The following is a 57,671-nucleotide window of genomic DNA, read 5'->3' on the forward strand; positions in this document are numbered from 1 at the left end:
GAAAGAACGAAGCAAAGCGCTTACAAGGAAGAGGTTCCTTCGGGGTTCGCGTTCCAGGCATCTTAAATGACTGCCCACGCTAGCTTGACACTGACTTGCTCGCTTCCAGTGTAGACAAAATACGAAACCAAAGTATAAACGCAAGCGCCGACGCGATCACTCCCGCAAAAACAATATAAATGACAGGCATGATCCCCCAGCGGCTTTCGCCATGCTCAAAGCACAAGGAATACAGGTAAAGCCCGACGGCCCCCACAGCCATCTGCCATGTCGTAAACTGCATATTATCGCAATGAACCAGCTTCCGCTTCATAATGACCGTGGATACCGCCCATGCCATCCCCGACGACAAGGCCAGAAGAAAAGCGCCAAATCCCCCTCCCCAATGCACATCGAGGGCCAAAAACAATCCGGCTATGCCCAGGAGCACTCCCGCCATTTTGGAGAGGGTCAACCGTTCTCCCGGGATCCAAAAATGAGCCATCACCGTTAGCCAAAGCGGCATGCTGTACGTCAGAACGGAGGTTAATCCCGCGCTCATCTCATTCAAAGAAAGTTGTATCGCTATATTGAAGTAAGTCGTATGGAGGAGACCGCAAGCGATAATCCATTTCCAATCCTTTTTATCCGGCAGCGGAACCCTTTTATAAACATAAAAGGCCAGGAGCACTGCCGCGCCCAGCCCAAACCTGTAGCCTGCAAACAACACCGGGGGAAAAACCGAATTCGCCTGCTTCATAATAACCCAGTTAAATCCCCATATTAAACATAAGATGACAATCGTAAAATTCATTCCGGCACCTCTTGATGTAAACAGATATCCAGTTCAAATCGCCTTTTTATCCACCGCACCGGAAGATTTCATAACGGCGAACTTCCGGTGGTGCAGGCCATAATAAATGGCCCCCGTACAAGCAACGATAAGGCCTGCGATGAAATACATCGTATGATAGCTTGTACTGGCTGCTATGATGCCCAGCAGATAAGCGCCCAGGCCGTAACCGGTATCAAAAAGCACAAAGTAGGTCCCCGTGGCCACGCCTCGCCGATGGTCCGGCGATGATTGAACCGCTATGGTTTGGAAGCTCGGGATAAGCGCGCCGAATCCGAGCCCGATGATGCCGCCTGTAACCAAAAACACAAACGGTGTTTGAGCCAGGCTTAACCCGATCATGCCTAGCGTAAACAGCAGTAACCCCGGGTAAACCAGCACGTGCGCGCCTAATCGATCGAATATTTTTCCTGTAAACGGACGGGATAAAACAATTATCGCAGCAAAAATGATAAAGAAATAGCTTGCCAAAGGCCCCATTCCCAGATCCTTGGCATAAACGGAGATAAAAGTGGTAATCGCTCCGTAGGAAAAAGCTAACGTACTTCCGGCCAAAGAAATGGGCAGCGCCCTCGGTTCGAACCATTTCCTCCAGCCTGTGGCTCGCTCTGCCGTCTTCCGCCCCTCCTGTTCCGGGACCCGGACAACGAACCCGAAGATACACGACAATAAGGCGAGAATGACACAAAAAACAAATAAAATAAACGCATTGTAGCGCTCTATAATCGTTAGCCCCAGGAAGGGCCCGATGACCATCGCCAGGCTCATAAACAAGCTAAAATAGCCGATCCCCTCCCCTTTACGGCGGTCGGGAACCAATCCAACGGCAATCGCCCCCGTCGCCGTCGCAGCGATTCCGAATCCAATGCCGTGTATAAACCGCAAGGCAAGCAGCGCATAGTAATTATCGATGATCGTATATACAGCCGTACAACCCATAAAAAGCAGAAGCGACAGCATGACGATTTTGCGCTTATTCAACTCGTCGGTCCATTTGCCCGCCAAAGGCCGGAAAATCACCGCCGCAATGACAAAAACCGTCATCACAAGCCCGATTTGCTCCTGTCCTCCCTTTAATGAATCCGTGACAAAGATCGGAAGCGTAACCGCCAAAATGTAAAAAGTCATAAATAAAAAAAAGCTGCTGAGGCATACAGCAACAAAATCACGATTCCATAAGTCTCTTTCCCTGTTCAAAGCGTTTCCTCCAACTCGTTAATGGTTCTGTTCGCATTCTTGGTAATTTGGATCAACGCCGCCCTAAGCCGTTCAACATCTTCCTCCGACAGTCCGTCCAGAACGGAGCTGACTACCCGACTTTCAATAGGCAGCAGCACTTGATTTAACGATCTCCCCTTGTCTGTAATGAACGTTAAAAAGGATCTCCGGTCGACGGCGTTTGGCCTTCTTTCGACGAGGCCCTTGCGCTCCAGCTGGTCCAGTATTCGCGTGATGTTGGTCTGGTCCTTTTCCGCTCTATGGGCCAAGTCCTTTTGAGTGATTCCATCCCGCTCCGACAACCGGTTTAATACCGTCCACTGCTCCGTGGTGATGTCGTACGGCTGATAATGAAGCGAAAGCAGCTGACTTAATCTGCGGCCGGCATGATTGATGATAAAGCCTAACGAATGATCAATATTATTCAAGGACAGACCCCCATTTATTTGCTATAGCAATTATAGTTCCGACATGTAATTCTGTCAATGACACCTGTGCACAACTGAACCCCGCCTCCTTTTATGAACATTGACATATCGAGAACTCGCGATATAATAGGTGTCATGAACCCAATAATAGTGTTTAAAGCTTTATCGAACGAAACGCGCCTGCAAATACTCCATTGGCTAAAGGAACCGGAGAAGCACTTTCCCTCGCAAGAAGGCGGTGATAGTAAAAAAATCGGGGTTTGTGTCGGTCATATTCAAGAAAAGGCCGGATTATCGCAATCGACGGTTTCCCAATATCTGCTGATGCTTCAGAGAGCCGGTCTGTTGGAAGCGACACGTCACGGCCAATGGACATATTACAGAAGAAACGAACGGGCTTTTCAAGCGTTGGCCGGTTATATTCAGGAACAATTATAGATAAAATACCTATTATACATGGCTGGGTTTCTTACAGAAATTCTCCATGTATATATTCGGTTTCCATATCTAAAAATATAAATATATGAATAACTATCTATTGATGTGAGGAAATATACTGTAAGAATTTACTATACACCTGGAATTCATCGTTACCATGCTACATTTCCGGACGGAAGGGGAACCCGCCATGGTTAAAGGCAGTTCTACAGCTAAACAAATTCATGAAATTCCTGTTTCCATTTTGGATCTTGCCCCTATCGTCGTTGGCGGCACAGCGGCAGAATCCTTTAAAAATACACTCGACCTTGCGCGTCATGCCGAAAAGTGGGGTTACCACCGGTACTGGCTTGCGGAACATCACAACATGACAGGGATCGCCAGCTCGGCTACATCGGTCGTTATCGGGCATGTAGCTGCAGGTACGGAGAAAATCCGCGTGGGCTCCGGAGGAATCATGCTGTCTAATCACGCCCCGTTAGTCATCGCCGAACAGTTCGGGACGCTGGAATCCTTATACCCGGGACGCATTGATCTTGGATTGGGGAGAGCCCCTGGTTCAGATCAGCTTGCAGCGCGTGCACTGCGGCGGGGACTGGGAAGCGACGGTCACGATTTTCCCGAGCAGCTGAGCGAGCTTCGCAGTTACCTGAACCCCTCGCTGGGCAATCGCCCGATGGGTGTGCGAGCCGTTCCCGGCGAAGGACTGAATATCCCGATCTGGCTGCTCGGCTCCAGCGGTTTCAGCGCACAGTTAGCTGGACAGCTTGGTCTGCCTTTCGCCTTTGCCAGCCATTTTGCGCCGGATTACATCCTGCAGGCCCTGGAGCTCTACCGTAGCCATTTCCGTCCTTCGGAAGCGTTGGAAGAGCCTTACGCCATGATCGGCGTTAACGTCTTCGCCGCTGATTCGGTGGAAGAGGCCCAGAGACTGGCGACCTCCCAGCAGCAGCAATTTCTCAATCTCATCCGCGGCCGCCCGGGCCAATTAAATCCGCCGGTGGAAAGCATGGAGCCGTTGTGGACCGCTCAAGAAAAAGCGATCGTTCAAAGTCAGCTGAGCTATACCGTTGCCGGGAATAAAGATACGGTTCGGGAGCAGTTGAACCGTTATCTTAAACTCACACAGGCCGATGAATTGATTGTGACGGGCCAGATTTATGATCACCAGGCCCGTTTGCGGTCCTATGAAATCCTCGCCGAGGTCATGAACGGAAACTAACTAAACACATCATGGCTGTAAATATGGGACGTCAACCAAAAAGAGAGGCAGCGCCGAGCTCCTCTCTTTTTGGTATGGAAATTATTCCTTTGTCTGAAGTTCAACTGCTCCAAGCGCCCCAGCAGGAACGTCTCCGTCCCTTTCATCCGATTCAACATAATGCTTCAAGGCCATGAGTTTATTTTCCCAGAACCGTTCATAGTAAGCCAGCCAACGCTTCAACTCGAGCAGGGGATCCGGATCAAGCCGGTATCGGGTCTCCCGTCCGACCTTCCTCTCTTTGACGAGTCCCGCATCGGCCAGAACGCGCAGATGCTTGGACACCGCCGTCCGGCTCATCGGAAAGTATCCGCTGATGACTGTCACAGGCATCTCCCGATCGACAAGCAGTTGGAGCAGCTTACGCCGGGTCGGATCGGCGATCGCCTGAAAAACGTCATGCTTCGGTGCCGGTGCCGTCATCTTAACCCTCGACGTACTGGCTAAGCTTTTGAAGAAGGCCGATCCAGCCATGACCCATCCGTTCGCGAACCATCGCATGAGCTTGTCCGAATTCGGTAACCTTGTCCGCATCCCAGCCGGAATGAATCAGTGTAACTTCGGTTTGACCGTCTTTTTCGATTAATTCGAACGTAAGAAGCCAATCTTTGCCCCATTCAAAAGACAGACGGTGAGGCGGATCGATTTCGGTCACTTTACAAGGGGATTTTCCGAACGGCCCCGCTTCCAAATGAAACTCATGTCCGACTACAGGTTGAAAATCATTAGGCATAAACCAGGCAGCAAGGCCCTCCGATGTGGCGACGGCATCCCACACTTTTTGAATCGGAGCATTCAACAGCTGCGTCTGCCGGATGTCCGGCAGTGTATTCGGGCTTTTATTTTCCATCATCTTACCTCCAGGATCGATCGCCGATTTTCCATTCGGCCGTTTTATAAAGAATACGAAACCTTTCGGTTTCATATGTTATATTTTATTACACATTTGGCTTCGCGGCAATGCTTAGGTATTTGTCACATCCTTGCCCCCGTCGCCATATTATTTTGTATATTGGATTTTCACCCAAACATAAGGATATGGAGGGATATACTTGAGCAATCTTATAGTAATGGGAATTGATCATGGAAACGGATATTTTAAGGGATACAGCAAGGATGTGACCGGGCTGGTTCTTCCGAGCGGCTTTCTGACGAAAGAGAGCGTGAGAAGAGAGGATTCCACAGGCGTAGGCGATATCCAATATAACGAGTTTGAGTCAAGCTTGTATGAAGGTGAACAATATATGTGGGGGCAGGAGGTGAACGCAACCAAAGGTAAATTCCTGTCCACCTATACCAGCGAAGACCGGTATGCCCAAAAATATTACAAGTTGCTGAGTCAATTCGGCTTAGCCAGCTTGATCAATGAAGAAGGGTCATTCGACGTCTTTCTGGTTACCGGATGTCCTTCAAGAGAAAAAGGCACGAAGCGGGAACAGGAGCTTGCCCGTGTATTCAAGGGCAAACACAATATCCTGATGAACGGCCAACAGAAGATCATTCATGTGAAGGAATGCAAGATTCTGCCTCAGCCGCTTGGAAGTATACTGGACTTATACATTGACGAAGAAGGACTGATTGACAGAAAAGAAATCGCAACCTCTTATATCGGCATTGTAGACATCGGTTCCGGTACGACGGATATAGACGGAATCGATTCCTTAAGGGCGATCCCCGAAGACCGGCATACCATCCCCGTAGGCGTTCATGAAATTTATCAACGTCTCGCCGATTACATCAATGCCCAAAGCCCTGATGCCTTCGCCACGCCAAAAAGTGTTGAGATGCAGTTCGACCGCTCCATCTACCAGGCTTCCAAACGCCTGACGATTCCTATTCAGGACATGAAAGAAAAAATTGTCCGTGAAACCGCTGAATACATCATCAATGAGCTTCAAATCCGTTGGAGAAACCGAAGCAAATTTGACATGGTGATTTTAACAGGCGGTGGTGTAAAGGTACTGCATCCTTGGTTTAAAGATTTTATTAAAGACATCACCGTGATTGAGGATTATCAATTATCCAATGCCCGGGGGTTCTGGAAATTCGGATTATTGCTTTCCAAAACTAATGAAGACGCGGTGGAAAGCCAGAATCGGCAGGCCGTCCTAATCAGGAGCTGATCAACGTGGCCAAGGCTGGATCTATTGTTTTTCATTTGAATTCCAGTGACCTTGAAAGCAAGGGCAAAGCTGATCGTTTAATGACCTTTTATAGACAACTGCTGAAAAACCGTCGTCTGACGCGATTTTGCAAAGAGGCTTTTATTGAAAAGGCCGAGCGCCAATTGAACGGGCTGGAGGAGCAATATACCTTGCTCAATTACTATATCAAGTCAAAAGGGATAGACTACATCCTGGATGCGGTGCAGGAAAAGGAAAAACGGCCATCGCCTGCTGCGGATGAGACGGAGATGAATAAAGCCGTCAATCACATCATTCAAGCTGTCCTAAAGGGGATTCAAACCGAGCTGCGCCGCCCAGCGCCTCCTATACCCGTAAATGCCCAAAACCCGGACCCCCTCTCTAAACCCAAGCCCGATTTGTTCAAGTTAAAGGCTTTACTGTAAAATAAAAAACTTGCCGCTGCCGACAGTACGATTCTGGTTACTGTTTGCCAGCGGCAAGTTTTATTTTCAGTGTTGAAACCTTGTAGGAGTTGGGCTACAATGAGTGTACTAAAATGCAACACATCGATCCGGAGGTCCTCCTATGAACAAAATCTTAGTAATAGCACCTTATCAAGGATTAAAGGAATTGTTTCTGGAAGTCAATGAGGACCTGCATAAAAATATTCACGTTGAAATGGGCGATTTATACAAAGGCCTGGCCATCGCCAAGGAGTACGAGAATAAGGGATTTGACGTGATTATCAGCAGAGGGGCTACAGCCCTGCTGCTCCAGGAGCATTGTCAGCTTCCCGTAGTAGATGTGAAAATTTCAGGCTATGATATTTTGCGGACGCTCACGCTGATCAAGGGGTATCCCGAAAAAATCGGGGTCATGAGCTATCACAATACGATTCAAGGTGCGGACGAGGTTGGAAAGCTGCTCGAAATGGATCTTACTTTCTTTCCGATCAGTACGGAAACGGAAATTGAAGACCAGATCCGATCGGCCATAGAGCAAAACATCCAAGTCATTATAGGGGACCAGATATCTACTTATACCGCATCCCAATTCGGTCTGAAGGCCATCTTGATCACCTCCGGAAGAGAATCGGTGGAAGAGGCGCTCAAAGAAGCGGAGAAGGTCGCTTACTATACGGCCAAAGAGAGGACTCTCCGCCAATTATACGAATCGATTATACGGGACTATCCTGACGGAATTCTGGTGACGGATAAACAAGGCAAGGTTCAGGTGCTGAACGATAAAGCGGAAAAGCTGCTTGATCTTACGAAAGAGCAAGCGACGGCACAAAAGCTGAAGTCGATTCATCCTTCACTAGGCGCCCCCTGTGATGCGACAAACGGACCCGGTACCAAGGAAATTATCGAAGTGAACGGGGAAACCGTCATTTTGAACAAAGGGCCTTTAGCCGTTCAGGGGAACCCGCCAAGCGAGCTGACGATTCTGCAGACGGTAAGCGATATCCAGGAAACGGAGAGCCTGGTTCGTCAAAAGCAATCGCTCAAAAGCTCGCGGGCTACCAAGCATTTCAATCACCTCGTTGCCAGTTCCCCGGCTATGAAAGAGGTGATCCGCACGGCCAAGCGATTTTGCAAATCAGACACACCTCTTTTGATTTACGGTGAACCGGGAACAGGCAAGCACAGTCTGGCTCAAGCAATTCATAATGAAAGCGGTCGCAAAAACCAGCCGTTTTTATTTATCAATTGCGAAGCCTTCAATGAAAAAAACATGGAGCTTGAACTCCTGGGCGATCACGAAGAGCAGACGCCGGGGATTTTTGAGCTTGCGCATGGCGGAACGGTATTTATGGATGCCATCGGAAAATTATCGCTCCCACTGCAGGCCAAGCTGATTAACGTTTTGCTGGAAAAGAAGGTGGCCCGTCAAAACGGCGGCAAAACGATCCCTATTGATGTCCGTATCATTGCCGCCCACTCCGAGTCCCTGCATGAGCTGGTGGAAGTACGCCGTTTCCGTGAGGATTTATACCATCTTTTGAATGGAGGAACGATTGTTATCCCTCCTTTAAGGGAACGGAGAGAAGATATCCGGGAATTGGTGCGCTGGTTTATCGTATCGGCCAATCCGAAATTCGGAAAACAAATTGTAGGCTGCCGGGAAGAGGTTTTGGACAGATTAACCCATGCTTCATGGCCGGGCAACGTGTTGGAATTAAAGCATATGGTGGAAAGAATGTGTGTATTTACATCCGGCCCTTTCATCGAACTGAAAGAAGTGCTGCCTTTTTTAGAGGAAATGGATATGAACGCAAACCACCATCCACATGTTCAAGGGATTGATATTGCGGGCAAAACATTAGATCAATTGGAGAAGGAAATCATTTCCAGGGTTCTGAAGGAGGAGGATTATAATCAAACGGCGGTAGCCAAACGGCTCGGTATTAATCGTTCGACATTGTGGCGTAAAATCAAGGAAATTGAAAAAGCCGATGGATAAGGGACAAGCATTGATAGCATAATAAGCAAAGTTTTACCATGTCACTTGAAACCGTCAGGTGAAATATCACCTTAAACGGAAGGGTGACTTTTTTATTTTTGGATCATGTTGCTTTATTGCACAAATGGGTAATGAATCCTGTATTTGGTTTAATAACGGCTGGATGGATTCAAATAATATTGGATAATAATTCCTTGAAATTGTTTTATTTTGAAAAAATAATAATGCAAAATATAAAATCGTTTTATTTTACATCACTTTTTTTGAAATTTAGGTATTGTAATATTCAACAATTTCGTGTATTTTATTATTGAAAACGATTTCTTCATAACATTGTATCAGGGGGTATATCATGAAAAAACTAATATCTGTTTTGACACTTGCTTCTGTCCTCACCTTAACGGCATGCGGCGGAGGCGGACAATCGCAAGGCTCCACAGAAGGAGGAGCGAAAAAGGTTTCTCTGAAAATCGGACATACGCTGGCGGATACGTCCCATTATCAAAAAGGGATGGAAAAGTTTAAAGAGCTGGTTGAGCAAAAATCCAACGGCGAGCTTACGCTTCAGATCTTCCCTAACGGATCGCTTGGCGGCGAGCGCGATATGATTGAAGGCTTGAATGTGGGCAGCCTCGATATGGTATTGACTTCGACGGCTCCGATGAACGGTTTCGTTCCGGAAATTAGCGTTGTAGATTTGCCGTTCTTGTTCCGCGACGCCGATCATGCACATAAAGTGTTCGACGGGGAAATTGGACAAGATCTGCGTAAGAAAGTGGAAGAGAAACTGCCGAGCGTAACGACACTGGCCTGGTGGGAAAACGGATTCCGTAATGTAACAAATAAAAACGCTGCCATTAACAAGCCTGAAGATCTGAAAGGCATCAAAATCCGGATCCAGGAAAATCCGATCCACAGCGATACCTTTAAGGCCTTTGGCGCCCAACCGACTCCAATGTCCTTTACCGAGCTGTTTACCGCGCTTCAGCAAGGTGTCATCGATGCGCAGGAAAATCCGGTACCGGTTATTTACACCTCCCGTTTCAATGAAGTTCAAAAGCACCTGACCATGACGCGCCATTTCTACTCTCCGTCGCTTTTGATGGTTTCCAAAAACACATTTAACAGCCTGACTCCAGAGCAGCAGAAAGCGCTTAGCGAAGCCGCTGTGGAAGCAGGAAACTACGAGCGTCAAGTAGTACAAGACATGGAGAAGCAATACCTCACAGAGTTGGCTCAAAAAGGTATGACGATTAACGAAAAGCCGGACATTCAGCCTTTTGTAGATGCCGTGAAGCCGGTATATGACAAGTATCAGCCGCAGTTCGGTGATTTAATCAAAAAAATTCAGGATGTAAAATAAGCTATCAAGAGAGCCACCGCGGCGGATGAGATTCTCATCCGCCATTCACCATCCCACAGATAAGGACAGGATGTGAACGTATGACTACGATCATTAAATATATAGACGGATTGAATAAGCTGTTGCGCTACCTGTGCGCGCTGCTGTTGGCCGTGATGTCGGTTGCTGTCGTATTCCAGGTCGTCATTCGCTTTGCAGGTAAATATATTGATGTTGAAATGCCCGACTGGTCGGAGGAGCTGGCGCGTTACTGCATGATCTGGCTTGTGTTTTTGGGTACGGCCTTGGCGGTTCGTTACAGCGCATTAATCGGCGTGGAGGCCATTGTTGAACGCTTGAATCCGACCTTGAAGCGGATTGTCCGCGTTCTGGTTACAGTGATTACCATGATTTTCTTTTTTATTCTCGTCTATTACGGATTCGAGATGCTGGGTCATGTTTCGGCGCAAGAATCCCCAAGCCTGCGTATCCCGATGTCGATTCCTTATGCGGCACTTCCCGTTAGCGGTATATTCATGCTCTTAAACGCAATCGCTGTATTGTTGGAAACCATTGTGGGAAAAGACGGACAACAAAAAGAAGTATTTTCGGGGAGTGAATAACGTATGGCGCTGACTATGCTTGTTTCTTTATTGATTTTACTGCTGCTCAGCGTGCCTGTAGCACTGTCATTAGGACTTGCTTCTACGATCGCTGTTCTTAGCGACGGCAACATGCCTTTGCTTGTTCTGGTTCAGCGGATGTTTGCGGCATTGGACGTTTTTCCGCTAATGGCTATCCCTTTCTTTATTTTAGCCGGCTCTCTTATGGAAACCGGCGGAATCTCACGTCGATTGGTCAACCTGGCTAACTCCCTCGTTGGGGGCATGACGGGCGGTCTGGCGGTTGTAACCGTCGTAACGGCCATGTTCTTCTCCGCCATTTCCGGTTCCAGTGCGGCTACGACTGCAGCCATCGGGTCGATTCTGATTCCGGCCATGGTGCAGCGCGGCTATGATATCCGGTTTGCTTCCGCTACTCAAGCGGTATCCGGTGAATTAGGGGTTATCGTTCCTCCTTCTATTCCAATGATTCTGTTTGGTATTTCCGCAGGTGTATCCATTGGCGATTTGTTCTTGGCCGGTTTTATACCCGGGATTATGATTTCGTTCTCCCTGATCCTCACCTGCTGGTTTATTGCCAAGCGTAAAGGCTATAAAGGAAAATCGGGAATCACTATGGCGATGAAAGTCCAAGCCTTCAAAGAAGCTTTGCTCGCACTTCTTATGCCTGTCATCATTCTCGGGGGAATTTACGGCGGATTGTTTACACCGACGGAAGCGTCCGTTGTCGCCGTTGCCTATGCGTTTATCGTAGGAGTATTTATTTATAAGGAAGTTAAATGGAAGGATCTTGTGAATATCTTCGCCAAGTCGTCCATTACGACTGCGATCATCATGGTCATCATTGCCAATGCCGGTATGTTCGGATGGATCTTGACCCGTGAACAAATTCCACAGCAAATTGGAGAGTTCTTCACTTCCATCTCCAGCAGCCCGATCGTTTTCTTGTTCTTGATCAACTTATTGCTCTGGTTTGTGGGTATGTTCTTTGAAACTTCCGCAGCGATCATTATTCTGGCTCCGCTGTTAACGCCTGTAGCGGTTGCGCTCGGCATCGATCCTGTTCACTTCGGTATGATCATGATCGTCAACCTGGCTATGGGTATGGTTACACCACCTGTCGGCGTGAATCTGTTTGTCGCTTGTCAAATTGCAGGTATACGATTGGAACAAATTATGAGACCGTTGGTTCCTTTCTTGTTCGTGCTTGTCGTGGATATATTAATCATTACTTATGTTCCAAAAATTTCACTACTCTTGCCTCAACTATTTAAATAAGCGCAAAGTCTGGTTATTTTGGGTAGAGAGATAGAATACACTATTCGGATTAGAAAGGTGCTGTCTAAACCATGCTGTTTCCAAAATGGGTGAAGATTAAGCAGCGATTTACCGGACCTGTTGTAACCGACATTGATGCGACCATCGCGCAGGAATTCGCAAAGGTCGGCCTGGCTGAAAAAATCAAGCCGGACCAACGCATTGCGATTACCGTGGGAAGTCGGGGAATTGCCAATATCTCGACCATCGTGAAAGCGGCGGTTCAAGAGCTGAAGAAGATCGGTGCAATCCCCTTCATTATTCCAACGATGGGAAGTCACGGCGGCGCAACAGCGGAAGGCCAAGTCGAAGTGCTGGAGAGCTTAGGAGTCACCGAGGACTTCTGCGGCGCGCCTATTCTGTCTTCCATGGAAGTGGTCCAGGTAGGTGAAACTCCCCAAGGGATGCCGGTCTATGTAGATAAATATGCTGTAGAAGCTGACGGCGTCCTGCTCATGGGAAGAATCAAGGTGCATACCGATTTCAAATCACCGATCGGCATTGAGAGCGGTCTGATGAAAATGGCTGCGATCGGTATGGGCAAGCACAAGCAAGCGCTGCTGATTCACAGCTATGGCGTGCATGGCATTCGCGACATCATGCCAGAAGTCGCCAAGGTGATGCTCCAAAAAGTGAATATTGTGTGTGGCGTGGGCATTGTAGAAAATGCCTTTGAACAAACCGCTATCATTGAAGCGATCCCGACGCCGCTTATCCCGCAGCGTGAATCAGAGCTGCTTCGGCAATCCGCCGCTTTAATGCCTAAGCTTCCTGTTGAGGATATCGATGTTCTTATTGTTGATGAAATTGGAAAAAACTACAGCGGAACCGGAATGGATACGAACATTATCGGACGTATCCGGATTTTGGGCGTTCCTGAGCCCAGCAGTCCGCGTATCAAATATATTATCGCGAGCGATGTCAGCGAGGAGTCGCATGGCAATGCGCTGGGCATCGGGCTTGCGGATGTAACGACCAAACGATTGTTTGATCAAATTGATTTTCAAAAGATGAACGAGAATGTCATCACCAGCACATTTTTGACCCGGGCGGCCGTGCCGATTGTGCTCGACAACGACCGTGAGGCATTGAAGACTGCACTCCGCTCCAATTGGGGCGTAGAACCGGAGCGGGCCAGAATTGTCCGCATTCCAAATACGCTTCATTTGGAATATCTATACGTTTCGGAACCGCTTTTGCCGGAAATTCTCAATCAGCCTCACATTGAGGTGCTCGGGGAACCGGAAGAGATGAGCTTCGATTCGACAGGTTATTTTCCAAAAACAGATTTTACTCATGCCTGAGGAGGAGAGAGAACATGGAAACTTACGGTCATTACATTAACGGAACATGGATCCATGATGAGAACAACTTTACGGTTTACGACAAGTACACGGGAGAAGCGATAGCCACCGTAGGGAATGCATCGAAAGAAACCGTAAATAAAGCTGTTGAATCTGCACTCGAAACGTTCCGTTCCCGTAAACTGAGCCCTACCCAACGTTACGATATCTTGATGAAAGCCGCCGGCATCATTCAAGACCGCAAGGAAGAATTGGCGCTTGTGATGGTGCGCGAGGTAGGAAAAGTGCTGAAAGACGCGCTTGCCGAAATCGACAGAGGCACCCAAACGCTCATCGCATCGGCGGAAGAAGCCAAGCGCATTGCCGGTACAGGCATTCCTTTGGGACAGCCCGGCAATGACCAAAAAATGGCTTTCAGCATTCGGGTTCCGGTAGGCGTGGTCTGTGCGATTACTCCTTTTAATTTTCCGTTCAATTTAACTGTCCATAAAGTAGGGCCGGCCATTGCAGCCGGAAATACCATTGTATTAAAGCCGGCGGAGATGACGCCCATCATCGCTTGCAAATTGGCTGAAATTTTGACGGAAGCCGGACTTCCCGCAGGTTTCTTAAATGTGGTCAACGGCCTAGGCTCGGAAATGGGCCAATATTTGTTGGAAGATGAGCGCATCGCAATGTACACCTTTACGGGCAGCCCGGGTGTCGGACGTCATATCAAGAGCGCGACAGGCATCCGCAAAGTGACGTTAGAGCTTGGCAACAACTCTCCCAACATCGTGCATCGGGACGCCCCTGATCTGCAAAGAGCGGCGGAGCTCTGCGTCACACGCGGCTATTCCAATGCCGGTCAGGCATGTATTTCGGTTCAGCGCGTCTATGTTCACCAAGACGTATTTAACGAGTTTGTAGACAAAGCCATCCAAGTTGCCCAAAAGCTGAAGGTCGGCGATCCGAAAGACCCTTCAACCGATATCGGCCCGATGATTGCCGAGAGAGAAGCGATTCGTGCTGAATCCTGGATTAAAGAAGCGGTGGCGCAAGGCGCCAAGATCGCTTTCGGAGGCACACGGGAGGGAGCTGTTTTACAGCCTACCATCTTAACGAACACCACCCCTGACATGAAAGTGATGTGCCAAGAGGTATTCGCGCCTGTCATCAGTATTGTGCCTTACGAGGACATTGACGATGCATTCCGTCAGGTCAATGATTCCCGCTTCGGACTTCAGGCCGGGTTCTTCACCAATGATCTTCAATTGGCCATGCGTGCCGCTCATGAACTGGAGTTCGGCGGCGTAATCATCAATGACGTTTCCACTTATCGTGCGGATGTTATGCCTTATGGCGGTGTCAAGGACAGCGGAACCGGAAAAGAAGGCCCTCATCATGCGGTTCAAGAAATGACGGATGAGAAGATTGTCGTTATTCATATGCAATAAGCAGCCGGAATGATTATTATATCTTAATAGATAATGGGGTATGAACATGAGAAACGTCTGGGAGTATTTCTCAACGGGACAAATCGTATTTGGTAATGGTGCCATCCGTGAATTGGACAGAGTGTTGAAGCGTCTTAAAGCAAACCGCGTTCTGCTGGTTACCGACCCGGGAATCAAGCAAGCGGGCATTGCCGATAAAGTCATTTCTATTTTGCAAGACGCCGGTTATACGATCGTCGTGTATGACAAAGCTGTACCGGAACCTCCGGTAAGCTCGGTATTAGAGTGTTTCGCATTCGCCAAGGATCAATTGAATCCCGATGCCGTTATCGCTCTTGGCGGAGGCAGCAGCATTGATCTGGCGAAAGTGGTGGCCTTATTGATGGCTCACGGCGGACATCCGCTGGATTACGTTGGAGAGAATCTGGTTCCGGGGCCGATTGCTCCTTTAGTTGCCATACCAACGACAGCAGGAACGGGCTCCGAAGTCACATCCGTTGCGGTACTTACCGATACGGACAACAATCTTAAGGTAGGCGTTTCCGACAATTACCTTCGCCCGGCTGTCGCCTTGCTAGATCCCGAATTAACGCTTGGGCTTCCCCCATACGTAACGGCGTGTGCCGGAATCGATGCCTTATCGCATGCCATTGAGGCTTATACAGCCAAAAACCATAAGTATATTCAATCGGAAGGCAGCATCTTGTTCCAAGGCTCCATTCCGATCAGTGATGTGCTGGCCATGGAAGCCATTCGCCTCATTGCCGGCAATTTAACCGTCGCCGTACAGCAGGGCAGCAACGTAGAAGCCAGATCGAATATGCTTCTTGGCAGCCTGCTCGCAGGCTTGGCTTTCTCGAATGCCGGGACAGCTGCAGCCCATGCGCTGGCTTATCCGATCGGCGGTCTGGTCAAATCGCCTCACGGCGAAGTGACGGGGCTCCTTCTGCCATATGTCATGGATTTCAACGGCGATGTTGAACCTGAAAAAATGGCCAATATCGCAAGAGCGTTTCATGTGAATGTGGACGGATTAACGGACCGGGAGATCGCGGAAAAAGCATCCTCTGCGGTATTGGACACCTTGCGCGCAATCGGTCTGCCTACAAAGCTGTCCCAGATCGGTATCCGCGAGGAAGACATTCCGCATATTGCTCAAACCGCTTTAACCATCGCGCGTCTTGTCCGAAACAATCCAAGGGTTCCTACACAAAAAGGATTTGAGGAGCTTCTTCGCAAAGCTTTATAATTAAGCCTGGAATGAAAATAGGCTTTACTTAAATGATTGGGGAACAGTATACCTGTTCCCCTTTTCTTGTTCATATATAGTTATTTTAAGGAAATCAGCCCTACCGAATACAGGAAAATGAGCACAATCAGGATCGGAGACACTACACGCAGCAAGAACATCCATAGCTTATACCAGATGCCCGACAGTCCCGCTTCCTCACCTGCACGTTTCCATGCATACCCGGTAAACAATGTAATGATAAGACCGCCCAGCGGCATTAATATATATGAGGTAGTAAAATCGACCAAATTGAAAATCGTTTTGCCTCCAATTTGGAATGGGGCGAGGATTCCCGCAACGGAAAGGGTTGACGGAATACCCACTAAAAAACAGATGATTGATGTATACACCGAAGCTTTTTTACGGCTCAGCTGCCATTTGCGCATAACGTATGCTACGGGCACTTCTAATATAGAGACCGCAGAGGTTAGTGCAGCAATAGCCAGCAGCAGGAAAAATAAGCCCCCAAAGAAAAATCCAAACGGCATTTGCGAAAAAGCCACAGGCAGTGCCATAAAGACCAATCCTACACCTTCGCCGGGCTTAAGCCCATAGGAGAAAACGGTAGGAAAAATAACCAGGCCAGCAATCAACGCGTAAAACAAATCGCCAAATCCAACAGCTAGCGTAGCGGCACCCAGGGATTGCTCTTTCTTGACATAAGACCCGTAAGTGAGCATACAGCCGAATCCGAGTGATAAGGAGAAGAATGCATGCCCCAGTGCCACTAGCGCCGATTCCGCATTAAGTTTTGTAAAATCGGGCTTTAAGAAAAAGCTTACCCCCTCTTCTGCCCCCGGAAGCGTAAGGGATCGAACCATAAGAATAAGCAAAATCAGCAAAAAGCCTGGAATCAAAATCTTATTAAACTTTTCAATTCCACCGGAAATGCCTTTGGCTATAATCCACCCCGTGAGCAGCATAACTACGGCTTGCCAAAACAACGGCATATATCCGCCGGCAAAGGATTCGAATTTCTCTTTATAGTCGACGCCCGATTGAAACAGCAAGCCCGTGAACGATTCTACTGTATAATGCAATGTCCATCCGACTACAACGGCATAATAAGACATGACCAGAAAAGCCGTTATGACAGGGAACAGTCCGAGGATGCCCCAATATTTTTTGCCTGACAGGTTAAACAAGGAAGTGGATGCATTGCCCCTTCCTCCGCGGCCGATCGTCAACTCTGCAAGCAAAATCGGCAGTCCTGCTACAATGAGACAAATGATAAACAATAGGAAAAATGCGGCTCCACCGTATTGTCCTGTAATATAGGGAAACTTCCACATATTCCCCAAACCTACCGAGCTTCCGATTGCCGCCAAAATAAACCCGGTGGAAGTAAACCGTTCGCTTAGCCCTGCCTTAGGAGAAGACTGGGATGCTGGTATCTTTCTCATGATAGTTCTCCTGTTCTCTAGATGTTTACTAAAATACTAAATTAGCATAAAACGAATTCTCATTTCTGTCTACTAGAGAATAATAATTAACAATAATTGACATCACGAGTGCTCATAGAATTCAATAAAAAATGAAAAAAAGTTGATCTAAATTAAACGGATGTGGAAACCTTTCCCCATAGTTACGGACTCAAATAGATGAAAATAACTTCAAGGGGGTGAAAACCTGGATGGAAGAAGACGTAAGGAAAGCTCAGCAAGGTGATCGAGATGCTTTTACGAGATTGATAAAAAATATGGAGGGAAATCTGTATCGCATAGCATCGTCGATATTGAAATCTGATCAGGAAAAATTAGACGCAGCGCAGGAGGCGATCATCAAAGCGTATGTTTCGCTTCCAACATTGAACCATCCTCGCTTCTTTAAAACATGGATGATTCGCATCCTTATTCGGGAATGTATGCGCATCGCCCGATCACGTAAAAAAGTAATCCCCATAGGGGAAATAGTCGAACCTGCAGCCGATCAACGTTTCGAAAACCGTATTGAACTGCAGGAAGCAATCAACAGCTTGGAAGAAGATCATCGGACTGTCATCCTCTTACACTATATGGAAGATTTATCGATTAAGGATATCGCCGAGATTTTGGAACAGAGGGAGGGAACAATAAAATCCAGGCTTAATCGCGCACGAAAAAGATTATCCCAATTCATGAGCGATCACTACAACGAAAGAGGTTTTGTGAATGAACGAATATAATATCGATCAAGCGTTGAGACATATGAGGCAAAAAAGGAAAAACTCCGTCCCCGAGTTTTTCAGTAATGGTATAGAAGAAGTATTAACACGCTTGCCTGAACAAATGAATGAAGCGAAAACAGAGACGAAGAAGAGATTAAAGTGGGGCTGGGTACAAACCACGGCGGCAGCCTCCATTGTTTTCTCCTGCATCATTTATTCCGGATTTGCTTCGCCCGCAATGGCTTCGATCCTAATGAAAATACCAGGTTTACATTTTATATACTCCGCGACCTATGAAGATGTTTCAAAACAGCCTGAAGACCCACATTTGCTTCGAGGTTCGCAGTTTCATTTTGGCAATCATGGTCCGTTTGACGTTATAGATAAAATGGGCCCAAATATCAAGCAATTTACTGCTTACTCCGAAATGGAGCAATATATTGGGATGGAAATACCACGGATTCCTGATCAAGAGGGGAGCATCCGGGTTACAGATTATAATGGAATAGGCTATGAAATCCATGCCTTTAACAGATCGGGGATGCTTTTAGACGTCGTTCCTAATGCGGTTAACCTTCCACAGTTTGAAGGAAGTAGTGTAAATCCTGTTATCAAATCAACGACGGATTTAAACGGACTGGAAGCGGATGTTCTTTCTTATCAATTCAGTACAAAGAATCCGGATGATCGCACCAGCTATATAACTTGGCAGCGAAATGGGTTTACACTTATTTTAGCCGGAACCCAACCCATAAACCAATTGATCGAGGTTGCGCAAAACATAGACAAACAAGCAATGTGGATGAAAGCGGACAAAAAGTAAATTTTATTCAAAAACAAAAACTTATATGCAGTACTGTCAATACTTTTGTCAAGAATAATTGTCAGTCATGTTATTGCGACATATATCTTTACTTTCCACTGCTACTTCAATCTCTGCTTTACCATAGATATGTCTAACATGAAACAGGAGCCCCAAAAATGGGCTCCTTGATCATTCTAACACGCAGCATATTAATATTATTAATTCCAGAATATTTGTCACTGTCATAGGATAATCGTCCCAATCACACTCTGCTAAGATGAAGTTGAGGTGATAACTTAATGGATTTCAAGCAAACGGTAGGTGAACAAATTCGTAGGGTACGTAAACTCAGAGGAATGACGCGAGAACAGTTGGCTGAACAATCAGGCCTTATCTTCAGCTATATAAATGACGTGGAAAGAGGCATTCGTAATATATCTCTGGAATTCCGAGTGAGGCTGGGAATGGAAAAGCGGGCAATGGAAGGCAAGTTCAATGGAGGAAGAGTGCTGGGGTACGACAACATGGATAAGGAACTAGTCACAATGAAAATGAGGCCGTCATTGTTCGCAGGCACCAAGAAGAGTCGGGCGGCAGATCACCAAGATTAATCTTCTTTTTCGACTTTACTATCGATGCATTACACAAGGACTCCGCAACACTGCTTAGCCGTCTAGCGGTCGCCCAACAATTAGATTGTATTGCCCCTCTGGAATCCTTCGTATTGGACAGCCTGAATCAAACAATACTGACAGCCTCAGGGACTTGATGAACTCCCTTAATATTTTACCCTTAGCGATGATACGGTTCACCTTACACGCTATAACGGCTAAATCTTCACAGTTTTGCGATCTAAAACAATAAAACCCCCAGACCATTTAATATGGAACTGGGGGTCGCTTTTAAAATATTCAGTACTCCCGAATATTATTATTTTAATTTTATCAAGTAATCTTGATTGACAGCAACTTTGGCGTTCACACGCTGCAATGAGATCGTATAGCTGTCCAGCATAGGTGCGGGGATATAAAGGTCAAGGTATGGCAAACCTATATCGCTGCTTTCAGCCCTCTCCCATCCTTCTATCTTGAACTCCTCACGCAAGGCATCCAGGTTTCTACCAATTTCCTTATTTTTTGCCATTTCGGCGTAATAATCCGGAATATAGAACCTTACGCCATCTAAAATCTTTTGATCAGGGTATTCCTTTTTAATTTTTAGATGGATGTATCCGTTTTTGAACTCCGCTCCCTCAATAACGATAAGTCTTTTTTTAAATTGCACGGTTTTGGGAAAAGTATCATTCTTTGAGAGTTCGAAGGTGCCGCTCGGATCTTTTTCGGTTACCGAAACCGTACCGATATGCAATTGCAATGCCGCCGTATCTTTTTCGAAAAATATTGACGACGAAAACGGCAACTGTTGTTTGCCATCCTCCAGCATCAGGGCGGGACCGGACGGATCGTACTTATATACATTTCCCTTCTCATCTTTCAGATACGGAGCCATCCCCTCTTCTCTCGGGAAATCCAAAGTCAAGCCATTTTTATCGTAAAGAATCGCATTCATCGTTGTCGGTTTAATGGTCAACTTTTCCAAAATGAGTTCCTTCAGATCGGGGTCGAAGACCGCATTTGGAAGCGATTGGTTGGGTTCGTACACTTTATTATGAAGCAGTTTATTTTGATCGACTGGAACAGCAATCATTCCCATTTGCTCGATATCCGCACGTTTAATCTCTCGGTTTAAAATAAGCTTCCTCACTTCAAATTGAAGCTCTTTTTCCTTTGCCAGAAACTCTCGCGCCGCATTTTCCGGTAGCTGAAATTTATAAGAAACTTGAAGGACCGGTCCTTTGCTTTCATCCGTTGTTTCGGCAATCGTGGTGCCCGTAGTTGAACCACCACCTCGTAAATTGATCGGAGCGACTTCAATATGAACGTTGCTTCTGCCATCCCTTACGTCATATTCGTTTGTGTGAATGAATGCCTTAAACAATAGTTCCTCGTCGGTTAAATAGATATCACTTATCGTTACGGTGGTCCCGCCAAATTGCGCGGTTTTCGCCTCAATAGGCGTGTACCCGTTTTCAATAGCTACTTGAACTCCATCTTGACCTCTTAAGTGATTGAGCCAATCAACAGCAATATCAAATCCGGGGACTTCTTTCATATAAGCGGCAAATGCGGGGGACATGGATACACCCACAGAAAATGTACCGGTTAAGATGGCAATAGCCGCCGCAGACTTCGACAAAATCGAAAAAAGATTGAGCTTGTGCCGCCCGTTGGGTCTACTTTTGATCACAGAAGTTTCCCGCTCCCTCTCATAAATATCGGGGACTTCTTTTGCGAAACGATATAGGGAATCCGGAACGGCAACTTTGGATAAGGACTGTTGCAACTCTGATTTGAACTGCAATTCATTTTTCATAGTTGAGCCACCTTTGTATTTAAGTCCGGAAACGATACTAATTTGCTAAGTCGGTTTCTCGCACGATGAAGCCGGGTTTTGACAGTTCCCTCATTAACATGCAACACATTCGCAATCTCATCGATTTTCATTTCTTGAAAATAATAAAGGACAATGACCGTTCGCTGCTGTATATCCAAGGACATGACCGCTTCCAAAATCTCACTTGATTGCTCTTTTCGAAGTATTTTTTCTACAGGTGATGAGGAAGTGTCGTTTACGATAACCGATTCAATATCCAAACCATCAAATCGGTTTTCCTTTCTTACAAGATCCAATGCCCTGTTTGCTATAACGCGGCTGAACCAGCCATTAAAATGTCGGATTTCCTTGCCTGCCTTGATCGATTGGTACGCTTCGATCATCGCATTTTGTACGGCTTCCTCCGCCAAATGCGGTGAGCGCAAAATGGCCAAAGCGGTATGATAAGCTTTTGGAATTAATGGTTCCACCAGTTTAGCGAAAGCTTCCTTTTTACCGCTTCGAATTTCTTCAAGTAATCGATGTTCACTTTGGGATTCCATAAAGTACCGCCTTTCATTTCTGTTCAACTATTATATAGGCGTCTATAATCGGTTTTTGGTTCTTCATTTTGGTGCTTTTCAAAAATATTTTTTATATAATGCCATAACGCTTCTGCAGTCATATAGGGCTCACCTGCGTTGATTCTTCGTACGAACCGACTGTCGGGCACGTTCATACCTTCCTCAATTGTAAAAAACAACTCGATTCCCACCCTTCCTCCCTCCTCTACGACTGCCGTATTATAAGCACCGAATGGAAAAGCCAAAAGCTTCGGCTGAAAACCCAGTTCTTGCTGCAGCCTTTTTTCCATGAACTTCATATCTGTGGATATCCTATTACGATACTCACTTTCATCCTCTTGTCTCTTTTTCTGCTCCAAATATAACTGAGAGGTTAGAGCCGGTCCAACTTGACCCTGAAGGTCGGTCTGAACATAACGGTGCAGATTATAAGTGTGGCTGTAAATTCCCATGCCTTTCTCTTTGAGTTCACGCATTTGATCCCAAGTTAAGTGGGGCTCCGCATCCGGATTGAACAAATCCGATGAAACGCCTACCACAAAATTGCTTGCAGTAACGCCAAACTCCTGCAAAATGGGAAAGGCTACGTTGTAAAATGATTCATACCCGTCATCAAAGGTGAGCACAACCGCGTTGGCCGGCACTGGCTTTCCGTCTAGCATGAATCGGACAAACGCATCCATTGTAATGATCCGGAATCCTTTCTCTTTCAACATACGCAAGTGCTCTCTAAATTGGTCGATGGTCACGGTAGAATGATTCTGCTTTCCGGGTTCAAAACTTTCCACGACATCATGGTACAACAACACGATGGCTTTATCACGGTAATAGACAGAATGGATGGATTCTTGAACTACCCCAGCCACCGTTTGAGCCAAGAGAAAAAGCCCCAATAAGGCGAAAACGAACCTGTTCACCGATTCTCCCTCTTTTTGTTTGATACGCGCGTTCATTCTATAGGCGTATCACAAAACAAAAAGGTTACAGGAGACCTACGGATACGATAAAGGCATTTTTTTAAAACGGCGAAGGGACTTATGCTTTCTACAAGCAAAGTCTCCCCTCCAGGTACAATTTTGTCTTCGTTTGGTCATCCCACTCCGGTCAATATCCTACTGCGTATATAGTGGTGTAAATAGTGAAAGCGATTGTTGTACGCGACGCTAGAGATGGTGATGTTTCATAAGGGAACCGCCTACTTCGCTTAGGCCCTACGCCACCCCTCCGAACATCCGAATCATCACGCGGCGGAATTGTTGATTTGCCACGCCAAGGTTCGTCATCTGGAATCCCTGTTCGTGTTATTTAAAAGGCCCGTATTAGCCTCTAAACAAGCTAATCGGGCCTCATCTATCTCATATGCCACCTTACCCGCTCCAGCCTCTTTCCGCGCCTCTACGCTCTTCCATACGAAAAATTTAGCCGTCATTTATGGTACGGTTCTTTCCGCATCACTTTAAAAGCCCTGTAAATCTGCTCCACCAGCACAAGACGCATCAGCTGGTGGGGCAGCGTCATGCGCCCGAACGAAAGCTTCAGGTCGGCTCGGGCAAGCACATCGGGAGCGAGGCCAAGCGAACCGCCGATCACGAAAGCGACGCTGCTGCGCCCGTATGTAGCCAGGTCCTGCACGTGCCGCGCGAACTCCTCGCTCGAAAGCAGACGGCCCTCGATAGCGAGCGCCACAACATAGGCGTCGCTCCGCAGCTGCGCAAGGATCCGCTCGCCTTCACGCTGTTTGACCTGCGCCTCCTCTGCGGCGCTCATGGACTCCGGCGCCTTCTCGTCGGGCACCTCGACGATCTGCAGCTTGGCATAGGGGCCAAGCCGCTTTACATACTCCGCTATCCCCTGCTTCAGGTACGATTCCTTGAGCTTGCCCACCGCAATCATTTGAATGTTCAACTCCAATCCATCCTCCTCACGATCCAACAAAACAAAAAAAGAAGACCGCTTAACCTAAGCGAACCTTCCGACATCTCCGGCATAAGCCTCTTTTCATCTATACCACCAAAAACCGCCCCGGCGCGGAACAGCGCTCGCAATGCGCCGGGGGTGTCCAGTCCGTAAAATGGACTTCCTCCAAATCGACAATATCCGGCGCGTCCTCGAATTCATCAACGAACATATCGATCGCCAGCTCCAAATGATCTTTACAAACCACGTACATCGTCAAACCCCTTTTTCTTTTGCCCACAAACCCGAACAGCCGTGAATGCTTCAGACAATTGATCATCTTATGTTTTTCTAGTTTACCTCAATGTATACCGGTCTAACAAGCGGATAACTCTGCTCATGGCTTACCGATTCTGCAGCTCCTCCAGCTTCAGCTTCAAGGTGTTCTTCTTGGCTCCGCGGTAAAAGGTAACATCGAGCTTATCACCCACCTGCTTATAACCGTATATGTATTTGCGCAGAGCCAATGTTCCGTCCACCGGCTTACCGTCAAGCTCTACGATCACGTCTCCGCTTTTGAGTCCCGCAACCTTGGCCGGTCCAGTGACCTCCAGTACGATGACGCCGCGCTTGACATCCGATGGAATCTTCAAGTCCTCGGTCCCGGCGAACAAATGGAGATCCTGGGTGACGACCCCCATATAAGGGCGTTTAATCTTTTGATCTGTAATCAGCGCCTGAATCACTGTCTTCGCCTGATTAATCGGGATTGCGAACCCGAGACCCTCTACGCCCATATCGGCAACCTTCAGCGTATTAATGCCAACGACCTTGCCGGACAGATTGACCAGCGCGCCGCCGCTGTTGCCTTGATTGATCGCCGCGTCGGTCTGGATGACCTCCATCTCCCAATCGAACTCGCCTTCACGGCCAAGAGCTACCGGGATCGTCCGCTTCGGCCAGCTGATAATGCCCTTCGTAACGGTTGGAGCATAGCCAAGACCTAGCGGATTGCCTACCGCGATGGCGGTCTCCCCTGCCCGCAGCGCGTCGGAATCGCCAAACTCCGCCACCTGCTTAATCCCGCTCCCATCGATCTCCAGTACCGCCAAGTCCGTGATCTGATCGCTGCCGACCAAGACTGCCTCCCTTTTCTCACCGGTAATGGTCACGACATCCAGTTTCGTAAAGCCGTCAACCACATGGTTGTTTGTTACGATGCGTACTTTATCCCCAGCCCGTTCGAACATCACGCCGGAGCCGAGCCCCATGGAACTCCCCCGCTCCTTCTCCCCTTCCCGGCGGGTACCCAGGATGCTCACTACGGTAGGAGATACTCTCTCCGCGGCGCTTACAACCGTATCGCTGATTTCCCGGTCATTCTCTTCTCCGACTGCGACATTCCCCGGGACGGGAGCAAAGGCAGCCAACGCTTGCGGCTGCACCGGATCGTCCGACGAGCCGCCGCCGAAAAGCACAAACAGCACGGCCGTAACTGCCGCTCCGACGATAGCCGGGAGCAGCCAGCCAAGCCACCCTTTGGGCAGACGGCCCGCGGAATAACGCAAGGATTCCTTGTATGACACCTTAGTTGAATAGAAATCGTCGTCAAATAAACTCACCGCAGCCGCCCCCTCAATTCCCATACATAGATGTGATGCAGCGAATCCCAGACCTTTTCAGCCATCATCCCAGCCGCATCTTTTGCTTCAACTATTGTACCTTAAAATCTCGAATTCTGAGAATCTAAAAAAATAGGAATGTTTTCCTTCACACTGGACTAGAATAAGAACATGAGTCTTTCATCCCCGAAAATAAGAGAGGTTAAGCCCTATGACCAGCAGCCGTATGTATTCCCATCTCGAAGAAATCGCATGGATCGGTCAATTAGCCGACCTGAAGGAAGAACATTACCGCAACTCCCTTCTGCTCAGCGCCGTCATTGAACTGCTCATGGAGAAAGGGATACTCTCTGCGAAGGAGATTTCCGCCAAAGCACAGGCTTTGGAAATTCAAGATGCCGCAGCGATCCGCCAGATCCAATGTTTTGAAGGATGAAGAGGGTTACTCCTCGCTGAGCCGGTCCCAGGCCGTGGGACGGTCGTGATATGTATCCATCAGCTTAGCCCGGTGATCATCCGGCTCCAGACGCTCTTCTACCATATTATTCACGGTCAGCCTGGCCAAATCCATCATATTGTGGTCCCGGCTCAGATGAGCAAGGTATACCCGCTTCGTCTTCGCCGTCACCACATCCACCAGTCCGCTGCCTGCCGCTTCATTGGATAAATGCCCTACATCGCTTAGAATACGACGTTTAATGTTCCAGGGATAACGGCCCATTCGCAGCATCTCGATATCGTGATTCGCTTCCAGGATCAGCACATCGCTATCTTCAATCTTCCCTTTCACCTTTGAACTCATATAGCCGAGGTCGGTTGCCAGACTTAACTTTTCTTCCCCATGATAAAAGCAGTAGCCCACAGGCTCTGCGGCATCGTGCGAAATGGCGTAAGACTCAATCTGCAGAGAGCCGAATTCGCGAATTTCTCCTGTCTGCATAACGCATTTGTTCGCTTCGGCAATCTCGCCGATCTGTTTGTCGAGCGCTTCCCACGTTTTCTCGTTGGCATAAATCGGCAAATCATACTTGCGCGCGATCGCCCCGAGCCCCTTAATATGATCTGCGTGCTCGTGCGTCACCAGAATGGCATCCAGCTCCTGCGGCGACATTCCCCGCTCCTGCATAAGCTGCTCCACCTTCTTTGCACTTAGCCCCGCATCGATCAACACCTTGCCTTCGTCGGCAGCCACCACCATGGCGTTCCCCGTAGAACCGCTGCCCAGCATACAAAAACGCATTCCCATCCCCATAACTCCCAATCGCTTACTTATTGTTTTGCTGCGGTTCTTCCACCGCACCGTTAAATGCATGAACAAAATAAACATCCCCGTTGGCGAGCGATACCCGCCAGGACGGCACCATATACATCGTTTGCGAATTGTAAACCTGTCCGTGATACCCCAGCCTCACGCCGGTAATGACAGAACCCGACGGCAAATAATTCTCTATCATGCTGCGAAGTGCAATATAGGGTGAAATGACCTTTTGTTCCTTCTGGTCATTTTCGGACTGCACCTCCACATAGCCCTGCCGATAGGCAGTCACCTGCCCGTTTTCCTCGATCAGCTCCAGCTGCACCTCGAACATCGGAAGTGAACGGTACATCTGATGGAACACATAGGTTCCCCCAAGGCTTGTCATTGGATCGAACTGGTACTCTCCGGCATGCGCAATCCCGGTCCGGCCGAGCACATCCTTGAAGGACCCCTTGTTGATCAGAGGGTCGAATTTGAAGTGCGTTTTAAGCGGAATCGGCTCCTCCGGCGTCAGGTTCTCGTCGAATTTGACCACAATTTCCTTTAGCCTCGGCAGTTCTTTCGGGATGTCCGCGGGCACTTGAATATTTTTGCTTTTCACCAGCCGCTGAAGCTCCTCCGCCGTCGCGCTCTGGTTCGCCTCCAGTTCAAGAATGTCGGCACGGCTGGACCAGAGCTGGATGCCTAACACTATATTGAGCAGAAGAAAGGACATAATCAATATCGTTTTGGCCCGGCTCCAATCCATCCGTTGTTCCCCCTATTCTAGAAACTCATACGTCCCATCGCGAAGCTCGACCGCCCATGCAGGCACCAGCTCCATCGTTTGCTCCCTTATAACGGGCCGGTAACCGGGAAATACCGAGTACACCTGCTTTGTACCGGTAAACTGCGCAAGCTTTTGCTCAAGGGGTTCACCGCCGGCAAGCTGAACTTCTTTGCGGATAACCTCCTTCGTATCGGGGGTTATGATCGAACGTTCATAGCTCGCGACAATCCCTTTTTGCAGCGATATTTTCATAAACCCCATATTTTCGTTGCCCGTATTTATGATCGGGTACGATCCATAATATTGGCGAAAAACAAAGGCCTGATGGTTTGAAAGCATCCGCTGAGGCACCTTTTGCACCGCATACGTTCCGTTCCATCCTCCATGCTGGTTAATAAACTGCACCGCCGAAAGCAGATTATCGAGAATATTCAATTTGCTGTCCGCCGGCGCCACAGGATCGGAATAGGTCATCCAGTGCTGTTCATTTTTGAGCTGCAGTCCTCTCTTGCCATCGGTGTGGATCTCCGATCCGTCCCGCTCCGTCAAATTCCGTGTTACGCTCGGATCAACGAAAAAGGTTCGCTTCAGCTGATCTGCTGTGAATTGCGTAAAACCCATTTGATACCCTGTCATCGGCAGCGGCTTTGTCGGTAAATAAAAATCGCCAGCGGCTGCCTTGCGATACGGAATGAAATCAGGGTCGACGGTGACAAAACGCTCGATATCCTTCACCGTAAAATCCGCCCTCGTGACCTCGTACAAGGTGTTCGGCGTATCGGTAAAAAGAATGGTACGAACCTCGTTGGCGTCCTTGGCAAAAATCCATATCCGCGTAATCAGGTCACTCTCATTAATCAAGTCCCCTTTAAGCTGCATCACCCGTTGAAGCACATTCATAGGCAGCCCGTCACGGAAGCGGATTTCCACTCCCTGCTGCTTGCTGCCCACTTCCTCCAAATCCAAGCCTAATTGCAGCGCATTCGTCTTACGGAAATCCTCCATAAAACGCTGCTTTACATTCTCCCATACATCGTTATACTGCTGCGTATTGGGATAGAGCACCGTATGCTGCCCATTGCCCAGGTGCAGCACCAATTGATCCGAAAACAGCATCTCCTCGATCGAGGCCTGCGTTCCCAGCATGTCGGTCTTCACGTATTCATCCGGAGGCATCAGCGGATCAAACTTCGGATAACTGTAAGCAAGGAAGTAGCTTTGCACCAGACTTGCCAGAACCAATAGGGTCAGTACCGCCGTCTTCAACTGCTCTATCATCCGGTCGCCTCCTCCTGTTGATACGGAAGTGTGAACGTAATCCGCGTCCCCTGGCCGAGTTCAGAGTCCAAATGAATCGTTCCGCCGTGGGCTTTCACTATTTCTCGGGCAATCGACAAGCCGAGACCCGTCCCCCCCATACTGCGCGATCGTGCCTTATCTACCCGGTAAAACCGCTCAAAAATCCGGCTCAAATCTTTCCGGGGGATCCCGATGCCGTTATCCTGTATAGAGATTTCCAGCACCGACTGTACCGGTCTTGTAGCTTGAATCCGGATATGCCCGCCGTCCGGTGTATATTTAATCGCATTCGACACGAGGTTATCCAGCACCTGGTCTATACGGTCCCGATCGAGCATAATCTCACCCACACCCTGCTCCACTTCCAAATCAACAGAAATCGACCGCTGCTCCAGCTGAAAAGAAAACCGATCCGTCATTTCCTCCAGCATCTCAGCCACATCCGTCGTTTCCTTACTGATGATCGCCTGTTTCGAATCGAGCCGGGACAGCTGCAGCAGGTCTGTTACGAGCCGAATCATCCGCTCGGTCTCATTACGCGCCACGCCTACGAATTTGGCCGCCAGCTGCGGCTCCTCGATGGCGCCGTCCTCCAAGGCCTCCAGATAGCTTTTGATCGTCGTCAGCGGCGTTCTTAGCTCATGAGACACATTGGCCACAAACTCCCTGCGCGACTGCTCCAGCTTCTCCTGTTCGGTGACATCCTGCAGGACGGCTATCGTTCCGGCCGCGCCTTTTCCTTTACTGTAAATGGTGGTGAACGTCACGCGCACAAACACCGGCTCTTCCTCCGGTTCGTGAACCAATTGCAGCATCATCAACCGGTTTCCGTTTTCTTCCTTCATCTGGGCCGTCTCCGGGGTTAGATTCAGCAGCTCTCCCAAATGCATCCCCAACGTCGTATCCTCGTTCACCTTCAATATTTGTTTGGCCCTGCGGTTGATCACAATCACGCGCCCATGGTCATCGGTTGCAATCAGTCCATCATTCATATTGGACAAAATCGAGGCCAGCTTCTCTTTTTCCTCTTCGTTCAGCAGCAAGGCCTCCCGAAGCCGTTTCACCATAATATTAAACGTCGTTCCGAGCTGGCCGATCTCGTCTTGACCCATGACCCGAATCTGCTCGTCAAAGTCAAACCGGCCTTCCGCCACCGCCGTAGCCTGTCTCGTAATCGCCTTAATCGGATTGGTAATCGTCGCCGACAGGATGACTCCAAGCAGCGCCGTCAGCGCAAGCGCGATGAGCGTACCCGATATGAAGAAACGGTTGATCCGGTTCATCGTATCGTATACCTCTTCCATCGAAGCAATGATATACACCGCTCCGAGCACCCTTACCCCCGAGCCGATCGGTTTGGCGATGACCACCTTGCGGACCCCGTCAAAATCCGTAAACATGCGCTGGTTGTCCTTAATGCCCTGCAGCGCCCGGGTGACCTCGGTTTGCGTATTTTTATTGCCTATCACCGATTGATTGCTGGCTAACGAGGTAGTAAGGACTACACCGCCCGCATCAATCACCTGGATTTCCGCATTGCTGATCACAAACAACCGGTTGACGAACTCGTTTAAATCCGCGTACGACCTCTTCAAGGCTTCCGTGTTTTTGTTATCTTGGCTTTCGCTCAAATACGTCTCCGCATATTGCGCAAGCAGCTGCGCCTGCTTATTGCGGTTATCCATAAATTCGTTTTTGAGCGAGCTTTCCAGCGTACGGATAAAATACACGCCGATGAGCTGCATTGCGATCAAAATCAGCAAAACGTAAATAATAATCAGCTTGGCTTGAATCGATTGAAAAAAGCGGATGCGATTTTTCTGCATCAGGACCGCCCCCGCCTAGTAGCTGCCGGCGATTGTTTTCGGATTGCGCATCATGTAGCCAAGCCCCCGCCGGGTGATAATATATTCCGGACGGCTCGGATCGTCCTCCAGCTTCTCTCTGAGCCGGCGGATCGTCACGTCAACCGTACGTACATCCCCGAAATACTCAAAGCCCCACACGGCCTGCAGCAGGTGCTCGCGCGTCATGACCTTGCCGCTGTTCTTGGCCATGTACTGCACAAGTTCGAACTCCCGATGAGTAAGATCGAGCGGTACACCGTCCTTATAAACGACATACATGTCGGTATCGATGAACAAGCTGAGGATTCGGAAGCCCTGCCGTGGTTGCTCTTCCTCCGGAGACTGGGACACAGGTACGGACGATACCTTGGTCTGTCTGCGCAGGTGTGCTTTCACCCGGGCAAGCAGCTCGCGCGTTCCAAAAGGCTTGGTCACATAATCGTCTGCGCCAAGCTCAAGACCCAACACCTTATCAATCTCATTGTCCTTGGCTGTCAGCATGATGATCGGGGTATTCAGCTTCGCCCGTACCTCCCGGCACACATCCATACCGTCCTTCACCGGCAGCATCAAATCCAGCAGGATCAAATCCGGTTCTTCGGTGTAAGCCAGATCCACCGCCGTTCCGCCGTCGTAAGCGCAGATGACCTCATGGCCCTCTTTTTCCAAATTAAACTTCAGTATATCCGCAATCGGTTGTTCGTCGTCTACAACGAGTATTTTCGCCATTCGTTCCTTCACCGCCTGTCAAAGACTAACAGCTGTTCATGGAAGCTATTCTACTATTTTACCACAACTTGAAGCAAAAAGAGACATGGCGCGCAAGGCCTGCCGCCCTGCTTTCTCCATGTCCCTTGATCTATGTGCCGCTTGCATCCTTAGCGGTTTAAATATTTAAGCGGATTTTGCGGCGATTGATTGAGCAGAATTTCAAAATGCAGATGCACCCCTGTAGAGTCCCCGGTACTGCCCATCGTTCCAATCTTTTCGCCTTTCTCCACAATTTTGCCGCTGCTTGTCTCAATCTTGCTTAGATGCGCATACACCGTACGATACCCGTTCATATGATTAATGATGATCATATTGCCGTAACCGTCTTTCACACCTGCAAACTCAACCTTGCCGTTATCGGAGGCGAGAATACTGCGGTTGCCCGTCAGGTCAATCCCCTTATGAAAAGCGCCCCAGCGTTTCCCGAACGTACTGGTAATCGTAGCCGAAACGACCGGCCACGCAAACTTGCCCGTGCCTTCCCCTAATACAACCTTGGTGCCTCTTTTCACGACGGCCTTCACCGGCTGCTGGACGATTTCCTCGCTTAATACGCTTTCTTCTTCCATCAGTCCGTTGACCTTCGTCAGTTGAAGGGTCACTTTCTTCATGCCGTTCTTTCCTTCCGAAAGCACCTTCGTCTCTCCGAGCCGCATGCTGTCGTCCTGCTTGTATTCCGTCTCGTGTTGAATCTCCTGATTTTCCACAACCTTCTCTACTGTCCGCACGGACAGAGTCGGGTTCATCACGGTAAGATCCAGCTGCTCTCCGACTTTGATCATATCATTATAAATCCAGGGGTTGTTCTGGTATATCACTTGCTTTGGAATATTCAGCTTCTTGGCGATACACGATACGCAGTCGCCGTCTACAACCGTATATTTTGTAGGCCGCGCGTTGCCCGTCGCCAGCTTATTCAGAAGCTCGTCCGGCTTCATGAGCTGGTCAGGCTTAATTTCCAATTGTTTCATCTCTACATCCTGAACGAAATCCGCTTTCTGCAATTCCGTTGTTACCGGAGCGTCGCCGGCAGATGAGGCGGACAATATGCCGACCTTCCCCGGTTCTTTTTTCTGCTGCAGAGAGGCAATGACATTAGCTTTTAGCTGCTCCAGCACTTGCTTGGCCGTCGCTTCGTCTTTTACAATACCTACGGGCTTGCCGTCCACCAACAATTGAACGCCTACAGGATAAGCCGAAAAATAACGTTCCAATTGCTTAAGAACAGCTTCATCCTCTGCCGGTGTTCCAAAAACCCTCTCGGGAGTAAATTCGAGTCTGGGTTCCTTTACGACCATCTGGATGTCCGCATCGCTCTTGGTCAGCTGCTCCCGCTTCTTCTGCTTGAATTGTTCGACCTTCGCCGGATCGGATATGGTTCCGATCGAGTCCCCATTCGCATACACATGATAATAATCCTTCATATTCGCCTGCACGTATTGGTTTCCGCTCCAGATGACGGCAGCGATTAAACTTAATACGGCTGCGGACTTAATAACCAATCTTTTATGTTTAATAATACGGTTTTTTAATGGGATAGGAGTGGTTGTTCCTTGTTCCTTTGTCACCGGTTCGACCCTTAAGCTCTCAGCCAAGCCCTCGGATCCATTCTCAGCCTTCTGGCGTTGAAGCTTTTTTACCAGACCCTTGAATTGATCCATCATCTTGAAAACTGTCATCTTCTTCTCCTTTTAAGCTGTTTTTTGCCGCATTGGATAGGCATCCGTGCTACATAACACGGAACTACTGCTTTCTTGAGACCCTAGCACATAAAAACACCTAAAATCAGGGACAACAACCAAAGTGCCCAAACTCCTTTATAAATTTACCATACCCCGTCTATTTATTTCAACCAAACCCCATGTGATCCCTTATTTTCAGAAAAATTCTGACAGGAGTGTGAAGTAAAACAATGGAAAATATCATTGCGGCTTTCCGCAATCCACACGATATGGAAAAAGCCGCAGAGGCACTTTTAAAGCAAGGCGTCATTAATCTCAAGCTCGAACCGGGTGCTTTACACCCGAAAGGCGAGCAGCCTGATATCACTCTCCTTGGGAGAATCGGTACGTCGATCTCTGAAACCGCAGCCAAGCTGCAGGTTATCGTGGAATCGTCACGGAGGCGGCAAGCTGAGGATACCATCCGCAAATATGGCGGCGTATGCTGGTTCTAACGAAGACGAAAAAACTGACCTTCAACGATCATGAGGTCAGTCTTTTGCCATGCCCTATTTTCAGATGCCGCATCAGAAGCCCAAAAACCGGGGTCAGGGCGCTCCAATTAAAGATTGCAGCTGTTGATACTCCTCCGGCTTTAAATGCCTCTGAAGCAGCTCCTCCAGTTCCTTCAGCTCTGCCGCGGTGATTCCGTCTTCCAGAATAACGGAAATCCTCTGCATCTCCTCTTGCGGTACCCGGGGGACCAGCAGAGAAAAAATTTTCGCTTTGTTTGCTTCGGACAATTGATCCTTCTTCTTGGCAAACTCTTCACTTGAGACAACAATTCTTCTTTCCTCTTCCGGCAGCTCCGTCTGACCGGATTGACGGCTCCATACAGCTACCGCGTCCTCCGGAACCGGATAAGGGTCAGCCGTGTCTTTGCTTGCCTTGCCATCATGGTCTGCCCCTCCGCTTTTTTCCGACCCGGTTTCGGAAGAAGTCGAGCCTGGATCGGCAGAAACGGCCAGATCCCTGGGCTGCTGCGGGGTAGCCGCCTCGTTCGTCCCGAACCCCAACTGCGCGGTAAAACGGTTCACAAACCGGTTCCACTCGATCTTTTGATTTCCCGGACGTTGAATCTGATATTGGTCCAACAATACATCCACATAGGCATTCACGGCGAGAAAGGTCACCACCACGCAGCATAAAGAAGTGACCGCTGCGCTGACTCCTAGCTTCAGCAACCAGCTCATCCATTTCATTACTCTTCCCATCTCCCATCAGCCTGTTGATCATAGTTCCAGTATTGACCTTTTTCTGGGAAATCAATCGGGCTGTCCGCACATATGCAAAAAAACCCCGCTCTCCGTCATCAGGAGAACAGGGCCATGTTTTTTATAAGATCGGATTCCAATTAGAAAATGGGCTTCACCAGGTTGGTTTGCTCCCGATTGCGTCCAACGGAGAAAATCGCAATGGGGATGCCGGTCAGCTCAGACACCCGCTCGACATACCGTCTTGCGTTCTCCGGCAAATCCTCGAGCTTGCGGACATCAGACAGATCCTCGTTCCAGCCCGGGAGTTCCTCATACACGGCTTCGCATTCAGCCAACACCTTCAGACTGGCCGGATAATGCTCGATGATTTCACCGCGGTATCTGTAAGCCGTGCAAATCTTCACCTTGTCCAGACCGGACAGCACATCGAGCGAATTTAAGGATAAGCCCGTAATTCCGCTCACCCGGCGGGCATGACGAACAACGACGCTATCGAACCAACCGACGCGGCGCGGTCTTCCGGTAACCGTACCATATTCATTGCCGCGTTCGCGAATCCAATCACCGGTTGCATTTATCTGTTCGGTCGGGAAAGGACCGTCTCCAACGCGTGTAGTGTAAGATTTGGCTACGCCGATAATGTGCTGAATTTTGGACGGACCCACTCCGGATCCGATGCAGACGCCGCCCGCAGAAGGATTCGAAGAGGTGACATATGGATATGTTCCTTGGTCGATATCCAGCATGACACCCTGCGCGCCTTCGAAAAGCACCTTTTTGCCTTCGTCGATCAGATCGTTCAGAACTACCGACGTATCGGTAACATAAGGACGGATTTTCTCCGCATAACCGAGATATTCCTGAATGATCGAATCGGCATCAAGACCTTTAGATCCGTACACCTGTTCGATCAATTCGTTTTTCTCCTTCACCATTTGGCGGACCTTCCGGGTAAACTCCTCCGCATCCATCAAATCGGCAATGCGGATCCCGTTGCGTGCTGCTTTATCCATGTAACAAGGGCCGATCCCCTTACGTGTCGTCCCGATTTTGTTCTCGCCTTTGCGTTCTTCCTCTAAACCGTCTAACAAAAGGTGGTAAGGCATAATCAAATGGGCACGATCGCTGATGCGCAGATTGTCCGTCGTAAAGCCGTTATCATGAATATATTGAATTTCCTCGAGCAGCGCGCCTGGATTGATAACCATACCGTTGCCGATGACACATATTTTATCTGCATAAAAAATGCCCGATGGAATCATCGTAAGCTTATACTTTTTATCATTAATAAGAATCGTATGTCCCGCGTTATTGCCCCCCTGATAACGGGCGACAACCTCGGCAGACTCTGCAAGAAAGTCGGTAATCTTCCCTTTCCCTTCGTCTCCCCATTGGGTTCCGACAACTACTACCGTTGACATATTCACTTACCCCCGTGAGGTGGAAACCACCTGTTATTTGCCCTAAAGGCACAATACACCATTGATTAGTTTAGCAGTACCGCTCTGCAAAGTCAACAAAAACGAACAATGAACATAGTCTGTTGCCCATTGTTCGGAATTTATTCATATGTAGCAGGTCTACAGCGGCATTCCAATCGGGATGCCTATCTGTAGACCGCATATTCTTTTCCTTTTCTTTAAAACAAAAAATGTTCCCTGTGCAACAAGCCAGGCCGGCGCAAATCTTACCGGGCCATCGCCGGCTCCTGATGGGTTCGATCAAGATTTACGAATTTATTGTAATTTTTCAGAAAGGCAAGCTCCACCGTCCCGACCGGTCCGTTACGCTGCTTTGCAATAATAATCTCAATAATATTTTTCTTCTCCGACTCTTTATCGTAGTAGTCGTCACGGTACAGGAATGCCACAATATCGGCGTCCTGCTCGATCGATCCCGATTCCCGGAGGTCCGACATCATCGGCCGCTTATCCTGCCGCTGCTCCACCCCCCGGCTCAACTGCGAAAGCGCGATGACCGGAACGTCCAGTTCACGCGCAATCTGCTTCAGCGTACGGGAAATTTCCGAGACCTCCTGCTGGCGGTTATCGCCTTTGCCGCGCCCGTGAATGAGCTGGAGATAGTCGATCAAGATCATGCCAAGACCCTTCTCCTTTTTCAGGCGGCGGCACTTTGCCCGAATATCGGCTACGGTAACGGACGGGGAGTCGTCAATATAGATGTTGGCCTCCGACAGCGATCCGATGGCCATTGTCAGCTTCTCCCAATCGTCCGGCTCCAGGAAACCCGTCCGCATTCGTCCGGCATCCACATTCGCCTCCGCACAAATCATCCGCTGCACGAGCTGAGCCGCGCCCATCTCCAAACTAAAAATGGCGACCGTCTCTTTTTCCCGCACCCCGACATTCTGCGCTATATTCAAAGCAAACGCCGTCTTTCCTACGGAAGGACGGGCCGCAACGATAATCAGGTCTGACCGTTGAAAACCTGAGGTCATCTTGTCCAAGTCGGTAAATCCGGAGCGGATCCCGGTTGTCCCCCCCTTTTGATTGAAGAGGAACTCTACCTTGTCGAAGACCTCCATCAGCACATCCTTGATCGCAATGAAGCCGGAGCCGGAGCGGGCCTGTGAAATCTCCATGATGCGCTGCTCCGCATCGCTGAGCAGCGTCCCCACTTCGTCTTCCCCGGAGTACCCGTTCGTAACAATCTGCGTAGCCGCCCGGATTAAACGACGCAGCATCGACTTTTCTTCTACAATCTGCGCATAATAATCGACGTTGGCTGCCGTAGGCACCGCATTGGCGAGCTCCGACAGATAGCTGATGCCGCCGACCTCCTCCAGCTGCTTCTTATCCTGCAGCCGGGCGGTCAGCGTAATCAGATCGACAGGCTCATTGGCCTCGGCAATCTCGATCATGGCCTCATAAATCCGCTGGTGTGCCCCGCGGTAGAAATCGTCGCTTGTCACCCGCTCCATCGCCGTAACCAGCGCGTCTCCATCAAGCAAAATAGCGCCGAGCACCGCCTGCTCGGCTTCTATATTTTGTGGAGGGATACGATCCATAAATAAACTCTCGTTCACCTGATCTCCTCCTGATATTCAAGCTTCTCATCATGGATAACAAGGGAAATAACGGACATTCACGTCCGTTATCCATTCCTTTGCCGAATCAGGCTTTTTTCCTATTCTTCCACTACGTGCACTTTCAGCTTCGCGCTTACTTCCGGATGCAGCTTAACGACAACCTCTGTCACGCCCAGCGTGCGGATCGGTTCGTCCATAACGATCTTCCGCTTATCCAGCTTGATCCCTTGCTTGTCCAGCGCTTCGGCCACCTGCTTATTCGAAACGGCGCCGAACAACCGGCCGTCCGCACCGGATTTTGCCTTCAACTGCACCGTCAGCTCTTCCAATTTCCGGGCCAGCTCCTGCGCATCAGCCTTCTCCTGCGCTTTCCTGCGTTCCTCGGCTTTCTTCTGCTGCTCCAGCACCTTCATGGATCCCTCGGTAGCCGGAGCGGCCAGGTTTTGTTTAAACAAGAAATTATTGGCATAGCCCTCGGAAACCTCTTTAACTTCCCCTTTTTTTCCTTGGCCCTTCACATCTTTCAACAATATGACTTTCATTCAAACAGCCCCTCCTCTGCGTGTATCTCGCTTAACACTTGCTTGAGCCGCTGTGTGGCTTCCGCCACTGTGCCTTCAATCTGGGTTGCCGCATTCGTCAAATGACCGCCGCCGCCCATCCGTTCCATAACCAACTGGACGTTCATCTGTCCGAGCGACCTTGCGCTGATCCCGATCAGACCGTCCGGGCGTTCGCTGATCACAAACGAGGCCATAATACCCGTCATAGTTAACAATGTATCAGCAACTTGGGCGATGAGCAACTGTGAATATTTACGTCCCGGCTCATTCACCGCAAGCGCAATATGGTCGAAGATGACGACCGCGTTCTTGATGACCTCGGCTTTCTGAATGAAGTATTCCAAATCTTCCTTCAACAGCTGCTGTATCAACAAGGAATCGGCCCCGTTGCGCCGTAAGAAGGACGCCGCCTCGAACGTCCGTGCCCCCGTGCGGAGACTGAAGCTTTTCGTATCGACGACAATCCCGGCGAGCAGCGCCGTCGCATCAAGTATGCCCATGGTAAGCCGCTCATGAAAATATTGGAGCAGCTCTGTCACCAGTTCGCATGTGGAAGACGCATAGGGCTCCATATAAACCAGTGTAGCGTCTTGAATAAAATCCTCGCTCCTGCGGTGATGGTCTACGACTACCTTCCGCTGCGTCATCTGCAGCAGCCGCGGCTCCGGCGTCATCACCGCCCGGTGCGTATCTACAACAACGGCCAAAGACCGTGAGTTCGTAATCTGCAGCGCCTGCTCAGGAGTAATAAACCAGCGGTTCAGCGTCTCATCCTCGTAGATCATCTCCATCAGCTTCTGGATCGAAGGATTCACTCCCTCCAGCACAATGTAGCCTTCTTTATTGCTGACATGCGCCATCTTCAACACGCCGATGGCCGCCCCAATCGCGTCCATATCCGGGTATTTGTGTCCCATGATGATGACCTTGTCGCAATCCTTGATCAAATCCCGAAGCGCATGGGAAATTACCCGAGCCCTGACACGTGTCCGCTTTTCGAGCGCATTGGAGCGTCCTCCGTAGAACGACAACCGCTCGCCTACCTTCACAGCCGCCTGGTCGCCGCCCCGACCGAGAGCCATATCCAAGCTTGTTTGGGCCCAATGCCCAAGCTCGGTTATGGACGAAGTGCCGGAAGCGATGCCGATGCTTAACGTCAGCGGCAGCTTATGCTCGATCGTGATATCCCGAACGTCGTCCAGAATCTCGAACCGGGATTGCTCCAGCGCCTTCAACCCTTTTTGATCCATCAGGACTAAATACCGGTCTGACGCAGTACGGCGGAGATAAACGTTATGTTTTTGCGCCCATTCCGTAATTTCACCGGTCACTTTAGCCATCATGATGCTGCGTGTCTGGTCGTCAAGACCCTGCGTCGCTTCATCCAGGTTATCCAGCATCACGATGCCAAGAGCCAGCTTTTCCTCGTCATAGCGGAGCTGAAGCGATTTGAGCTGTGTAATATCGGTCAAATAGAGCAGCCGTTCTTCCGGATTGATCTGCACTTCGTAGATGTTATTGTTCATGGCCATTTCGAGTTTTAATTCTTTTTCCTTGCGATTCTTAAGTGCCGGAAACAGCTCAAGCAAGGATTTCCCGATCAGTGAATCTTCACCCAGCATGTGAGCCACGAAAGGATTGTGCCACTCAATGATTTTTTCCTCATTATAAAGCACAATGCCAAACGGCAGCCCATGGATAACCTCGCTTCCTGCCCGCTTGACCCGATGCGATAACGTGGCCACATAGCGGTTTAAGTCCTTACGGAACGCTTGCTCCGCCTTCAGTGTGTAATACCCGAGAACGCAGCACAAAATCAAGGCTATGAGAGCAATGACCCATTGGTATATAAAAAGAATTAAGGTCAACGCGGCCAGCAAGGCAAAAATCCATACGATATGCATCCCATGCCATCGCTTCAACAGGAACTTCGGCATTTCATTCGCTCCTAATCCCTATAAAGTCACTTACGAGTCATAATACGATCACGGATCGGAAACGCCACATCGAATACTCCAAGCAAACTGAACAAAAAAGATACCGGCGGAAAAAGCAGCAGCAGCAGAATTCCAACAATCGGTAAGGTCTTGTTCCAATGCATCACATGCGCTACATAGAACAAGAAGGATATCGCCTGAATGGAAAACAGGAACGTCAGCAGCGGAAGTAGGTTCAAGAGCACGGTGTAAGACATCGATTTCGTATCGCTTACGAACATTTCCATGATCAGCGCGATCAAATAAAACCAGACAAACGATTTTGGAAGCATCCAATCCTTGATCGGCTTAAAGGCAGGAATGGATTCTCCCGAGCGTACAAGCACCCTGCGGGCCAGAGCATGGGACACCACCACGTAAAAAAGCGAAAACCCGATCATGTACAGCGGCAGCATCAGCACCATCATATGGATCAGCGTATCCGGATCGACTCCCATCATATTCTGCAGTTCCACAGGAAGCGTCTTCACACTATCCATCATAAACTGCTTTAGTTTGCCGACCGGATTGAGACCAAACAGTTGTGTCACAACAAGGGTAAGCAGCAGCTGCGCAAGGAGCGTCACCGTACCTGCCGTAAGGACGGTTCGTGCCGGGGCGCTTTTTTTATACAAGTTGCCCATCTGGATGACCGGGGGCAGAAAGAAAAGCGATATCGACACAAGCAGTGCTCCAAGAGAACCGGCCAAAAGCAGCGATGTAATTAAATATACAACTGCCAAGCAGATGGTGTAATGCGCCAAGAACTGCTTATTACCTAACTTCACATACATGACCAGCACAGGCACCATCAATAGTGCAGCCGTAATCAAACTTAACGGAGGTAAAAAAATCGTTAAGAGCAAAAAAATATAAGCGAATCCCCATCCGAACATTCGCTTTTTCTGTGGTTCTTCCAAGCCTTTCACCTCTTACGCAAATGTTCTTCCAAAGCGGAAATGTCTCCGTACCATTCTTCCAATTGATGACCTTCCTCACGGTGCTTCTTCATTTTGTCCAGAATAACCTCATCCAAATTGCGTAGAGAGATGCCAAGTCGGCGGCCGAGAATATAACAATAGGCAATGAGACTGGCCAGACCGTCAACGATTCTGTGATGACTGCCTTCCCATATGCCTTTAAGCAGGTGTGCCATTTGATCCACAAGCTCAGTTTTCAGCCATTCGATAATTTTGGCCCGTTTGGCCAAATCAACGTCTCTATCGATATTAGACAAGCTGATTCTCTCCTTACCATGAAGCTTTAGTTAATTATACCACACTTTTAGACCCGTTGTTCGGACTGCCAAAGCTTAAAACAATAATCAATAATTTCCCTTCTGCGGATAATGCCTATAAACACTTCATTATCGTCTATGACAGGAACATAGTTCTGGTTCGTGACCAGCGTAATCAAATCTACCATCTGCTGGTCGATCCGGACCGGTTTTATTACCATATGCTGAGGTACTTCCTTCAACTGCACTTTGTGTGCGTTCTCAAATCCGATCTCAGGGGAACGCTTGAGCTTCCATAATAAATCCCCTTCGGTAATGGTTCCGACATATTTTCCATTCTCATCAATCAGAGGAACGGCCGAATACCGGTGATACTCCATTCGCTCGAGTGCTTGACGTATGGTGGAATGAGGAGATAAATAAATAACGTCATCCTTGGGCACCAAAAAAAATGCGATGTTCAACGCTGCTCCCTTCCTTTCTCTATCTAAAAGGTCCTGCGATTCTCACCTTTCCATCATATCATGATATGCCCCGGGAAGAAAAATAATCACCGCTTGCAGGAACCATCCTCATGGACTTTTACTTCACGGTTTTTTCGTTTGCACGCCCAAATAAAAAGACAACCGGGTTACCCCGATTGTCTTATTTAGATAACATTACTCCGTCGTGTACGGCAGCAGAGCAATTTGACGCGCACGCTTGATTGCGATCGTCAGTGCACGCTGATACTTGGCGGAAGTACCGGTTACACGGCGAGGAAGAATCTTGCCGCGCTCGCTGATAAACTTCTTGAGCGTTTCAATATCTTTATAATCAATGTGCTTGATTTTGTTTACGGTGAAGTAACAAACTTTACGGCGCTTGCCGCCTTTTTTGCCACGGCCGCTGAACTTTCTTTCGCCGCGTTCGCCGCGGTCTTCAGAGCGTTCTCTTTTTTCGAATGCCATGTTTCTCCATCCTTTCTACGTGGGTTTTCCTACCGTTCCAAGCCTCTTAAAACGGCAATATTGAAGAACGCATACTGTGTAATTCCCCAATACTCCTTGTTCTAATTGAGTTTTTATTGGTTACACACCGTCCCTGTGTAAACCGTGAATTCACTTTTCTAAAATTACCACAAATACGTCTAGAAATCAAATGTTTAAATCGGACCTCGTTCCGACTCGATAATTGTACTTAAACAACCTCCTCGGTATATATACTAATGGTGGGGTACAGTCCCCTCCTTGCACTTAGAGCAAATAGGCTGCCACGATTGGTTGTTCTGGTAGTCTATTTGTCTCTCCAGAACTAAACATGCAGAATTTAAACTTTTCCAGACGAGAGATGCATATGTAAATTTTTGTACTAAGCCCTCGTTGTCCCTGTTATTTTTCTTACTCTAAGGATTTAGCTGTTTATGATTATTCGCTTCGTCATTACTGCCAATTTCAACATAATATACGCTAACGTTCCGTAGACGGTTTCCTGTTCTTCATCCTCTCCCTCGGTGATACTTTATTTCGGAGCGAAACCATGCAGCAACAGCAGCTCATATGTCGCAAGGATGCCATTAGAGTCGCCGTATCGCGTCTCGTAGTGCTGGAACATGTCGTGAAAAAGGCGGCGTAGGCCGATTCGGCCGGAAGGGGAGGCTACCGAGGCGCTGGCGCCGATCGCTTTTATCGCATGGAGAAAATCGCGCACCGTCGGGTACCGTTCGATGCGGACGTTTTGGCGGCGCCGCGGGTTCATAAACCCGGCTGCGGCCAGCATTGCGTTCCACTCCTTAGCTGTATGCAGCGGCAGGCCGTGGCGCTGCGGCTTCAAGCCCTGCGCACGGTAAGCGAGCTCGAATGCGGTATGCAGCTCTCGAAACGTCTCCAGGCATTACAGGTGAGCGTTACTCCTAGTTCTTTACACAAATCGTCATAAATCTGTTCTGTAGGATGCTCCTCTATGAAATGTCTTGTAAGAAATTCATACCATACCTGGTGCGTTAACCCGCGAGCTATAACAGCGAGGCAAGCAGATTGCTCCGTGAGTTCCCGCGCTACGCCGGCGCTGTACAAACTTCGCACACCTTGTAATTGAGGCGATTGCTTCTTAAAATCATAATTCGCCGAACATACCACAGCCGTTTCCTCATCGACGACCATCACCTTTGCGTGCAGCATCCCTTTTTCGTACATGTAAATCTGTACCCGGCTTCCGTAGTAGGTACGGCTCCTATCTTAGAAGCCGGGCACATGCTTTATCCACGAGGCTTTGCTACGAGCGACGCAAGAAAAGAGAAAATGATCGCTGCTGAAACGCCGGCGCTCGTTAACTCAAAAATCCCGATGATGATGCCGATCCATCCATCCTGCTGCAGCTCCTGAAGCGCACCATGAACCAGAGAGTTTCCAAAACTGGTGATCGGGACGGTCGCGACGGCGCCCGCAGCTGAAAAAGACATCTTATCTTATATGAGAGATAATCAGGAAAGGAGGGATTGGGGCAATGACTGTAGCTACTCAGGTCAAAACTTGCCTGGCTTCGCTGAAAAGCACCCAGGGAAGAACCGCAATTCAAGGGCTTCTAGTCCATCCATGAACAAAACCGGAAGCAGATCCCGGCTAGGGCAGCAAATGATCCGCAGCTGTACCGCCGATGTACTGCTGCCGATCCGCAAGGCAGACTAAATGAAGAATGGTGTCGGATACACTGCCTTCCGCTGCCGCCTTCGTATCCTCCCGCTCTTCAGCCCCGCAAACCTTGCATACGCTGATCACGATTACTGCTCCTCGCGAAATTTTGCAGTTGCCATGCCTGTATCCCTCCCAAATCTTGCGCAGCTTGCTTGTCAGGTCGCCTCCCAAGCCAAGGCGCGCTGGTTGGCTCGGGAGGCTGAAGGCGCTAGGCAAGGCAGGGGTGCAAGTCTCGTTCGGCATGTTGCTGAACCTTTTGCGCGGCATTTGGGACTTATTTGCAAAGAAAATCGGCTGAATGGTTTTGGGGTATACGCATCGTCAAGTGAAAAAACGACCGCCTTCTTTTTAAAGCGATCGTTTTTTCACTTGCTGTTCTATTGATACTGCCGTGGCTGCAAATTCTGATTCTGCCAGCTCTGAGCCATTGGCCAGCCCGCATTCTGCACGCCGGCTTGTTGTTGCGCTGTTTGTTGAAGCTGAGAACAAATTTGCATCGCCTGCTGCATCTGCTGTATGGCAGTTTGATGTCCTTGCAGAACAGATTGAATGGTTTGAACCGCTTGACGTTCTTTCTGGGCCAGCTGATCCAGTTGGGCGGCGTTTTGCTGCTCCTGTTGCAACATTTGTTGATACATGTTGCTCGATTGCTGGGTTTGCTGGATCAACTGTTGAATAATCTGCGTGCATTGGCTTGCTTGCTGTGAAAGGTTTTGTTGATACACGATTTTTGACCTCCTTCAATATGGTAGGACTTCATCCCCCAAAGCTTATTATGTGCAAGCGCCCATTTTTCATGTAACGCCTATATTGTGATCTCACAATTCATTTTAATGAAACTGCACATCAATTTGCCGTTGGGTATCGGCTTTTAATTTCGGCATGCGAACTTCAAGGACACCGTTGCGGTACGTGGCTGTCGTTCCTTCCGTTTGAACGCGTGATGGCAAAGACACCGACCGTTGGAACCGTCCGACAAACCGTTCTTTGCGATGTATTTGTTCCTGCTTCACTTCATTCGCTTGCTTTATGGTCCCACTAATTGTAAGCATGTTTTCATCCACATCGATATGAAGGTCTTCTTTTTTATCCAAACCAGGGATTTCACAAGAAGCAATCACTTCATGTTCAGTCTCAAATACATCAATACGAGGGGTTGCAAATCCCAAACGCGCGCCGATTTCAGGAAAACCTTCGTTAAAAATTTTTTCCAAATCCCTTCTCCATAGATCGGTATTGCGAAACGAATCCCAAGGAATGAGCGGCATGTAATTTCCTCCATTGTCACATTATCTTTGTTTCAGCTTTGTTTTGTACTCTTCGGAAAATATTATTCTTTGCTACCCTGCATAGTTGATTGGAATATGCCTTTGGTCGGATACTCCCGGCAATAGCCCCCGAAAAGAATTTTTGAGGGTTTGTTGTGTAGCCATTGGCATTTACAGCAATGTTACCGACAATTTTAAGTTGTTCCCGTAAATGTCGGTAATTGAACGATAACATTTGTGCCGGTCTCCGAGCTTTCGAAATTCAAAGAGCCCCCCATTTTTTCGATCATAGCATGACTGAAACTAAGCCCAAATCCGATAGCGTCCGGTTTACTTGTAACAAACGGTAGGATGATTCGGGACTGCAGATCTTTTGGAATTCCTGCTCCTTGATCGCGAACAATGATGTGAATATAATTATCCGTAATGTTTATTCGGAGCGTTAAGACAGAACCTGGGGGACTTGCATCTAATGCGTTGTCAATGATTTCTTGCAGCGCCGCTCGCAGCAGCTTGGGGTCTCCTAACACAAAGCCGTTTCGCTCCGGATATTCCAAAGCGAAACGCACTTTTTTGTCTAGTGCTTGGATTTGTATACCGGGAACCCATTCCTGCATGAACGAAATGACGGAAACAGGAACAAATTTCAATTCGAAAGGCTTTCCAAAGAGCAAAAACCGCTGCAACGCTTTGTCGATCGTCTGAATTTGCTCATCGAGCAGCTTAAAGTATCCTGTCATTTTCTGATGAGGCAGAGATGCCGCAAATTGCAAAACGGAAACATGATCCTTCGAACTTTTTTCCAGAAGTTGAAGCGTCCCTTTGATTACCGCTAAAGGATTTAAAATGATATTGGCTGTGCCCGCCACCATATGCCCAATCGTTTCCCTTCTTTCTTTCTCACATTGAATTTGCACGTACTGTTGAAAATCTTGGATATCGGCCATTAGAACAAAACATTCCCCTTTTAACTGAGGGTATACATAGGCGATCATGGATCGCACTTTGCCATCTAACTTCTCTTGTACGAGTACTCCCGGGTAATTCTTTTTATCCTGCAATACTTGCCCCACGATCGCTTGTATTGCCGAGTGTGCAGGGAATTCTTCTTCGGGGGTTACTGAGTACCATGTGTTCATGGTTGTATTTAACCATAAAATTCTGGCTTCTGAATCAACGACAGCCAGTCCAATATCCATTTGATCGGAATTCATAAGGAACTCTACGATTTGCTTCATCTCTATTAACGTCCTCCATTTGCTTCCTCCATTAACTCCCTTCCCGGCCACTTATCATGTGCAAACTGCAGTAAACAAGCGAGCGAATTTCTCGTCACGAAGTGGATGGGTTATGAATAAAATTAAACCCACTTTCAAAGAAGTTATTAAATTCGCTGTTACAGAGCGACGGGAAACGATACGGTGAAAGTTGTACCTTCACCAACCTCGCTTGCAACCTCAATATTCGCATTGTGATACTCTGCAATCTGATAACAAATGGATAGCCCGAGACCCGTTCCTGTCTCTTTCTGCGTAAAAAAGGGTTGTCCGATCTTTTGCAACAATTCTTGCGGAATTCCAACCCCGTTATCCCTTATGCTTACTTTAACCCATTCATCGCATCGCATTTGTTCGATCCAGACAGTTCCCCCTTCAGGCATCGCTTCAATGGCATTCTTAATCAAATTAATAAATAACTGTTTGATTTTATTTCCATCGCACCGGATCTGCACGGATTCCTTGGTTGGATGAAAGTGAATTTCAACATTATGTAAAGTGGCCTGCGCCTGAAGCAGCACGACGATATCCTGAATCAGCTCGGAAAGATCATGCCGCGTCATGTTCATCTCTTGCGGTTTGGCTAAGGCCAGCAGTTCATTTAGAATAAGTTCGATACGAGTTAATTCATCCTTCATAATATCGTAGTACTTACTTCCATTTTCGTTGCCGGCGCTTAACAATTGCAGAAATCCTTTCAGCGCGGTAAGCGGGTTTCGAATTTCATGCGCAATTCCCGCGGCCATTTGACCCGCTATGGATAATTTGTCTGCCTGATGAGCAGATTGCTTGGCTGCATCAAATTCGGTAATATCGTGCATGACACAAATGCCGCCCACAATTTTATTGTGAACAATGATCGGCTTCCCATGACAGAGAACGAGGCGATGCTCGCCATTCGACTTTTTAACGACCATTTCCAGATCGCGGAAACTTTCGCCCCGATACGCCCGATAAAGCGGGACGCGTTCCTTGCTCAACAGCGTTTTTCCATCCGATTCATACAATCCGTATGTAGAACTCCAGTGTTCGGGAGAAAGAGGTATCTGTACGAATTCGTGCAATTGTCTTGCGGCTCTATTCATGCTTGTCAATATCCCATTTTCATCACAAATCACAACGCCGACATCCATCATTTCGACAATACCACTCATGACACGTTCTTGAGTAGCCAGGACGTCTTCCAGCGTCTTTCGGCTCGTGATATCTCGAAAAACCTTAACTATTTCACGAACATTGCCCGAATCGTACCGTAGCGTGTTGCTTACGACCTCCACCCAAACAAAGGAGCCGTCTCTTCGACGTAATCGCAAAATGTTGACATAACCGTCTTCATTCATCCACTCTTGCGAGTTGTCCAATTTTTCTATATCGGGAGGATAGAACAGTTCCCAGACAGGTCTTCCTATCAATTCCGTCGCATCATAACCCAGCAATGGTTTGCACGCCGGCGATATGTAGTAGATAATGCCATTGATATTCAGTGTAGCAATCATTTCCCCCGTGTGGTCCGCTAACAAACGATACTTTTTCTCGCTGTGCTTCAGGGCCTTTTCCATACTGGATTGCAGGGTAATATCCCTTGCGATGCAATGCAGCCCTACGAGTTCATTCTGAATGAAATTCGGGATATGCAATACGCTGAATTTTAATATTTGGCCGTCTTTCGCTTCAATTGAAGTTTCCATTTCAAACGGGGCATTGGTATACGTTTCCGTCACGTGCTCCAGACTTTCCCAAATGATGTCTCCAAGTGTTCTTTCCAATTCGTATAAGTCATAGCCCAATAATTTCGTGCAGGCGCGGTTCACATAGCTGATACTTCCATCCAACATGACGTCGTAAACAAGATCGGAATGATTGTCAGCAAGCATTCTGAATTTATCCGCGTATTCCTCGTTCAATTCAACAAGCCTTTTGCGATACGTGATCTCCTGAATCTGGATCAAGAATATCCTTTCCGGATATTCCTCCACTTCGATGATCGATAGGGTTGTCGTTCCCCATTTGTGTCTGCCGTCAAGACAAATATAACGATTTTCCATTTCGACATAATCGGAATTACCGCCTAACAAGTCATTGATGGATCCGTTATATAATGGAACGTCTTCCGTATAAATGATATCATGTATTCTCATTCGCAGCAGTTCTTGTTCTGTATAGCCCAGCATGTTGCATAGCGAGCGATTGACCATTTCCACTTCCCCGCCGAGCCGAACCATAGCTTTTCCGACAAGTGTATAATGAAATGCGTGGTGGGCGACAGGATGCGAAAGCAAATCTGAAATATCCATTGTGCAAGTAACCTCCGACTGTGCAATAAGCGTATAGTTGCATACGTAACGTTCTTCTGTTAAGAACCTATGTATGTACTCTATTATATAGGTCATTTGTAACAGTTGGAACAAGATTCCGAGACCAACTTAACTTGGAGTCCCCGAACGCTAGCCATGGAAACGGAACCGACTTGTGATCTGCGAAAGAGCCGCTTCACCACGCACTTCATCATCCGAATTCTTACGAAAATAAGACGGAGGCCGGCAAAGTTGCCAGCCTCTATGATCAAGTATACACAAGTAATCACACCTTCAATTGATTCGTTATTCAGTGTTCACGATCTCATATCCCGGAAGGACAGGAAAGTATGTCCATTTGCTCTCGGTTTCGACTCCGTTCGTCCTGGATCAATTGACATAACGTACTCGCCAATATACGTCCAGCCGTTCTTGGCGCGACCAATCCCGGTAAACTTGGTGCCAACAAGGCCTTGATTCCACGTTTTTCGGCAAAACGAAAATCAGTCCCACCAGGTTTGGAAGCCAAATCAATAATGATAGCGTGATGCGGAATACGGGTTAAAACACGAGAACTAAGAATATGCGCCGGAACTGTGTTAAAAATAATATCCACATTTACGCCTTCATCGTACAAATCTTTCGTATTAAACGGCTCAATCCCCATCTCCCAGGCACGTGCAAACTCCTCCGGTTTCTGCACACCCGCTTTGACGCGTGCCCCCAGGCGGTGAAGCATACCGGCTAACGTAAGACCGATTCTCCCCAAGCCCAGCACCATACAACGCGAACCATGTATGGTAATGTCCGTATGTTGAATGGCCATCATTAAGGCGCCTTCCGCAGTGGGAATGGAATTGAAGATGGCAACATCGTCCCTGCTGAATAATTCAATCAGATCGATCCCCAGTTCCGCGCAAAGGTTCTTCAAGTAGGACTTGGCTATGCCAGTATAGACTTTTGCGTGTTTCGGCAAGGAAGACATATATTCCTTGTTCAGCAATAGCGTTTCAGCTGAAAATGAAGATTCTACTCTGCCATGGTCGTCTGTACCGACAACCGGTAATATCAATATGTCCGCTTTGCGAAGAACCTCCTTCGTAAGCTTGGAATAATGGACTTCATGAAGTTGTTCGTGCAAATCTTCAAAACCGATTACCGCAACATTTGCATCCAGGTCAGTGAATGACCGAATGATTTCAAGATGCCGGGCATCGCCTCCAAGGAAGACAATATGCAGACCCGTTAACAAAAAATCCCCCTACTTTCCTTAAGAATGGACTCAACAATTACCTGCCCCCGCTTACCATCTTTAAAAGCGCATCTGCTCCTTTCATTCCAGGGCGAATTCCGCGTAATTCCGCCTCTGTAGTAACCATATCGAGTGGGGCATCCAGCAATTGCTCTATGGTTCGCACCCCGGTTGCGCGTCCTGCGACAATGCGGCGATCGTTTAATTTCTCATTTAACAAACGGATATCCAGCGCGCCGCACATGATATATCCGTGATCGGTTGTGATGGCAAGAAGTGTTGTTTTGGGCAGGGCGACCTCGATACTTATAACCTGATGACCTTCCACTTCAATCGGTTTCATCATGATCATCTATGATGCAGCTCCTTTTTTTCTACACTATATGCCGGGCGTGATATTTGCACCATAGACGGTAGCCCAAATCCGATATTACTTGTCTTCGTTGGAAGCCTTCTCCCCTTTCGCCAGTGGAAACTGGACTTCGATTCAATTCCATGTAACTTTTGAGATTTATAACAAAGGAGACAACAAACGCGCCGCTTGATCAAGCATGCGCTCGGAAGAAGTACGATGCATATGATCTTCCAAACGATATGGAGTAGCCTCGGCGAGATCCCGTTCGAATTGTTCCGTAAGCTCCCGGGCCACATCGGAATGATACATCACTGCACACACTTCGTAGTTTAAACGGTAACTACGGAGATCGTAGTTGGACGAACCCACTTCGGCAATCTCGCCATCGATAATCATGACTTTCGCGTGCAATACCCCTTTGTTGTACTGAAACACATCGATCCCTGCTTCCACGAGTTCGCCATAATACGTACGGCTTGCAGCTCCTGCAACTTTAGGAATCACTTGGCGCGGCACCAGTAATCGCACTCGAACGCCACGCGCCGCGGCTGTTTTGATGGCCATCATGATATCCGCATCGGGTATAAAATAAGGGTTGGTCACGTCGATGGTTCGGGTCGCCTGCGTCAGGCAGATGAAATGCATTTCCCGAATGACCGGAGTAGGCAGCCCGGGATTGCCTTCGAATATCTGTATATAGACGTTATGCGAATCCTTGGACGGGGAAGCTTTTCCCATGAGGGTGCCTTCCATCGTTCCCAGCTCCGATCCCCATTCCCATCCGTATCCGGATCGTTCTGTTTTGCCGGATAGAAATGGATGAATGGCTTTATCGTCTGAAAGTTGGGCCGATTCAGGGATAAATTTTGCCTTTCTCGTTGAATGGAGCATGTCCGGTGACGCCATTTTCCAGTGAGCCTCAAAAACGGCTTTCACATCATCCGCTGTTTCGCCGGTTAACCGCATATGAGTGTCGCGCCAAAAACCGACATCCGGCTTCATTCCGGTATACTCGTCCCCAACGTTGATTCCTCCCATGAAGGCTTCCTTACCGTCGACGATGACGATCTTGCAATGATCCCGGTATGTCAAGTTGGATAATACCCAGGGGAATCGCAAGGGAAAGATGGTCCTGCATTCAATGCCTGCTTCTATCATCCGGCGAATCACATGTTTGGGAAACGACCGGCTTCCCCAGCCATCCCTAATAAAACGAATGTTTACACCGAATAGAGCCCGTTCAATCAGCACATCTGTGATACGTTTACCGATATGGTCATTCCGGTATATGTAATATTCCAGATCGATTGACTTTTGTGCGGCCTGTATTGATTGAAGGAGTTTTCCGTAGGTTTCCATCCCGTTCGTGAGGATTTGGACGTAACCGGTACGAAGGCCACTGACAGACAAAGGTTGCAAAGCCCGAGCGATAACAAATGCGGAGTGACCATATTCTTGGGGTAATGATATCGGGCTATTGTGCGAAGAAACGAGCTTGTCCCTCCGCATTTTCACAGGATTCGTGACGAACAGGTAACAAACGAATCCGATAATCGGTAATACTAGTCCGACTGATATCCAAGTCAACGCTTTGGCGGGGCGGCGCACCTCCCGAACCGCAATGATGATCAATAGTGCCGTATTTACTAGCCATAATCCTGCTATCCATGCCAAGAAAATCAGCCTCCCAATCCTGTCGTCTACGAGGGAATAAAGATAAAGGGGCAGCCATGCCGAGAAAAGATCGGCATGGCCTTTTTTAGAACCCTTTATACTGCGGTTCTTCCTGTTCAATTTGTTGTATCCGTGGAGTGACCTGGTCAATGATGTTTTGTGTCTGTTGCGCTGCATTTGTGAACGTGGTTTTGGCCTGCTGGTTTTGTGTATTTAACGCAAACTGTTCAAAGCTGGCCTGCGCGCTTTTTAATGAAGCTACAGCTGTTTTCACTTGAGAAGCTACCGTCATGTTGATCACCTCCTGAAATGGCATCCTTATGTAATATGTCAACCCGTCAGAAAATCAGAAAATTAATGATGGTAAAATTTGGTGATTGGCTATTGTCAGGGGTTAGAGTCTTCCTGAAAAGACTTACCGCAATCTATGCCCTTCTTGGCAATGTTTGAAGCCAGCAAATACAGCCCAACATAGATAGGAAAAGAATAGGTATGTTTCCAGTGAACGGGGTGGTATAAATCGGCCATTTGTGAGACCGGCTCGGCCACAAAAGCGGAAAATCCCCCAAATAGGAGAGCTTTGAACAACGGATGTATGCCAGACTTGTACTGGAGTAAGAACATAACCGTGACGGGAAGAAGTGAAAAATTCCAAGGAAAATTGGCCGGCATGAACGGTATGACCTCCCAGTGATAATGCCAGAGTCCCATGGCAATCCCAAGCTGGTCCAGCCACGATGACACGATAATCATTGTAAACCCGGATAGGAGAAACTGTCCCGTAGCTCTCTTATCCCGAAATCCGATCCAAAATAGCCAGGGGCATATCGATAAACCTACTCCCAACCACCATTGTCGCGTAAACAGTACGTGAGTGCGCCAAATGTCAGTCATGTTGCGGTGTGCTTCAACAATCAATTGATAGGCTTGTTCGATTGCATGATGAATCTGATTTTCGTCCACCGATCCACCCCTTTCCGTTATCCGGATACCGATCATTTTTCATCCGATATGTGCCTGTTTTATATACGCGAGTTTCCATACAGTATATTCGACGTTACAAATACGCCGACCGGCGGCAACGAAGTTGAAGGCGGTTGCGGTGGGACATAGCCGCTATACCCCGCCAAGCTTATATCAGTTGTCGCTACCCAGGTTCCATATTCGCCCGCCTGTATAGAGGGAGGTAGCATCTGCAGACGTCCGGTGAGAACCAGATGCCGAAGTTGAATCTGGACATCGTCATAGATGGTTAAATGGCCGGAGTAGGCGGCGTAGGGGGAATGAAACATGATCTGCTGCGCGCTTTCATTCCAACTTCCTTCAATCGGAATCGGCGTTCCGCGAAATTGGATGGTGCCTTGAATTTGTTGGTCCGGCAAAACACGCATCACGAGTTTGCCCCACACAACCGGTCTTCCGGCGACAGATGCATGAACTCCCCATATGGAAAAGGGAGGTAAACTCTTTGTACTTGTTTGAGCCGCAACGGACATGATTCATCACTCCTCAAAGTTGGATCACGTCATTATATGCGTCATCGGCAAAAATGCCAGTCACTGGGCAAGAATTCTTTGCAGATAACCGAACATGATCAAGTAAAAGAAGTGGACCCCTTATATTGGTTGATTCTTAATGCAGACAGGTTTCGAACAGAATTGTTTCAACCCATCCCAGTTGCCCCAGATGCAATTTTTACATCGATTCGGTTGTCTTGGGGCAGAGATAGTCCAGTTTTTAATGCTTGTACTGAATGTTGGTAACATGCAGGCATCCGCCTTTCCAAATTTATGCAAACAGCATTTAAGTTGTCCAGAAACGAATCATCCTATGCAGTTATCCGCATCGTGAAGTCCGCTTGGATTTGATCCCATCTACCCTTGTCCCCTGTATACAAATATCAAAGGCCGGAGCAACCCATTTTGGGCAACAGCCGGCCATTTGGTCCTATTTCGCAGGCATTCTACCGATGGCTCGAATCGCAAACATTTTTCACACACCGATTCTCCCAGTTGTTGCAGAAGTCCTCATATACTTGCTCTACGCCACAGTCGGATAGCATGTGCCTGGCCAAAAAGTCATACCAGAACTGGTCGAAAGACAAGGGCATCCGGGTTCCATATTGGGAACGAAGGGTTACATAGCGGTCCCAGATTTTGATTCGGAATGCTGCCAATTCATCACATCGCTCCATGTCGGTTCGCCTTTAAGCGGCGCTGGTGTCGCTGGATACTTCTGACGTTTTCGCTTTTTCTTCGGAGAGCTTTTGAAATTGTTTCGCCCTTTCCAGATGAAAGGTACGTAATTGTTCGTGATACTGAGCCATTTTCATGTGCCAATCGTACATTTGCCTGACATAAGCGGCCTGGTCATGCGTATACATGGGCATTGCCTGTTTGATAAACTGCATTTGAAAACATTCCTCCTTGGGTTAGGTAAAGTTGAACTTACAGCATTAGTCTATGGCAGGCGCATAGAAGCGACAACGGCATCCGCCCGGTTTCCGGTCATTTTATCGGGTTGGTTGTCTATATGCAGGCGGAAACACAGCCTTTTGGGGACCTGACTCCTATGATGCATAAAGGATATGAAAATCGGAATAATATCAGTTGCATATTCTGAAAATGGCGAATGAAAAGGAGAAAGTATGGAAAAAAGCGAACTTAAATCACAATTTAAACAGCGAATCAAAACGACAAGTAACAAATCTCCAATAATCTTGGATGGAAAGGCAAGTGAAAATGTTCCAACCGAGCCGAGTTTAATGGAGCGAACCAAAGAAGTGATGGAGAATATAGGAACCGAAATAAATAGCGTCTGACAGTATATGGCTTTTATAGCTTGGTCAACGTAACCTTTGAGATTATCGATGGGGACATTCCGTACAGATTGGAACAAGTGAATGTTTCTCATAATCAAAACCGGCCGGTTAGGGATCGCCCTGACCGACCGTTACAGTGTATTTTAGCCAACGAAATTCGGATTGAGCCCCGTATTATCCTTTGGGCTTTACGAACAATGCAGCGAGAAACGAAAAAATAATCGCAGCAGATATTCCGGCACTGGTCACTTCGAAAATTCCGGTGATGATCCCAATCCAGCCATTGCTCTTTAGTTCTTGAAGCGCACCATGGACAAGCGCGTTACCAAAGCTTGTAATCGGGACCGATGCTCCTGCCCCGGCAAATTCAATCAGCGGATCATACCATCCAATTCCGTCGACAATCGCGCCCAATACAACAAGCAGGGTCATGGTGTGGGCCGGTGTAAGTTTCAAGACATCAAAACAAAATTGTCCGAAAACACAGATTGCACCTCCCACCAAAAAAGCCCAAAGAAAAATCATAATATCTCCCTCCCTGCCTCTATGGATACGGCATGAGCGATACAAGGAATGCTTTCGCCTTGTTGGAAAGAAATTGGGGATAGCAGCGCCCCCGTAGCGACAACGAGGATTCGTTTCAGTTCACCTCTTCGCATCCGATTCAGCAAATGTCCATAGGTAACAACTGCCGAACAACCGCAGCCGCTTGCTCCGGCCTGAACCATTTGGGTTTCATAATCGTAAATCATCATCCCGCAATCGGAATATTCGGTTTGTTCGATGGGAAAGTTATGTTTCTTAAACAATTTACAGGCGATTTCATATCCGACTTTCGCAAGATCGCCGGTAACGATCAAATCGTAATAACCCGGTTCAATTCCCAAATCTCGAACATGCGCCTCAATGGTGTCTACCGCTGCAGGAGCCATCGCTGCGCCCATATTAAACGGGTCTTTAATGCCCATATCGATAACCCGGCCAATGGTGGCAGATGTAACAACCGGTCCGTCACCTTCCATGGATACGATGGCAGCACCGGCCCCGGTTACCGTATATTGAGCGGTTGGCGGTTTTTGCGAACCGTACTCGGTCGGATATCGGAACTGTTTCTCCGCACTGGAATCATGGCTGCATGTCCCCGCCAACACAAATTTCGCCGAACCGGAATTTACAAGGTTAGCTGCTAATGCCAGACTTTCCATCGAGGTTGAACAAGCGCCAAACACACCGAGGTAAGGGATCGATAATGTTCGCGCGGCAAAACTGCTGCTAATGATTTGATTCATCAAATCCCCGCCTATGTAAAACTGTACTTGTTCCTTTGTCAACCCCGCATTTTCAATAGCCAGTTTTGCCGCTTCTTCAATCAATACCTTTTCTGCTTTCTCCCAGCTCTTTTGTCCCATCATGGATTCTCCATGGACAATGTCAAAATCTTTGGCCAGCGGGCCTCTTCCTTCAAATGGACCCACTACCGTTGCTGTTGATCGGATGAACGGCTTGTTCTCAAATAGCCAACTCTGGTGTCCCTTTAACATATTAAGAGCCTCCCCCGCCTTTGATCAGCAAATGTACAATTCCTACCGCAAAGGCGGCGACTGTACCAAATACAATAACCGGTCCAGCCAGTTTGAACATTTTACCGCCAACACCGAGCACCATACCTTCACTCTGATGTTCAATCGCAGCGGATGCCATCGAATTCGCAAATCCCGTCACAGGCACTGCGGAACCCGCACCAGCCCATTGGGCAAACTTATCGTACACCCCCATGCTGGTCAGAATGACAGAAAGGAGTATCATAACCGCCACGGTAGGGTCTCCAGCTTTTTTCTCATCAAAGCCGCCCCAATGCACAAACATTTCCTGGATGGCTTGTCCAACCAAACAAATGGCCCCGCCAGCTATAAACGCACGAATGAAGTTTTTGAGTATGGGCCTCGGAGGTTCGACGCTTTGCGCCAATTCTTTATATTCCTGTTGTACCCGCGTTAAATTTTTCTTTATATTATTTGCCATGAACATCCTCCTCGAATTTCAGCTGACGTATAATTGGCGAATTGTTAACGAATCAGCAATGGTTTAACTTCATCAATAATCTTTTCTAATGCTTTTGAACATTGCTCGTACATCTGCTTTGTATTTTGTTCTTTGGTAGATAAGCCAAACATTTCGAGATCCGCTTCACACTTTTTCAATGTTGCAAGCAACGCGGCTTTTTTCTGGGGTTTCGGTACTTTGATCTGATCATCAAATAAATCAACGTATAGCTGGCCATAGGAATCCACCTGTCCAAGAAATACGTTATCAATCGAAACACCTAATTTCTCCAGTTCCGTATCCAGCCATTTCCTGTTTAGACCTATCGTGGCAAGCGGTTCGTCCATTATTTTTCCATCCATAATGACCGATTGAGGTTCTTGTTCTGGCCCGACATTTATTCCCAGGTGTTTAGGCGTTAACGGTTGATTTTCCTTGGTTAAAAGAACGCTAACGTCACCGTTTGACTCCATGATGGCGAATTCAACATCGGCAGCTTTGAACACATTCTTTATTCGAAGCTGTTCCATAAGTTCATCCGTGGTAATCCTTTCTTTTTTTAGGTTATCCTCCATGATCTTGCCGTCCTTAATGAGCACTGTTGCTTTGCCGTCGAATAGGTCTCTTGCCGTTTTGCTCTTCAGCTGTAAAAGTTCAATCCCTAAAGAAACAACGGTCCAAACCGTCATCGAAACCAAGCCCAGATACCAATTGGACTCCAGATCCAACGAAACGTAAGCTGC

At 48.1% G+C, this 57,671-nt stretch carries 62 protein-coding genes and 1 pseudogene (1 of these 63 running past the window's edge); 17 read left to right on the forward strand and 46 right to left on the reverse strand.

Going from position 1 to position 57,671, the window contains the following annotated elements:
• Positions 1–79: 79 nt before the first annotated feature.
• The 3 genes from BLT35_RS19455 to BLT35_RS19465 are packed head-to-tail and all read right to left on the reverse strand — an operon-like array spanning position 80 to position 2,478.
• Positions 80–793, reverse strand: coding sequence for a DMT family transporter (locus BLT35_RS19455; protein ID WP_083351352.1), 714 nt, complete (start codon positions 791–793; stop codon positions 80–82).
• A 33-nt stretch (positions 794–826) separates the two neighbouring features.
• Positions 827–2,029 (reverse strand): MFS transporter, encoded by a 1,203-nt coding sequence (locus BLT35_RS19460; RefSeq protein ID WP_074729509.1) that lies wholly within the window; start codon positions 2,027–2,029, stop codon positions 827–829.
• Positions 2,026–2,478: a MarR family winged helix-turn-helix transcriptional regulator gene (locus tag BLT35_RS19465; protein ID WP_217437203.1), complete on the reverse strand. Its 453-nt coding sequence runs from the start codon at positions 2,476–2,478 to the stop codon at positions 2,026–2,028. Before BLT35_RS19465 ends, BLT35_RS19460 begins: the two co-directional genes overlap by 4 nt.
• A gap of 135 nt (positions 2,479–2,613) precedes the next feature.
• Between BLT35_RS19465 and BLT35_RS19470 the strand changes: the two genes are divergently transcribed.
• Together BLT35_RS19470 and BLT35_RS19475 are read left to right on the forward strand one after the other, a co-directional pair.
• Positions 2,614–2,916, forward strand: a complete 303-nt coding sequence (locus BLT35_RS19470) for an ArsR/SmtB family transcription factor (RefSeq protein WP_074729511.1) — start codon at positions 2,614–2,616, stop codon at positions 2,914–2,916.
• A gap of 190 nt (positions 2,917–3,106) precedes the next feature.
• A complete protein-coding gene (locus tag BLT35_RS19475; RefSeq protein ID WP_054816982.1) occupies positions 3,107–4,138 on the forward strand; it encodes an LLM class flavin-dependent oxidoreductase in 1,032 nt (343 codons plus the stop codon).
• 81 nt (positions 4,139–4,219) lie between these two features.
• Here BLT35_RS19475 and BLT35_RS19480 read toward each other — a convergent pair whose 3' ends face one another.
• Together BLT35_RS19480 and BLT35_RS19485 are read right to left on the reverse strand one after the other, a co-directional pair.
• Positions 4,220–4,600, reverse strand: coding sequence for an ArsR/SmtB family transcription factor (locus BLT35_RS19480; protein ID WP_054816981.1), 381 nt, complete (start codon positions 4,598–4,600; stop codon positions 4,220–4,222).
• Position 4,601: 1 nt separating this feature from the next.
• Positions 4,602–5,027 (reverse strand): SRPBCC family protein, encoded by a 426-nt coding sequence (locus BLT35_RS19485; protein WP_074729512.1) that lies wholly within the window; start codon positions 5,025–5,027, stop codon positions 4,602–4,604.
• A 202-nt stretch (positions 5,028–5,229) separates the two neighbouring features.
• Between BLT35_RS19485 and BLT35_RS19490 the strand changes: the two genes are divergently transcribed.
• From BLT35_RS19490 to BLT35_RS19530, 9 genes are all read left to right on the forward strand, one after another.
• On the forward strand, positions 5,230–6,300 hold the full coding sequence (locus BLT35_RS19490) for a ParM/StbA family protein (protein WP_137671014.1): 1,071 nt from the start codon (positions 5,230–5,232) through the stop codon (positions 6,298–6,300).
• Positions 6,301–6,305: 5 nt separating this feature from the next.
• Entirely contained in the window at positions 6,306–6,746 is a 441-nt protein-coding gene (locus tag BLT35_RS19495; protein ID WP_074729514.1) for a hypothetical protein, read from the forward strand.
• Positions 6,747–6,888: 142 nt separating this feature from the next.
• Complete coding sequence (locus BLT35_RS19500; RefSeq protein WP_074729515.1) at positions 6,889–8,766, forward strand: PrpR N-terminal domain-containing protein; 1,878 nt, start codon at positions 6,889–6,891, stop codon at positions 8,764–8,766.
• 352 nt (positions 8,767–9,118) lie between these two features.
• Positions 9,119–10,129 carry a TRAP transporter substrate-binding protein gene (locus BLT35_RS19505; RefSeq protein ID WP_054816975.1) on the forward strand — a complete coding sequence of 337 codons (1,011 nt, stop codon included), beginning with the start codon at positions 9,119–9,121 and terminating at the stop codon, positions 10,127–10,129.
• Positions 10,130–10,209: 80 nt separating this feature from the next.
• Positions 10,210–10,731 (forward strand): TRAP transporter small permease, encoded by a 522-nt coding sequence (locus tag BLT35_RS19510; RefSeq protein ID WP_054816974.1) that lies wholly within the window; start codon positions 10,210–10,212, stop codon positions 10,729–10,731.
• Positions 10,732–10,734: 3 nt separating this feature from the next.
• Complete coding sequence (locus BLT35_RS19515) at positions 10,735–12,009, forward strand: TRAP transporter large permease (protein ID WP_074729517.1); 1,275 nt, start codon at positions 10,735–10,737, stop codon at positions 12,007–12,009.
• Between the two features lie 71 nt (positions 12,010–12,080).
• Positions 12,081–13,352: a nickel pincer cofactor-dependent isomerase, group 22 gene (locus BLT35_RS19520; RefSeq protein WP_062410228.1), complete on the forward strand. Its 1,272-nt coding sequence runs from the start codon at positions 12,081–12,083 to the stop codon at positions 13,350–13,352.
• A gap of 14 nt (positions 13,353–13,366) precedes the next feature.
• Positions 13,367–14,788 carry an aldehyde dehydrogenase family protein gene (locus tag BLT35_RS19525; RefSeq protein ID WP_062410227.1) on the forward strand — a complete coding sequence of 474 codons (1,422 nt, stop codon included), beginning with the start codon at positions 13,367–13,369 and terminating at the stop codon, positions 14,786–14,788.
• Between the two features lie 46 nt (positions 14,789–14,834).
• A complete protein-coding gene (locus BLT35_RS19530; protein WP_074729518.1) occupies positions 14,835–16,037 on the forward strand; it encodes a hydroxyacid-oxoacid transhydrogenase in 1,203 nt (400 codons plus the stop codon).
• An 80-nt stretch (positions 16,038–16,117) separates the two neighbouring features.
• Here the strand turns inward: BLT35_RS19530 and BLT35_RS19535 are convergent, their stop codons facing one another.
• Complete coding sequence (locus tag BLT35_RS19535; protein ID WP_074729519.1) at positions 16,118–17,482, reverse strand: sodium-dependent transporter; 1,365 nt, start codon at positions 17,480–17,482, stop codon at positions 16,118–16,120.
• Positions 17,483–17,712: 230 nt separating this feature from the next.
• On the opposite strand from BLT35_RS19535, the gene BLT35_RS19540 reads away from it, so the two are divergent.
• From BLT35_RS19540 to BLT35_RS26300, 3 genes are all read left to right on the forward strand, one after another.
• Positions 17,713–18,243 (forward strand): sigma-70 family RNA polymerase sigma factor, encoded by a 531-nt coding sequence (locus BLT35_RS19540; RefSeq protein ID WP_074729520.1) that lies wholly within the window; start codon positions 17,713–17,715, stop codon positions 18,241–18,243.
• Positions 18,230–19,048, forward strand: a complete 819-nt coding sequence (locus tag BLT35_RS19545) for a DUF4179 domain-containing protein (protein WP_074729521.1) — start codon at positions 18,230–18,232, stop codon at positions 19,046–19,048. The genes BLT35_RS19540 and BLT35_RS19545 overlap by 14 nt, the downstream gene beginning before the upstream one ends.
• A gap of 281 nt (positions 19,049–19,329) precedes the next feature.
• A complete protein-coding gene (locus BLT35_RS26300; RefSeq protein ID WP_083351353.1) occupies positions 19,330–19,641 on the forward strand; it encodes a helix-turn-helix domain-containing protein in 312 nt (103 codons plus the stop codon).
• Between the two features lie 319 nt (positions 19,642–19,960).
• Here the strand turns inward: BLT35_RS26300 and BLT35_RS19555 are convergent, their stop codons facing one another.
• From BLT35_RS19555 to BLT35_RS19580, 6 genes are all read right to left on the reverse strand, one after another.
• Positions 19,961–21,463, reverse strand: coding sequence for a DUF4179 domain-containing protein (locus tag BLT35_RS19555; protein ID WP_074729522.1), 1,503 nt, complete (start codon positions 21,461–21,463; stop codon positions 19,961–19,963).
• The gene (locus tag BLT35_RS19560; RefSeq protein WP_254777624.1) at positions 21,460–22,053 is read right to left on the reverse strand and encodes an RNA polymerase sigma factor; all 594 of its coding nucleotides are present in this window, start codon (positions 22,051–22,053) and stop codon (positions 21,460–21,462) included. Before BLT35_RS19560 ends, BLT35_RS19555 begins: the two co-directional genes overlap by 4 nt.
• On the reverse strand, positions 22,050–23,000 hold the full coding sequence (locus BLT35_RS19565) for a polysaccharide deacetylase family protein (protein WP_083351354.1): 951 nt from the start codon (positions 22,998–23,000) through the stop codon (positions 22,050–22,052). Before BLT35_RS19565 ends, BLT35_RS19560 begins: the two co-directional genes overlap by 4 nt.
• 472 nt (positions 23,001–23,472) lie before the next feature.
• Positions 23,473–23,952 carry a 23S rRNA (pseudouridine(1915)-N(3))-methyltransferase RlmH gene (gene rlmH, locus BLT35_RS19570; protein ID WP_074729546.1) on the reverse strand — a complete coding sequence of 160 codons (480 nt, stop codon included), beginning with the start codon at positions 23,950–23,952 and terminating at the stop codon, positions 23,473–23,475.
• Positions 23,953–24,049: 97 nt separating this feature from the next.
• On the reverse strand, positions 24,050–24,217 hold the full coding sequence (locus BLT35_RS19575) for a CxxH/CxxC protein (RefSeq protein ID WP_074729547.1): 168 nt from the start codon (positions 24,215–24,217) through the stop codon (positions 24,050–24,052).
• 130 nt (positions 24,218–24,347) lie between these two features.
• Positions 24,348–25,565, reverse strand: coding sequence for a S1C family serine protease (locus BLT35_RS19580; RefSeq protein ID WP_074729525.1), 1,218 nt, complete (start codon positions 25,563–25,565; stop codon positions 24,348–24,350).
• Positions 25,566–25,776: 211 nt separating this feature from the next.
• Here BLT35_RS19580 and BLT35_RS19585 point away from each other — a divergent pair, with 211 nt between their 5' ends.
• On the forward strand, positions 25,777–26,001 hold the full coding sequence (locus BLT35_RS19585) for a hypothetical protein (protein ID WP_074729526.1): 225 nt from the start codon (positions 25,777–25,779) through the stop codon (positions 25,999–26,001).
• Between the two features lie 6 nt (positions 26,002–26,007).
• Here the strand turns inward: BLT35_RS19585 and BLT35_RS19590 are convergent, their stop codons facing one another.
• From BLT35_RS19590 to BLT35_RS19615, 6 genes are all read right to left on the reverse strand, one after another.
• Positions 26,008–26,811 (reverse strand): MBL fold metallo-hydrolase, encoded by an 804-nt coding sequence (locus BLT35_RS19590; RefSeq protein ID WP_074729527.1) that lies wholly within the window; start codon positions 26,809–26,811, stop codon positions 26,008–26,010.
• 19 nt (positions 26,812–26,830) lie between these two features.
• Entirely contained in the window at positions 26,831–27,571 is a 741-nt protein-coding gene (yycI, locus tag BLT35_RS19595; protein ID WP_074729528.1) for a two-component system regulatory protein YycI, read from the reverse strand.
• Positions 27,572–27,583: 12 nt separating this feature from the next.
• Positions 27,584–28,870, reverse strand: coding sequence for a YycH family regulatory protein (locus BLT35_RS19600; protein WP_074729529.1), 1,287 nt, complete (start codon positions 28,868–28,870; stop codon positions 27,584–27,586).
• On the reverse strand, positions 28,867–30,717 hold the full coding sequence (walK, locus tag BLT35_RS19605; RefSeq protein WP_054816958.1) for a cell wall metabolism sensor histidine kinase WalK: 1,851 nt from the start codon (positions 30,715–30,717) through the stop codon (positions 28,867–28,869). The genes BLT35_RS19600 and walK overlap by 4 nt, the downstream gene beginning before the upstream one ends.
• A 15-nt stretch (positions 30,718–30,732) precedes the next feature.
• The gene (yycF, locus tag BLT35_RS19610; protein WP_054816957.1) at positions 30,733–31,467 is read right to left on the reverse strand and encodes a response regulator YycF; all 735 of its coding nucleotides are present in this window, start codon (positions 31,465–31,467) and stop codon (positions 30,733–30,735) included.
• Positions 31,468–31,616: 149 nt separating this feature from the next.
• Entirely contained in the window at positions 31,617–33,188 is a 1,572-nt protein-coding gene (locus tag BLT35_RS19615; RefSeq protein ID WP_074729530.1) for a M23 family metallopeptidase, read from the reverse strand.
• A 233-nt stretch (positions 33,189–33,421) separates the two neighbouring features.
• Here BLT35_RS19615 and BLT35_RS19620 point away from each other — a divergent pair, with 233 nt between their 5' ends.
• Positions 33,422–33,685, forward strand: coding sequence for a hypothetical protein (locus tag BLT35_RS19620; RefSeq protein WP_054816956.1), 264 nt, complete (start codon positions 33,422–33,424; stop codon positions 33,683–33,685).
• 93 nt (positions 33,686–33,778) lie between these two features.
• On the opposite strand, the gene BLT35_RS19625 is transcribed toward BLT35_RS19620, so the two are convergent.
• From BLT35_RS19625 to BLT35_RS19735, 24 genes and pseudogenes are all read right to left on the reverse strand, one after another.
• Complete coding sequence (locus BLT35_RS19625; protein ID WP_054816955.1) at positions 33,779–34,432, reverse strand: hypothetical protein; 654 nt, start codon at positions 34,430–34,432, stop codon at positions 33,779–33,781.
• 152 nt (positions 34,433–34,584) lie between these two features.
• A complete protein-coding gene (locus BLT35_RS19630) occupies positions 34,585–35,868 on the reverse strand; it encodes an adenylosuccinate synthase (RefSeq protein WP_054816954.1) in 1,284 nt (427 codons plus the stop codon).
• A gap of 266 nt (positions 35,869–36,134) precedes the next feature.
• Positions 36,135–37,475, reverse strand: a complete 1,341-nt coding sequence (gene dnaB, locus BLT35_RS19635; RefSeq protein ID WP_082661032.1) for a replicative DNA helicase — start codon at positions 37,473–37,475, stop codon at positions 36,135–36,137.
• Positions 37,476–37,594: 119 nt separating this feature from the next.
• Positions 37,595–38,038, reverse strand: a complete 444-nt coding sequence (gene rplI / locus BLT35_RS19640) for a 50S ribosomal protein L9 (RefSeq protein ID WP_062410213.1) — start codon at positions 38,036–38,038, stop codon at positions 37,595–37,597.
• A complete protein-coding gene (locus tag BLT35_RS19645) occupies positions 38,035–39,996 on the reverse strand; it encodes a DHH family phosphoesterase (protein WP_074729531.1) in 1,962 nt (653 codons plus the stop codon). Before BLT35_RS19645 ends, rplI begins: the two co-directional genes overlap by 4 nt.
• A 26-nt stretch (positions 39,997–40,022) precedes the next feature.
• Positions 40,023–40,955, reverse strand: coding sequence for a DUF2232 domain-containing protein (locus tag BLT35_RS19650; protein WP_062410211.1), 933 nt, complete (start codon positions 40,953–40,955; stop codon positions 40,023–40,025).
• A gap of 5 nt (positions 40,956–40,960) precedes the next feature.
• Complete coding sequence (locus tag BLT35_RS19655; protein ID WP_062410210.1) at positions 40,961–41,272, reverse strand: MazG-like family protein; 312 nt, start codon at positions 41,270–41,272, stop codon at positions 40,961–40,963.
• Positions 41,273–41,319: 47 nt separating this feature from the next.
• Positions 41,320–41,736, reverse strand: a complete 417-nt coding sequence (locus tag BLT35_RS19660; RefSeq protein ID WP_054816953.1) for a CBS domain-containing protein — start codon at positions 41,734–41,736, stop codon at positions 41,320–41,322.
• A 195-nt stretch (positions 41,737–41,931) separates the two neighbouring features.
• Entirely contained in the window at positions 41,932–42,222 is a 291-nt protein-coding gene (rpsR, locus tag BLT35_RS19665) for a 30S ribosomal protein S18 (protein WP_062410209.1), read from the reverse strand.
• 550 nt (positions 42,223–42,772) lie between these two features.
• Positions 42,773–43,030, reverse strand: a complete 258-nt coding sequence (locus BLT35_RS19670; RefSeq protein WP_023559076.1) for a hypothetical protein — start codon at positions 43,028–43,030, stop codon at positions 42,773–42,775.
• Between the two features lie 50 nt (positions 43,031–43,080).
• On the reverse strand, positions 43,081–43,452 hold the full coding sequence (locus BLT35_RS19675) for a phospholipase D-like domain-containing protein (RefSeq protein ID WP_437438536.1): 372 nt from the start codon (positions 43,450–43,452) through the stop codon (positions 43,081–43,083).
• Positions 43,453–43,508: 56 nt separating this feature from the next.
• A pseudogene (locus BLT35_RS19680) lies at positions 43,509–43,697 on the reverse strand (SpoVA/SpoVAEb family sporulation membrane protein); the annotation flags it as partial.
• 175 nt (positions 43,698–43,872) lie between these two features.
• The gene (locus BLT35_RS27360; RefSeq protein WP_217634730.1) at positions 43,873–44,211 is read right to left on the reverse strand and encodes a hypothetical protein; all 339 of its coding nucleotides are present in this window, start codon (positions 44,209–44,211) and stop codon (positions 43,873–43,875) included.
• Between the two features lie 110 nt (positions 44,212–44,321).
• Complete coding sequence (locus tag BLT35_RS19685; RefSeq protein ID WP_074729533.1) at positions 44,322–44,669, reverse strand: hypothetical protein; 348 nt, start codon at positions 44,667–44,669, stop codon at positions 44,322–44,324.
• A gap of 105 nt (positions 44,670–44,774) precedes the next feature.
• On the reverse strand, positions 44,775–45,212 hold the full coding sequence (locus BLT35_RS19690; RefSeq protein ID WP_054943631.1) for an Hsp20/alpha crystallin family protein: 438 nt from the start codon (positions 45,210–45,212) through the stop codon (positions 44,775–44,777).
• A gap of 194 nt (positions 45,213–45,406) precedes the next feature.
• Positions 45,407–46,450, reverse strand: coding sequence for an ATP-binding protein (locus BLT35_RS19695; protein ID WP_074729534.1), 1,044 nt, complete (start codon positions 46,448–46,450; stop codon positions 45,407–45,409).
• A 158-nt stretch (positions 46,451–46,608) separates the two neighbouring features.
• Complete coding sequence (locus BLT35_RS19700) at positions 46,609–48,783, reverse strand: PAS domain-containing protein (protein ID WP_074729535.1); 2,175 nt, start codon at positions 48,781–48,783, stop codon at positions 46,609–46,611.
• A gap of 325 nt (positions 48,784–49,108) precedes the next feature.
• Entirely contained in the window at positions 49,109–50,035 is a 927-nt protein-coding gene (gene dpsA, locus BLT35_RS19705) for a dipicolinate synthase subunit DpsA (protein WP_054943629.1), read from the reverse strand.
• Positions 50,036–50,072: 37 nt separating this feature from the next.
• The gene (locus BLT35_RS19710; protein WP_023559069.1) at positions 50,073–50,387 is read right to left on the reverse strand and encodes a YunC family protein; all 315 of its coding nucleotides are present in this window, start codon (positions 50,385–50,387) and stop codon (positions 50,073–50,075) included.
• Between the two features lie 159 nt (positions 50,388–50,546).
• Positions 50,547–52,064, reverse strand: coding sequence for a phospholipase D-like domain-containing protein (locus tag BLT35_RS19715; protein ID WP_074729536.1), 1,518 nt, complete (start codon positions 52,062–52,064; stop codon positions 50,547–50,549).
• 85 nt (positions 52,065–52,149) lie between these two features.
• Positions 52,150–52,356: a DUF1657 domain-containing protein gene (locus tag BLT35_RS19720; protein ID WP_023556419.1), complete on the reverse strand. Its 207-nt coding sequence runs from the start codon at positions 52,354–52,356 to the stop codon at positions 52,150–52,152.
• A gap of 95 nt (positions 52,357–52,451) precedes the next feature.
• Positions 52,452–53,027 (reverse strand): CBO0543 family protein, encoded by a 576-nt coding sequence (locus BLT35_RS19725; RefSeq protein ID WP_074729548.1) that lies wholly within the window; start codon positions 53,025–53,027, stop codon positions 52,452–52,454.
• A 59-nt stretch (positions 53,028–53,086) separates the two neighbouring features.
• Positions 53,087–53,560 carry a hypothetical protein gene (locus BLT35_RS19730; RefSeq protein ID WP_074729537.1) on the reverse strand — a complete coding sequence of 158 codons (474 nt, stop codon included), beginning with the start codon at positions 53,558–53,560 and terminating at the stop codon, positions 53,087–53,089.
• 710 nt (positions 53,561–54,270) lie between these two features.
• A complete protein-coding gene (locus BLT35_RS19735; RefSeq protein WP_074729538.1) occupies positions 54,271–54,474 on the reverse strand; it encodes a hypothetical protein in 204 nt (67 codons plus the stop codon).
• Between the two features lie 237 nt (positions 54,475–54,711).
• Here BLT35_RS19735 and BLT35_RS27135 point away from each other — a divergent pair, with 237 nt between their 5' ends.
• The gene (locus tag BLT35_RS27135) at positions 54,712–54,885 is read left to right on the forward strand and encodes a hypothetical protein (protein ID WP_153784608.1); all 174 of its coding nucleotides are present in this window, start codon (positions 54,712–54,714) and stop codon (positions 54,883–54,885) included.
• Positions 54,886–55,059: 174 nt separating this feature from the next.
• Here BLT35_RS27135 and spoVAE read toward each other — a convergent pair whose 3' ends face one another.
• The 4 genes in view from spoVAE to BLT35_RS19755 are tightly spaced (at most 44 nt apart) and all read right to left on the reverse strand, a layout consistent with a single transcriptional unit that may run on beyond the window.
• Positions 55,060–55,410 carry a stage V sporulation protein AE gene (spoVAE, locus tag BLT35_RS19740; protein ID WP_005832063.1) on the reverse strand — a complete coding sequence of 117 codons (351 nt, stop codon included), beginning with the start codon at positions 55,408–55,410 and terminating at the stop codon, positions 55,060–55,062.
• Positions 55,407–56,426 (reverse strand): stage V sporulation protein AD, encoded by a 1,020-nt coding sequence (gene spoVAD / locus BLT35_RS19745; protein WP_074729539.1) that lies wholly within the window; start codon positions 56,424–56,426, stop codon positions 55,407–55,409. The genes spoVAE and spoVAD overlap by 4 nt, the downstream gene beginning before the upstream one ends.
• Position 56,427: 1 nt before the next feature.
• A complete protein-coding gene (spoVAC, locus tag BLT35_RS19750; RefSeq protein ID WP_005832062.1) occupies positions 56,428–56,907 on the reverse strand; it encodes a stage V sporulation protein AC in 480 nt (159 codons plus the stop codon).
• Between the two features lie 44 nt (positions 56,908–56,951).
• On the reverse strand, positions 56,952–57,671 hold the 3' portion of the coding sequence (locus BLT35_RS19755; RefSeq protein ID WP_074729540.1) for a DUF421 domain-containing protein. It continues 141 nt past the right edge of the window; 720 of the gene's 861 nt are visible here — the last part of the coding sequence; the start codon falls outside the window, past its right edge; its stop codon occupies positions 56,952–56,954.

The organism is Paenibacillus naphthalenovorans (assembly GCF_900099895.1).
Lineage (GTDB): Bacteria > Bacillota > Bacilli > Paenibacillales > NBRC-103111 > Paenibacillus_G > Paenibacillus_G naphthalenovorans.

Bases quoted from the DNA above. Each gene is read 5' to 3' on its own strand.
- BLT35_RS19510 (WP_054816974.1), top strand. From the start codon at position 10,210: ATGACTACGATCATTAAATATATAGACGGATTGAATAAGCTGTTGCGC.
- BLT35_RS19555 (WP_074729522.1), bottom strand. From the start codon at position 21,463: ATGAAAAATGAATTGCAGTTCAAATCAGAGTTGCAACAGTCCTTATCC.
- BLT35_RS19590 (WP_074729527.1), bottom strand. From the start codon at position 26,811: ATGGGAATGCGTTTTTGTATGCTGGGCAGCGGTTCTACGGGGAACGCC.
- BLT35_RS19690 (WP_054943631.1), bottom strand. From the start codon at position 45,212: ATGCCGCTCATTCCTTGGGATTCGTTTCGCAATACCGATCTATGGAGA.
- BLT35_RS19600 (WP_074729529.1), bottom strand. From the start codon at position 28,870: ATGATAGAGCAGTTGAAGACGGCGGTACTGACCCTATTGGTTCTGGCA.
- BLT35_RS19545 (WP_074729521.1), top strand. From the start codon at position 18,230: ATGAACGAATATAATATCGATCAAGCGTTGAGACATATGAGGCAAAAA.
- BLT35_RS19575 (WP_074729547.1), bottom strand. From the start codon at position 24,217: ATGTACGTGGTTTGTAAAGATCATTTGGAGCTGGCGATCGATATGTTC.
- spoVAC (WP_005832062.1), bottom strand. From the start codon at position 56,907: ATGGCAAATAATATAAAGAAAAATTTAACGCGGGTACAACAGGAATAT.
- BLT35_RS19475 (WP_054816982.1), top strand. From the start codon at position 3,107: ATGGTTAAAGGCAGTTCTACAGCTAAACAAATTCATGAAATTCCTGTT.
- BLT35_RS19565 (WP_083351354.1), bottom strand. From the start codon at position 23,000: ATGAACGCGCGTATCAAACAAAAAGAGGGAGAATCGGTGAACAGGTTC.
- BLT35_RS19485 (WP_074729512.1), bottom strand. From the start codon at position 5,027: ATGGAAAATAAAAGCCCGAATACACTGCCGGACATCCGGCAGACGCAG.
- BLT35_RS19695 (WP_074729534.1), bottom strand. From the start codon at position 46,450: ATGAAGCAAATCGTAGAGTTCCTTATGAATTCCGATCAAATGGATATT.
- spoVAE (WP_005832063.1), bottom strand. From the start codon at position 55,410: ATGATTTTTCTTTGGGCTTTTTTGGTGGGAGGTGCAATCTGTGTTTTC.
- BLT35_RS19620 (WP_054816956.1), top strand. From the start codon at position 33,422: ATGGAAAATATCATTGCGGCTTTCCGCAATCCACACGATATGGAAAAA.
- BLT35_RS19480 (WP_054816981.1), bottom strand. From the start codon at position 4,600: ATGACGGCACCGGCACCGAAGCATGACGTTTTTCAGGCGATCGCCGAT.
- BLT35_RS19535 (WP_074729519.1), bottom strand. From the start codon at position 17,482: ATGAGAAAGATACCAGCATCCCAGTCTTCTCCTAAGGCAGGGCTAAGC.
- dnaB (WP_082661032.1), bottom strand. From the start codon at position 37,475: ATGGATCGTATCCCTCCACAAAATATAGAAGCCGAGCAGGCGGTGCTC.
- BLT35_RS19585 (WP_074729526.1), top strand. From the start codon at position 25,777: ATGACCAGCAGCCGTATGTATTCCCATCTCGAAGAAATCGCATGGATC.
- BLT35_RS19735 (WP_074729538.1), bottom strand. From the start codon at position 54,474: ATGCAGTTTATCAAACAGGCAATGCCCATGTATACGCATGACCAGGCC.
- BLT35_RS27135 (WP_153784608.1), top strand. From the start codon at position 54,712: ATGGAAAAAAGCGAACTTAAATCACAATTTAAACAGCGAATCAAAACG.
- BLT35_RS19500 (WP_074729515.1), top strand. From the start codon at position 6,889: ATGAACAAAATCTTAGTAATAGCACCTTATCAAGGATTAAAGGAATTG.
- BLT35_RS19540 (WP_074729520.1), top strand. From the start codon at position 17,713: ATGGAAGAAGACGTAAGGAAAGCTCAGCAAGGTGATCGAGATGCTTTT.
- BLT35_RS19645 (WP_074729531.1), bottom strand. From the start codon at position 39,996: ATGCCGAAGTTCCTGTTGAAGCGATGGCATGGGATGCATATCGTATGG.
- BLT35_RS19700 (WP_074729535.1), bottom strand. From the start codon at position 48,783: ATGGATATTTCAGATTTGCTTTCGCATCCTGTCGCCCACCACGCATTT.
- BLT35_RS19615 (WP_074729530.1), bottom strand. From the start codon at position 33,188: ATGACAGTTTTCAAGATGATGGATCAATTCAAGGGTCTGGTAAAAAAG.
- BLT35_RS19520 (WP_062410228.1), top strand. From the start codon at position 12,081: ATGCTGTTTCCAAAATGGGTGAAGATTAAGCAGCGATTTACCGGACCT.
- yycI (WP_074729528.1), bottom strand. From the start codon at position 27,571: ATGGATTGGAGCCGGGCCAAAACGATATTGATTATGTCCTTTCTTCTG.
- rpsR (WP_062410209.1), bottom strand. From the start codon at position 42,222: ATGGCATTCGAAAAAAGAGAACGCTCTGAAGACCGCGGCGAACGCGGC.
- BLT35_RS19455 (WP_083351352.1), bottom strand. From the start codon at position 793: ATGAATTTTACGATTGTCATCTTATGTTTAATATGGGGATTTAACTGG.
- BLT35_RS19670 (WP_023559076.1), bottom strand. From the start codon at position 43,030: ATGCTGGCCGCAGCCGGGTTTATGAACCCGCGGCGCCGCCAAAACGTC.
- yycF (WP_054816957.1), bottom strand. From the start codon at position 31,467: ATGGCGAAAATACTCGTTGTAGACGACGAACAACCGATTGCGGATATA.
- walK (WP_054816958.1), bottom strand. From the start codon at position 30,717: ATGCAGAAAAATCGCATCCGCTTTTTTCAATCGATTCAAGCCAAGCTG.
- BLT35_RS27360 (WP_217634730.1), bottom strand. From the start codon at position 44,211: ATGCCGCGCAAAAGGTTCAGCAACATGCCGAACGAGACTTGCACCCCT.
- BLT35_RS19525 (WP_062410227.1), top strand. From the start codon at position 13,367: ATGGAAACTTACGGTCATTACATTAACGGAACATGGATCCATGATGAG.
- BLT35_RS26300 (WP_083351353.1), top strand. From the start codon at position 19,330: ATGGATTTCAAGCAAACGGTAGGTGAACAAATTCGTAGGGTACGTAAA.
- BLT35_RS19630 (WP_054816954.1), bottom strand. From the start codon at position 35,868: ATGTCAACGGTAGTAGTTGTCGGAACCCAATGGGGAGACGAAGGGAAA.
- spoVAD (WP_074729539.1), bottom strand. From the start codon at position 56,426: ATGTTAAAGGGACACCAGAGTTGGCTATTTGAGAACAAGCCGTTCATC.
- BLT35_RS19530 (WP_074729518.1), top strand. From the start codon at position 14,835: ATGAGAAACGTCTGGGAGTATTTCTCAACGGGACAAATCGTATTTGGT.
- BLT35_RS19710 (WP_023559069.1), bottom strand. From the start codon at position 50,387: ATGATCATGATGAAACCGATTGAAGTGGAAGGTCATCAGGTTATAAGT.
- BLT35_RS19515 (WP_074729517.1), top strand. From the start codon at position 10,735: ATGGCGCTGACTATGCTTGTTTCTTTATTGATTTTACTGCTGCTCAGC.
- BLT35_RS19470 (WP_074729511.1), top strand. From the start codon at position 2,614: ATGAACCCAATAATAGTGTTTAAAGCTTTATCGAACGAAACGCGCCTG.
- BLT35_RS19505 (WP_054816975.1), top strand. From the start codon at position 9,119: ATGAAAAAACTAATATCTGTTTTGACACTTGCTTCTGTCCTCACCTTA.
- BLT35_RS19625 (WP_054816955.1), bottom strand. From the start codon at position 34,432: ATGAAATGGATGAGCTGGTTGCTGAAGCTAGGAGTCAGCGCAGCGGTC.
- rplI (WP_062410213.1), bottom strand. From the start codon at position 38,038: ATGAAAGTCATATTGTTGAAAGATGTGAAGGGCCAAGGAAAAAAAGGG.
- BLT35_RS19720 (WP_023556419.1), bottom strand. From the start codon at position 52,356: ATGACGGTAGCTTCTCAAGTGAAAACAGCTGTAGCTTCATTAAAAAGC.
- BLT35_RS19730 (WP_074729537.1), bottom strand. From the start codon at position 53,560: ATGTCCGTTGCGGCTCAAACAAGTACAAAGAGTTTACCTCCCTTTTCC.